Origin of the sequence: Bradyrhizobium oropedii, assembly GCF_020889685.1 — a bacterium.
GTDB classification, from domain to species: Bacteria; Pseudomonadota; Alphaproteobacteria; order Rhizobiales; family Xanthobacteraceae; genus Bradyrhizobium; species Bradyrhizobium oropedii.
This window is the reverse complement of the sequence record NZ_JACMYO010000011.1, coordinates 1-57,671: the sequence shown is the minus strand read 5'-3', so window position 1 is coordinate 57,671 and position 57,671 is coordinate 1. Positions and strand designations below refer to the sequence as shown.

The window sequence follows — 57,671 nt, the reverse complement described above, 5'->3', positions numbered from 1 at the left end:
TTCTGTTGGCTCTCCTGGTCGGTTCCTCGCCGCTCGGTGGGTGCGCGACCTACATTCCGCCGGAGATCAGCTATGACGCGGACGTGCCTCCGTTGCCGGCGGCTCCTGCGCATTTCGACGACAGATTGCGACCGCTTCACATTCCACCGCTCTGGAAGCCGGCGCTCGGCGGCAAGTCGGCCGGGAAGGAAGAGCCAGAACCCGTGAGCCGGGTTGAGACGGCAAACAGCGCCGCCCGGGTCGAACCGCGCAAGCGGGGGTATTTCAACGCGGCGCAAATCTACGCCTACAGTCCTGGCGCTCTCTATCAGATTTACGCCGCGCCCGGGCAGATCACGGATATCGCGCTTGAGGAAGGGGAACAGTTGACGGGATCGGGGCCCATCGCGGCCGGAGATACCGTACGTTGGGTCGTGGGCGATACCGAGAGCGGGAACGGCGACACGCGACGCGTCCACATCCTGGTCAAGCCGACCCGCGCGTCAATCGAGACCAACCTGGTCGTCAATACCGATCGGCGCACCTACCTGATCGAGCTCCGTTCCCGCGAGCGGCCATACATGCCGTCTGTTGCCTGGTACTATCCAGAAACTGCACGGGAACGATCGCGTTCGGTCGCTCTGAAGCCCGTTCTTCCGGAGCCGGCGCAGCGCATCTCCCGCTATGCCATCGAAGGGGACAGTCCACCCTGGCGGCCGCTCGCCGCATATGACGATGGCCGCAAGGTCTACGTCGAATTCCCGAAAGGCATCGTGCAGGGCGAGATGCCTCCGCTCTTCGTCATCGGTCCAGACGGCAAGACCGAGCTCGTCAACTATCGCGCTTACGGCAACGTGTTGATCGTCGATCGGCTGTTTGCTGCCGCCGAACTGCGGCTTGGCGGCGAGCACCAGCAGAGGGTCAGGATTGTCAGGACCGACGGGAGGCCGTCGTCATGAGCACTCGGAATGCAAACGATCACGAGCAAGCAGTTCCGCCGGAGACACAAGGGGAGCAGTCCGAGAGCTTCCGCTTGAGAGCGGAGCATCCGCGCGTGACGCGGTTGTCGCGGAAAGTCCTGGCTGGAGGCAGCGCCGTTGCATTGCTCGTCATCGGTGGAACTGTATTGTGGTCGCTGCAGAACAATCGTTCCCGAAACTCGACGGCCGACGAGCTTTACAGTACCGATCATCACAATGTTGCCGACGGAATTACGACGCTGCCGAAGGACTATGCTGGCGTTCCGCGCCAGCCAATCCCGCAGCTCGGTCCGCCGCTCCCCGGGGACCTCGGTCGACCGATCCTTGCCGCTCAAGGCCAGTCGCCGACGATCGGCGCTGACCCGGACCAGCAGCGTCGGGATCAAGAGACCGAGGCAGCCCGCATCAGTCATCTGTTCGCTTCGACCAATGGACGAGAGTTGCGTCCGCCCGCTGCTGCGGCTGTTGGAAGCGACCGCGTCGTGCCACCGAACGCAATGAGCCCCGTCGACGATGGATCTGCGCAAAACGGTCAGGACCGCAAGCTTGCCTTCGTGAATGCTTCTGTGGATCGGCGCACGGTAAGCCCTGACCGCGTCACCAAGCCCGCTTCACCCTACATCGTGCTGGCCGGGACGGTAATTCCAGGGGCCTTGATCACCGGGATCCGATCGGACCTGCCAGGCCAGATTACCGCGCAAGTAACCGAGAATGTCTTTGACACGCCGACCGGTCGCTATCTGCTTGTACCTCAGGGATCGCGTCTGATCGGGATCTACGATAGCCAGGTCACTTTCGGCCAGTCCCGCGTCTTGCTCGTCTGGACCCGGCTGATCGTGCCGAATGGACGATCCATTGTTCTCGAGCGGCAGCCTGGCGCTGACACTGTCGGCTACGCAGGCCTCGAAGACCAAGTCGACAATCACTGGGGTGAGCTATTCAAGGCTGCGGCACTATCGACGCTTCTAGCTGTTGGGACGGAACTAGGCGCGGGCTCCGACACAAATAGCAACGACAGCGCGATCATCCAAGCATTGCGACACGGCGCCTCCGACTCACTGAATCAAACCGGACAGCAGGTCGTTCGCCGCAGTTTCAGCATCCAGCCTACTCTGACCGTGCGACCTGGTTTCCCGGTTCGTGTTCTTGTCAATCGTGACCTCATACTTACGCCGTATAGAGGGTGACAACATGCCAAAGCTCAAAATAGGAGAGCTTCCAGACGACAAGCCGGTCAAAGTGAGTACGGAGCTGCCGGCGGCCGTGCATCGCGATCTCATTGCATATGCAGAAGCCCTTACGCGTCAAGGTGGTCAAGTGGTCGAACCGACTAAGCTCATCGCCCCCATGTTGGCGCGCTTTATGGCCACGGATCGAGGATTTTCTAAATTGAAACGTGAAGGCCACGTACCGGTCGCTGACGAAGGACAGTGATGCTCAAGGCTTCTCGAAGCTGGCGGTCAACGCTAAATAGTACGATGCATCAACCTAGGCGCTGTCGGGTTTGGCCCGAGAGCTAAGATATCGTGTCGAAAAGTGTGTTCCTGCGTCTGCTCCGAAATAACTCCGATTACGAGGCTTTCTCTGTTTTCAGATGCGACAGCGCTGGGCGTCGGTGGGCATTTATTCGTCACCTTCAGGCGCGTTACACTGCTCCGGCCATCGACGCTGATAGGCACGTCACCCTCGATCGTCGCCCGACGCTGCGGGCGCTGCGAGCCAGCGTTTCCCATTCCCTGGTGAAGCCGTTCATCGGTAGCGAACTGCTCGCGTGCGTCAAGTCCACACTCGAATGCCGGTCGGCGCAAAGGAGGCACCCATGAATATTGCCGTATCCAGCTCTACGGGGGGTCTCTCAATGCGCTCTCAGGTGCGGTGGAAGCTGTGCTGGGAAAACGAGTTGCAACTCGCCGACCATGTCGAACTCGCCGAGTTCTTTCGAAAGACGTATGGGCCGACTGGGGCGTTTAATGGAAAGCCATTCGAAGGCAGTCGAAGTTGGGCCGGCGCGAGGCCTGAGCTCCGTGTAATCGGCTACGACTCGCGCGATGTAGCGGCTCATATGGGCTTACTGCGCCGTTTCATCAAGGTTGGCGCGGTCGATGTACTAGTGGCCGACCTAGGTTTGTACGCGGTACGTCGAGATTTTGAGGGACTCGGAGTCACCTATCACGGTGCAGTGCACGTCCTGCGTCCAACCCTGCAGGAGCTTGGTGTTCCCTTCGGCTTCGGCGCGGTTCGGCCTGTGCTGCAGAAGCATGTTGAAAGGGGCGCCCGGCAGGGTTTGGCAACCGTTTTGTCGGGGGTTCGCGTGCGGTCGACCCTTCCAGATGTGCGTCTCGACAAGCCGCCCACACGCACCGAGGACGTACTCATCGTGATTATACCAATTGGACGGTCGATGAGCGAGTGGCCGACCGGCACGATGATTGATCGGAACGGGCCGGAGCTGTGACACACCTCGACTGCTCTTGCGAAGCGCGCGGCGAATACGCTGACCGCACCGAAAGTCGCGGCGTCTATCTGACGTTTGACGACGGTCCTAATCCACTTTGCACGCCGAATGTCCTCGATGTGCTGGCGGAACACCGAGTGCCAGCGACTTTCTTCGTCATTGGCGCGTACGCGGCGGACCAGCCGAAACTAATCAGACGAATGGTCGCAGAAGGGCACGAGGTCGCAAACCACACAATGACTCATCCGGACTTGTCCAGATGCGAACTCGCCGAAGTGCAACAAGAAATACTAACGGCGAGCAGAGTCATCAGGATGGCATGCCCCCAGGCCTCGCCGCGGCACATGCGTGCACCCTATGGCATGTGGACCGAAGAGGTGCTCGCTACGTCAGCGAGGGCTGGGCTGGCTGCCCTGCACTGGTCGGTAGACCCGCGAGACTGGTCTCGTCCCGGCGTTGACGCGATTGTCAACGCGGTGATGGCCTCTATCCGGCCGGGAGCAATTGTGCTCTTGCACGATGGATGTCCACCCAGCGAGTTGGGACGGGGCACTCATGCTGGTCTGCGCGATCAGACCGTCTTGGCGCTTTCCAACCTGATTCCAGCATTGCATGTCCGCGGATTTTCAATCCGCTCGCTTCCTCAACCTCACCAAACCGGCACCCTATGAACCTGCTTACCACAACCAGCACTGTCGCTATCTCGGTCTATGCGCTTCTCTCGACTGTCCATAGAAGCGTGCAGGTGCTTTATGCTCTGCCGACAAACGTTTCATCGCCGTCGGGCGACGTGGTCAACTCCGACGCTCTACCAAGCGTGGATGTCATCGTCCTCTGCTTCAACGAGGACCCGCGTACGCTCTCGGCGTGTCTGAAGTCCATTGCAAGCCAAGACTACGCCGGAAAGCTGCGGGTCTATGTGGTTGATGACGGTTCTGGAAATCTCGACGCTGTGGCACCCGTTCACGACGCCTACTCTGACGACCCGAGGTTCGGCTTCATTCTGCTGCGAAAGAATGTCGGAAAGCGGAAGGCACAGATCGCTGTGATACGCCGCTCATCTGGAGATCTCGTGCTCAACGTCGACTCGGACACGATAATAGCTGCCGATGTGGTCACGAAGCTTGCACGGAAGATGCAGGATCCAGCGATCGGGGCGGCCATGGGGCAGTTGACGGCGAGCAACCGAAGCGACACTTGGCTGACCCGGTTGATTGATATGGAGTACTGGTTGGCTTGCAACGAAGAGCGCGCGGCACAAGCTCGCTTCGGCGCCGTTATGTGCTGCTGCGGCCCATGTGCGATGTACCGTCGTTCCGCGCTCCTGTTGCTACTAGATCAGTACGAGACGCAATTCTTTCGGGGAAAGCCAAGCGACTTCGGTGAGGATCGCTATCTCACGCTAGATGTAGTCGGACAGAATCTCGGCCCGCTACTTCTCGCCCTGTCATCGCTAACGGCGCTCGCGCAGCTCGCACTCACAGCCACAGTGCCGTGGTGGGCAGGACTGATTATCGCATCAATGACCGTGGTTCGCTGCAGCGTCGCAGAGTTTCGTGCTCGCGAACTTCGATTTCTCGGCTTTTCTCTGCGCACACTCATCAACATCTTTCTCTTACTCCCCGTGAAAGCCTATGCATTGTGTACATTGAGCAATAGCGATTGGCTGTCGCGCCAGGCTGCCAAGCTACCAAACGGGGGGAAAGCAGGTCGTCATCCGAAATCCGGTCGCTGGACCAAATGTTACAGAAGGTCCGGGAATTGGTGGGTCAATCCGAAGGAGGGATCTTTCGTGTGCTTCTTCGACGTTGGTAACGTCTGACAGCGCTTGCAGCGGCGAGTGATCGTGCAGTTACATAGGTGAATAGCTCGTGAGCCTGGATAAGAAATACCAACTGTTAGAGCGGGAACTGGCTGCCGACGATCCGTGGCGCCTCGACGGAAATCCGTTTGAGCGGGAGCGTCACACGCAAATGCCGCGGCTTTCGCTTTCCAGAGGGTCTATCACAAATGCCCTCGAAGTGGGGTGCGCAGCCGGCGCATTCACGGAAAAGCTGGCGCCGCACTGCAAGCGGCTCAGAGCGCTCGATGTCGTGCCGCGAGCGATTGGTCGAGCGTGCCAACGGACGAAGAGATGGTCGCACATCACGTGGATAGTCTGCGACGTTCAGCAGTTCTCGACCGGAGAGCTGTTCGATTTGATCGTCGTGGCGGCAGTTCTCGATCACCTGGCTGACACGGCCGAGATACGCGCCTAGTGCGGATGCTTGCGCCAGAAGGGCCGCTGGTTTTCGGATCCGCGCGCGATGCCACGTGTCGGCGCTGGGTCACCATGCTGGTGCCGAGACGGTCATCAGCATGTTGAACGAAACGCTGATCGAGGTCGAGCGGCTGCAGTGCCATGACGAGTCGGTCAACGAAGACTGCTTGCTCGCCTGCTTCCGAAATCCGATTCGATCTCGAGTCAATCGAATCGCCGACGTTGACATGGAGGCACAATGCGCATCTGCGGTATAAAGCTGACGCATGACGGGGCGATCGCTCTTGTCGAGGACGGACGGTTGCGTCGAGCAGGAGAAGCGGGGCAACAATCTGCGATATCAAGCCATCGACAATCTCGACGCAGTTGTCGCCGCTTTAGCGGAGCACGGTCTGGATCCGCGGGATGTCGATCGGTTTGTCATCGATGGTTGGGACGGGGAAGTCGAATCCCAATCCGAGGCCCTCAGTGGGGCGGCAGCGATCACTCTTAAAGGGGCGCCGTATGTTGAACGCTATGCCGAGGGCCTTCTCACTTCGCACGACGGCTTTGGGCTCATGCTCGAGGGCAGGCTCTTCCCTTATAGAAGCTATCCGCATGTCACAGGCCATGTGGCCTCCGCATACTGCACCAGCCCCTTTGCCAAAGCCGGACAACCAGCCTTCTGCTTGGTATGGGACGGCTGCATCTTTCCACGTCTCTACTATGTAGATCGTCGGGGCGCCCGGTTCCTCGAATGCCTGTTCCCGATGATAGGCCATGCATATGGTGCCGCTGGCTCTCACTTCGGACCTTATAGGCAGGCGAACCGGACCGGCTGGGACCTAGGTGTTGCCGACAAGCTGATGGCTTACACCGCGCTCGGGTGTGCTGATGAAGCCATGATGGCGGTATTTCAGGAGCTCTACGAGGAGCGCTTTGCGGCCGACACGGAGCAGGCTCGCCGTTACCGAGCGGGCATAAACAGCGCGGAGTCGTCACTTGCGGCTATGCACGACTTCTTCGAGCGGAGCGCGCTGCGATTGAAGGCTAAGGCACCCGAAGATGTACTTGCATCTTTTCATTGTTTTCTCGAGCGTCTCCTTGTTCAGGAAGTGACAGTCGCTTTGCAGCGGCATTCGGGTTTTCCGGGATCGCGCAACTTGTGTATAGCCGGTGGCTGCGGTCTCGACATAAAATGGAACAGTGCACTACGTGCTAATGGCCTGTGCGATGCTGTCTGGGTGCCGCCCTTTCCGAATGACAGCGGCTCGGCAATCGGCGCGGCTTGTGCCGCAATGGCGGCGGACATAGGCTTCGTGCCGGAATGGTCGGTCTACAGTGGCCCTGCCCTGGCACGCACCGATGTGCCGTCTGAGTGGGAGGCTGCGCCGTGTAGTATGCATGAACTTGCTGCCATCCTGGCGAGCAATAAGCCCGTGATTTTCCTCGCCGGCCGCGCTGAGCTCGGACCACGAGCGTTGGGCGGCAGAAGCATTCTCGCAGCCGCGACATCGGCGGGAATGAAGGATCATCTTAACGACATCAAACGTCGCGAACACTTCCGGCCAGTGGCGCCGATATGCCTGGAAGATCGCGCGCCGGAAATTTTCAGCCCTGGAACGCCGGATCCTTACATGCTGTTCGATCACCAGTCGCGAGCGGAATGGCGGGACAAAATCCCCGCCGTTGTACATCTCGACGGGTCTGCCCGGTTGCAGACCGTTCCTAGAAACTCTGAGCACAAAGTCGCTGAGCTTCTCGTCGAATATGAAAAACTCACGGGCATTCCGCCGCTTTGCAATACAAGTGCCAACCACCATGGGCGTGGGTTTTTTCCGGATGCCGCCGCAGCCTGCCAGTGGGGACGCGTTGAACACGTATGGTGCGACGGCCTGCTGTTGACCAAGCCGCTTGCAGCTGAGCTATCGCCGGGCGACGGCATCCCTCACGCCAAGATGAGCGCATGTCCGCGATAGCGATCGGCCTTACCGGCGTAACAAAGTCATATGGCGACAAGGTCGTTGTCGACCGGCTGTCGTTCACCGTTGCGTCGGGAGAGTGCTTCGGCTTGCTGGGACCGAATGGCGTAGGCAAGAGCACGATTGCGCGCATGGTTCTCGGCATGGCGTCAGCTGACGCGGGCAACATCACCGTGCTCGGGGAACCAGTGCCGGGACGCGCTCGCTTGGCTCGCATGCGCATAGGCGTGGTCCCGCAATTCGACAATCTTGATCTTGAGTTCACAGTCCGGGAGAACCTGCTGGTGTTCGGGCGCTATTTCGGCATGAGCGCGCACCAAATCGAAGCGGTCACGCCGTCACTGCTCGAGTTCGCTCGCCTCGAGAACAAGACGAATGCGCGCGTCGCCGAACTCTCTGGCGGCATGAAGCGGCGCCTGACGATAGCGCGTGCGCTCATCAATGACCCTCAGCTCCTCGTCATGGACGAGCCGACAACCGGCCTCGATCCGCACGCGCGCCACCTGATCTGGGAACGGTTGCGCTCGCTGTTGGCGCGCGGCAAGACGATTCTTCTGACCACCCACTTCATGGAAGAAGCCGAGCGGTTGTGCGACCGGCTGTGCGTACTCGAGCAAGGGCGCAAGATCGCTGAAGGCCGGCCTCACATCCTAATCGACGAGCAGATCGGCTGCCAAGTGATCGAGATCTACGGTGGCAATCCGCATGAGTTCGGTGCGCTGATCAGGCCGTACGCGCAGCGTATCGACGTGAGCGGTGAGACGCTCTTTTGCTATGCGCCAGATCCGGAGCGGGTGCGCGGGCAGCCGCGCGGGCACACGGGTCTACGCTTTCTGCAGCGTCCACCGAATCTTGAGGATGTCTTTTTGCTGCTGACTGGTCGGGAGATGAAGGACTGAACCATGTGGGGACGTTATGCGGCGGCTCTGCCCGCCAATGCGTGGAACTGGATCGCGGTATGGCGACGCAACTATCTGGCGTGGCGGAAAGTCGCGCTGGCATCGGTTCTCGGGAACGCCGCCGAGCCCATGAGCTCTCTATTCGGCCTCGGCTTGGGCCTCGGAGCAATGCTAGGTCGCGTTGACGGCACCTCATATGTCGCGTTTCTGGCGGCTGGCATGGTCGCGACAAGCGCGATGATTTCCGCCACCTTCGAAACCATTCATGCGGCTTTCGCTCGCATGCATCATCAGCGCACCTGGGAAGCAGTCCTGTGCACGCAGCTCACGCTCGGCGACATCCTTCTCGGTGAAGCGGCGTGGGCAGCCAGCAAGGCCTTTCTGGCCGGGACGGCAATTACGATTGTTGCCGCCATCCTGGGCTACGCAGCGTGGCCATCCATCCTCTATGCGCTGCCAGCTATCGCCCTTACCGGTCTCACCTTCGCGAGCCTGGCGATGGTCGTCGCAGCGCTTTCACCAAGTTACGACTATTTCGTGTTTCACCAGACGCTCGTCCTCACACCCATGCTGTTCCTGTCCGGCGCGGTCTTCCCGGTTACCCAACTGCCCGACGCCTTTCAGCAGGTGGGGCGCTTCTTGCCGCTGGCACATTCGATCGATCTCATTCGTCCGGCGATGCTTGGCCGCCCGGCCGGCAGCGTCGGCCTGCATATCGGTATAATTTGCATGTACGCAGTATTGCCGTTCTTCCTGTCGGCGGCACTGTTTCGTCGACGCCTGATGCGTTGACGCTACTCACGACCACTACGAGAAGGAGATATGCGATGCAGTATCGTGAACTGGGCCGCAGCGGCCTGAAGGTGAGCGCACTCGGCTTGGGCACTATGAGTTGGGGGGAGCAGAACGAGGAAGCCGAGGCACACGCGCAACTGGACGCAGCCCTAGATGCCGGCATAAACTTGGTCGACACTGCCGAAATGTACCCTGTGCGACCCCGTGCGGAGACACATGGATTTGCGGAGCGCTATATCGGCAGTTGGCTACGCAAGACCCGGCGCAGGCAAGACGTCGTGCTTGCGACCAAAGCCGTCGGCCCTGTTCGAGCAGGCAAGGCAAACTTGCCCTATGTGCGCGACGGCCGCGTCAGCTACACACGCGCCAATCTGTTCGAGGCCGTGGACACCAGCCTGCAAAGGCTCCACACGGACTATATCGACCTCTACCAACTGCACTGGCCCGACCGCAGCACCAACGTCTTTCAGTTAGTCGACTACCAGTACGAACTCGACGAGGACACGGTCCCGATCCTGGAGACGCTGGAGGCGTTGGACGCACTCGTCAGAAGCGGTCGTGTTCGTCACATCGGGCTCTGCAACGAAACACCTTGGGGCCTTGCGCGCTTCCTGCATCACGCAGAAGTACATGGTTTAGCCCGCGTGATGAGCATTCAGAATCCGTACAATCTGCTTAACCTCGACTTCGAGAACGGCCTCGCCGAGATGGCTCAGCGCGAACGGGTAGGGCTTCTAGCGTATTCGCCGCTCGCGATGGGCACACTGACCGGTAAGTACCTGGGTGGGTAGCGACCAGGCGGTTCGCGGCTGAACTTATTAGGGAGATTCTTCCGCTACAGCAATGAGAGGGCCCAGCATGCGGCCCTCGCATATACAACGCTGTTTCGGGAATATAACATTGATCCAGCGCACGGCGCGTTGTCATTCGTCAGCAGCCGGCCATTCGTTGCAAGCACCCTCGTAGGCGCGACCTCCGAGCTGCAGCTAAAGCAGAACATCGCCAGTGTGGAAGTCAGCCTGTCACGCGAGGTCCTCGATGGAATCCAGTCAATCTATCAGCGTTATGGAACGCCGTCCCCATGATTCGGGTATTGGCCTCCTGGTACAAATCACGTCGCCGATCGGGTCCCGTGAGCCGTATTGTGAGAACCAGGACAAAGAGCCGAGCGGGTTGAAACCGGACACTCACGCCGGCCTGCGCGACCAGACGGGTCATGGTGCTGTCCCGCTTGATTGCAGCGTTGCATGAGCGCGGATTTAGTCCCCGCCGCTTCTCAACATCATTGAACGAGTCGGCGGAGAGATGACAGCGTGGATTCTTGTGCGGGGCGCCACCCCAAGCCTCGCGATCAATATTAGTTGGAGCCACATGCAATGACGTACCCCGCACTGTCACCTGAGCCCTTTGTAATTCTTGCGATGCCAAGGACTGGCACGCACTATCTGGAAGCATTGCTAAACGAGCATCCGAACGTGTTCAGTAACGGTGAGTTGCTCAATCCATATGATACGAAGTGGCCCGATAAGGATCGCCTGCTACATAGCGATCGCGAGCTCCTAGAACTTGCCTACCTGCGCTATCCCCCGCGGAGGGACAAGGTGACGCACGTTGGCTGCAAGATCAACGAACCTCAGTTTCACGATCGTCCGGGCTTTTTTGCCGAGCTGGCCGGTTGGCCAGGCCTGAAGGTCATCCTCGTGGTTCGCAGAAACACATTGGAATCGCTACGATCGCTGGTGCAGGCAAGGCAAACCCGCCAATGGCTGAAATTCAGCTCTGACAACGCGGCTCCGCCGCCGTGCGTCAGATTGTCAATCGCCGACTGCGAGGCCTACTTCAAGACTGCCGACAATTTCCACGCTCGGGTCGCGCACTCCTTCGCGCTGACCAACATGCTTGTGATTGAGTACGAGAGTCTTCTTCGCGAACCCGCCGCTTGCTTGGCAACGATTTGGGAGTTCTTCGGGGTTCCAGCGCTTCAGCTTTCTGGTCGCGCCATTCTTCAGCGCCAGGAAACGCGACCGCTGGACCAGACGGTACAGAATTTTCATGAGTTGCGGCTTCACTTCGCAGACGGACCTTACGCTAGATTGTTTGAGGTCGGTAACTTCTGACTGACTTTCGCGGCGGCGAGCGACAGTGCACCTCACTCAGGTGGAACCTCACTCAGGTGGAACGGTCCTGAGTCAGGCCAGTAGAGTGTCCCTATCACGACGAATGGAGCGCGACATGCTGTGTCTAGTCTGACCAAACCTGCTAAGCCCCCGCCTATGGCGGGGCGAAAACCGGCAGTTCTACAGCTGCGGGAATGAAGTCATGGAGTCTCCTTGGGGAACCGCCAAGAACCCTCAAGGAGACCATGATGGAAGCAGAGTACAATCATCTTAATCACGCGACTTGGGAGTGCAAGCACCACGTCGTGTTTACGCCGAAGTACCGCAAGAAGCTGCTGTTCGGGAAGATCAAGCGGCATCTGGGCCAGGTATTTCACAATCTGGCACGACGGAAGGGGTGCCGGATCGAGGAGGGGCACCTGATGCCGGATCATGTCCACATGCTGATATCGATACCTCCGAAATATTCGGTGGCGCAGATCATCGGGTATATGAAGGGGAAGAGTTCGATCTGGATCGCGCAGAACGTCGAACGGAAGATGCGAAATTTCCTGGGCCACAAATTCTGGGCACGCGGATATTTTGTCATGACCGTCGGCCGTGATGAGGAAATGATCCGAGCCTACATCAAGAATCAGGAAATGGCCGACCAGCAACTGGATCAGTTTGAGCTAAAGATTTCAGCTGCCCCAAAATCCAAGCAATCGTCCTAACATCCCTTAAAACCGCCTTGGCGGTTCCCAATCAAACCTCCAGCTTTGCTGGAGGTTATTGGCTTAAGCCGCCTCAACCGCCGATCCTGAACGCCGGGCTGGGGCCGATCGAAGCCGATACGGCAGTATTCGACACCTTCAAGTCGACGACCGGGACGTTCACGGCCAGCACTTCCAACGTCGGAACGCTGACATTCGGCATCGGCGGAGGGACCGCCGGCAGCACGGTCCTCAACGGACTTGCATATGATGAGTCGGAAACCGGCTCCTTTGGCACGCTCTATCTCAATAGCGAGTCGGGGGCTTACACATTCGTCCCGAACAACGTTGCGATAAATGCGCTCAAGATCCCCACGACCGAGAGCTTCGTCATTACGGTCTCGGACGGCACGCTCTCGGCAAGTCGAACCTTCACGATCATCATCAATGGCGTCGAGGACGCCGCCATCATTTCCGGCACCACCGCCGGTTCGGTGATCGAGGCCGGTGCCGCCGTCAACGCCACGCCCGGCCTGCAGACCGCGACCGGCACGCTCACTGATACCGACCCCGACGATCCGACCAACACGTTCACGGCAGTCAGCTCGCCGACGAAAAGCGCCGGCGGCTACGGCACCTTCACCATGACGACTGACGGCGTGTGGACTTACATGCTCGACGAGGCCAACAGCGCAGTGCAGGCTCTCAAGGTCGGCGACACGTTGACCGACACATTCACGGTGACCAGCATCGACGGCACACCAGAGGAGGTGACGATCATCATCCGCGGCCCGATGGTTGGCGTGACGGGAACAGCCCGTCGCTGACGCTGAGCGAGACGCATCTGACGGCGACGGCGCTTGACGACAACATCGCCGGCTCGGCGCCGGACGTGACGTTGACGACAATGTCAGGCGATTTCTCGACGGGCGTTCATCTCGGTCCAGGGAGTGGACGGAGCGACAATCAGTTACGCATTGTCGATCACCGGCGGCAACGGCGCCGCGTCGGGTCTGATCGACTCGCATACCGGCGTCGCCGACGTGCTGGTCCAGAGCGGCAACACCATCGAAGGTCATGTCGGCACTATCGACGGCGCGCTGGCGTTCACTATCAACGTTGACCCGGCGACCGGGGTCGCGACCTTCACCGAGTACCGCGCTGTGACGCAACCTTTCGGCACCAACCCGGACGGCGGGGAAGGTGTGTCGTTGCCCGCCGGGATTGTGAACCTAAGTGCAACGATCACTGACAGGAACGGCAGTTTCCAGACGGTGAGGCGCGATCTCGGCAACCAGCTGACCGTCACCGACGACGGCCCGACGATCGTGGCGTTGGCGACGGCACCGTCGCTGACGCTGAGCGAGACGCATCTGACGGCGACGGCACTCGACGACCACATCGCCGGCTCGGCGCCGGACGCGACGCTGGCGACGACGTCAAGCAACTTCTCGACGGCGTTCACCGCGGTTCAGGGGGCGGACGGCTCGACGATCCGCTATGCGCTGTCGATCGCCGGCGGCAGCGGCGCGGCGTCGGGTCTGATCGACTCGCACACCGGCGAGGCTGACGTGCTGGTTTTGAATGACAACACTATCGAAGGTCATGTGGGTACCGCCGGCGGCACGCTCGCGTTCACGATCCAGCTTGATCCGACGACGGGGCTCGTGACCTTCACCGAGTACTGGGCGGTGCTGCAGCCGTTCGGCACCAACCCGGACGGCGGCGAAGCTGTGTCGCTGACCGCCGGGATTGTGAACCTGACGGCGACGATCACCGACAAGGACGGAGACTTCCAGACGGCGGCCCTCGACCTTGGCAGCCGGGCTGACCATCACCGACGACGGTCCGATGATTGGAGGCTTCGACACCGCAACTATTCTCGCCCAGGATAATCAAGTCGCCAACGGCACCTACCATGTGAATTTCGGCGCCGATGGCGATGCCGCGATGCTCGTAGCCGTCCACGATGGCGCGGTGAATGGTTACAATCTCGCGACAACGGATCTGGGCGGCGGCATCACGTCGGTGCACGTGACCGGGAATGGTGACGACACCTTCTACTACACGACCCAAGCGGTGAATGGCGGCGTGGAACTAGAACGCGTTCTTCGCCGATACAGGCGGGACTCTAAGCGATCCGTTCTTTACACTGCGGATCAACCCCGACGGAACTTACACGTTTGACATCGAGGGCGTCGGTTTCTTGCAGCAGACGACAGTCACCGGCTCCGATTTCGGAGCATCCGGCGGCGGTCAACTGTCACTCACCGCTCCGGACGGTCTATTCGTCATCACCGGCGACTTCAACGGTGCACCTGCTGACATCAAAGCGTCGAGCAATGGCATCGCGGTCGGTGACACCGGACTGCAGATGGATCAGAACGAGACCTTGCTTCTGACCTTCAGGCCCGAGCAAACGGACGTCAGTTTCATTCTGACGCAGTGGCAAGGAAACGGCACCGCAGACGTCGTATTCAAGGTCTTTAATGGTGCCACCGAGATCCATGACTTCAACATCAACATCCCAAAGCCATTGGGTGACGCCCGCATCGTTGTAGAAAAGACTTCAAATCTCGCGCTGATAAACACCTCCACCTTCGATAGTGCAACTTCGACCGATACGCTCTTCGTTGGGTCGGAATACAACCAGATCGGGGTGTCGTACGATCACGCCGTAACCGGCAACACCACGTTTACCGTCAACAACATCACTTACAGCGAGGGAACGAGGATCCCCAGCACCGACCTGCTGTTCGACGTGACAGCAGTCGACCGTGACAATGATGCGTCAACGACCAGCCTACAAGTTGACCTTCTGGGCAGCACGAATGTTGCGAGTGGCCTCGCCTTGAGTGCTACCCCACCGCCAGTGACCACCAACATCAGTGGCACCAACGATGCGGCCATCGTTTCCGGGGCCACGACCGGCGCCGTGATCGAGGCCGGCGGCGTCGCCAATGCAACGCCCGTCACACCGATCGTATCGGGCACGCTGACCGACCTTGTTGCATCAATGAATGAACTGGCGGTCCCGAGAGCTGCGGAGTCTTCTGGATCTGTCACTGGCGCTGGGAGGTTAGTAGTCGCCCAAGTCGACGAGCAATGAGGCCGCCAGGCCTTCTTCGGCGATAGAGACTCGATGATGTCGCATAGCCTTCGTCAACGCCGGATCCCAGGCAGCGTCGACCACCTTCCCCGTGAGGGGGGCTGGGATGGCTGAGGCCGCCCGGAGGGCAAGCTCGTAATCCTCCGCGAGGAAACGCCACGGTTGCGCGCCGTGTTCCCGCATGACGTGGTTGCCAATGTGCAGTCCCGGCCAGTCGAAATCGCCATGATATTGAAGTCGCGCGCCGGCGGACGCGAGTTGAGAGAGTAGGCATCGCTGCGCGGCGGCCGGCATGCCATCGGTGCAGACCATCGGAGCGCAATTGGCACCCCAGCGGTCGGCAGCGATCGAAAGCAGGTTTGCATTCTCGCAAACGTATACTTCGCGTCCGGCGACGTTCCATCTGGGCGATGAACGCAGCAAAACGCGCAGCGACGCGTACGCCGGCTCTCCCGGCGGCCTTCCGTAGCTTTCCGTTTCGCTCGTGGGGAGATTCAGAAAGAGGGCAGGGCGTGCCAGTTCGTTGACGAGAACCCCTACCTTCGCCCAGATGTCGCGATCCCGTTCTCCGTCTTGTCTCTCCTCGTCCGGGCTCTCCTCCACAGAGTCATCGTAGGTTCGCGGGATGGCCTGGCGGCAGACCGCCATCACGATGGTGGCTGTTGCCCGTCCGCTATCCAGCGCATGGGCATCGCCCAACACCTCGGCAGCCAGTTGCGAGCGCGTGATGCCGTTCGCCGGCAGACGTTGCAGGACCGCTTCAGCACGGCGACATAATTGGCTCGCTGCCGAAGGCTCTCGTTTGGCGAGGCGTTTGAGCAGGCCCAAGCCTGCCGGATTCTCGAGCAATCCGACGAGTCCGGGGTGATTGCAGCCCCTGATCACATCCGACCAAAGGGTTTGCGATTGAAATCGCTCGCTAGCGAGGTTGGCAATCGGGCCGTCAAGCCGCTCAAGCGCGTCGCGCAGCGAGAAGGCGATGCCAGAATTCCGGAAGGCGGCGTCGACCTGGCGAACATCGATCCGCAGCGAACTCGCGTAGTGCTGCGGACGACCCAGCAGCGAAGCCAGCGCAGCGTGCTCCGGCGCCGTCAAGTCGCCGATGCGAAAACTCTCGACCACGCCATTCAGCGGCACGCGTTCGAAGCGCCGACGCAGGCGCTTGCGCAGGGAGGCGAGATGGTTGCCGCCGAGCAGGCGTCGAAGACGTTCTTCGGTCCCATCGGTCATGCCGGCGCAAACCTGCGGTCGGGATCGGCTTCCCGTACTCTTGCCTTTCCGTCCCAGGTCCAGCGCGAAACGAACACTGCATCGATGCCCTCCTGCCGCTGCAACTGGCAGATCGATACGCCAGGCAGTTCAGCGTAGCAGGCCCACTCTCGTTCGCTCGTAATGACGAAATCCAGATCGAACTCCCGGATGAGGCCCATACAATGAGCGCGTGCGGTATCGTCAATGCCGGCAAAGGCTTCGTCGAGCAAAATCAACCTCGGTGCCAGCGCGTAGCTGCCCTGGCTGTAGAAGCTGGCGACAGCGGCAAACAATGGCACGGTGAGGCCGAGGGCTCGCTCCCCGCTGGAGGCCGGGCCGGAAAGTTTTCGCCATTGACCGTCTTGCCAGCGCTCGACGCGGAATCTGTGCCAGCGTCGATAGTCGAGCGCGCGCGAAAGCTGGTCGATCAGGCTGCCGCCATCCACTTCGGCGAGCTCGCGCTCGGCTGCGATGCGCTGCTGCAACATCGCGCCGACAACCCGACGGTCCTCGGACGACCACAGGTCCGCGTTGGTATTGAGGAGACGTTTACGCGCAGCCTCCAGGCCGACGGGGGCGCCTTCTTCTTCCGACAGAGGCGGCCACAATAGACGAAAGCGTACGCCCGTGGATGTTGGCCGACTGTACAGTTCTTTGTTGATCGCATCGCGCTGCGCCTCCGCTGTCTGCAGCAGACGCTGGATTTCGGAGGCGATCTCGGCCTGAAGATGATTTTCCAGCACAGCGCGCTCATTGGCGTTCAACAGCTCGGTACGCTGGTCGATCTCTGCCGCAAGCCGCGTCGCGAGGCGGTCCGGGCGTTCGGACCGGTTCTGGTAGATGACGTTTACGATGAGGCCCCAGTCGCTCTGTTCGGCAAGCACCTGATGGCCGAGCGCGCTGAGGGAACGTTGCAGTTCGGTAAAGTCTTCGCCGATCTGCCGCTGGACGCGCGTCCACGCCTCGTCGTCGTCCTTTACGCCGGACAGGGCCTGTTCGGCGCGGCGGGCCAGCGTCAGCGCCGGATCTATCGTCCAGGGGCTGCTAGCGTCCGGTACCTCCAGGTCTGTCAATGCGGCCGACAGCAGACCTGCCAAGGTGAATTGCCGGAACTTCGAAACGGCTTGTGCACGCGCTTCGCTGCCGCGCTCAAACGCCACATTAGCGGTCGCGGACTGCTCGTGGGCGACGGCACGGGCTTCGCCGGCCTTTTGCAAGGCCGTCCCTGCCTTCTTCCATTCGGTCTCGTACCCGTCGACGCCGGCACGCGCCTCGCTGAGCATCTGCTGCAGTTCCTCGACTCTTGCACCTACCGCTTCGCGCAATACAACAAGCCGCGATGATGCTTCTTCCGCCTCGATCCGAGCCGTATCGCGTTGCTCTTGATGCCTCTTCACGTCGTCAAGCAGTTCAGCTTCGCGGGCGCGTTGCCTATGTAGGTCTGCGAGCGCCAGGCGCAGCTCATGGATGGTTTGCGTGAGCCGGATCTGCGCGTCCTGATAGTTGTTCAGCGCCGCTTCGATCGCAGGCAGGGCGGCAGGTGATATTGGCAAACGCAAATCGCTAGCGTCAGCGGCAAGCCGTTCACGCGCTCTCCGCAGATTTTCTTCCGCCTCCCGGTATTGAGCGTCTGCCTCGCCCAACCGGTCGCGGGCAAGTTGTGCCTCGCGGGCGGCAGCGACGCCGGCGATGTGGGCTTCTCGAAGGACATCATCGGCCGGAGCCAGGCGCCATTCAGCGTCTGTCTCGTGCTGATCGTTGGTGAGTTGCTCGGTCTCCGCCTGCAGGGCCGCGAGTTCATGGCCGACTGACACTAGTCTCTCGGCAATTTCGGCCAGCCGTCGCTCACGGGCCGCTGCGCGAGCAGCGTATCCGATGTAGACCGCCGCAGGTTTGTCCCAGGCACCTGCCAGACTGCCAAGGCGGAATCGGCCGTCCGGAGCCACCCACGCTTCACTATCGACAAGATCGTCGTCGCTGCAGGCGATCGTTGCCAGCACCCGCTCGATGACATCAACTGATACGGTGCTGTGGTCCGGCAGGGCCGCCTGCAGCCAATTGGCAAGTGACGTCGGATGCGGTCCTCGCTCCAAGACCTGCGTATCGTGCAGCATGGAGCCGCCATCTCTGGTTTGCAGCCGGCCATCGGGCGAAACCCATGCATCCAGAAGGCCGGCAGCTTCCAGCGCAGCTTCGAGGCCGGCCCGCTGCGGACTGGTTACCGCGTCACGAAAGTCCACCAATTGCCAGAGTGGCGCGCCGGTACGGGCAGCCCTCGCATCGGAGCTTCGCGTGTAAGGTGCGGGGGGCATCGTGTCGATACCGGCTTCGAGACAGCTACGCTCGTCTCCGAGGGTCTCGCGCTCAGCCTCCAGCACCTGGCGTTTGCCGTCGAGTGTGGCGCGACGTTGTGCAAGCCGCCAATTGGTTTGCAACTGGGCTGCCTGCAGCAAAAGGCGCGCCGGGTTATCTCCATCCAGGGCCGCGACCCAGTCGCCCAAGGCCGCCAACGCCGCAAGACAATCGTCGGAACCAACTTGCAGTTGTTTCACGCTAGCGAAGTATCGCTCCCAGGTCTCGATGAGATCGATGCCCTTGCGTTCAACGTCGGCATCGGCCAGCTCACGTCGGTGCACTGCGGTTTCGACCGCATCCTGTCTATCATTACGTGTACGCAGGCGCTGTGCGTGCTCGGTCTCGATGGACGCCATGTCGGCGTGGCGCTGGCGGAGCAGCGCGATCTGTTCGCGTCGTCTGGTGACCAATTCTTGCAGCGCGGTCGATGCACCGTCGAACGTCTTTTGCGTCAGCTCGACCAGTGCATTGGTCGTGAGCGTTGACAGCGGGTTCTCCGCATGGAGGCTGGCGATACCCGCCGCCTCGGCATGGGTCATGCCGTCATGACGCAATCCAGTCATCCTGTGTTCGGCCGCGAGCGCGCGTTGATTGGCGAGTTCCGTATCCTTCGCGCTGCGCTCCGATCGTTTGGTTGACTCCTCGAGGGTTGAAGCTGCTCCCTGCGCTGCGCGTCCACGCACCTCGGCTTCCTTCACGGCCAATTCGAGGCGGTTGGCATCTTCCATCGTCGGGCTGCTACGTAGCGTTTCGAGGCGGGCGCGTTCGCTGGCCAGGGCGACCTCCGTCTCATGATGTGCGGTCTGGGCTTTCGCCTCATCGCTGCTTGCGTTCTCAAGCCGGACTTGAGCCTCGCTGCGCGCTCGGCTGGCGCTGTCGAATTCAGTCTGGGCCTGACGCAGCGCGCGCGCTTGCCGGCGGCTCTGCGTTCCGGCGTAAATGCGATAGCGTTGGTCGAATTGCACAACGGCCTTGGTCAATGCCTGGTATTCTTCAAGCTGACGGCGGTCCTCCTCGAGTTGGCCGAGCGCTTCGGCCACATCGCCGAGCAACTCCGGCGCAAGTGGCGGCAAGGCCTCCGTCAGTGCGTTCGAGAGCGCAGTTTCATCCGGCTTCCTGGAAAGTTGCGGCTGCCGCAACTGGATAAGGGTGTCCATCAATGCATCGTAACGCTTGGCGCCGAGGTGAAACAGACGTTCGTCGACCGCGCGACGATAGCTGGTCGCGGTGTCGAAGACCTGGCCATGGCTATGGAGAGCGTCGCGAAGGCGTTCCCTGGTCAATACGACGCGCTGGTCGCTCATCAACCAGAGGTCCTGATTGATGCGCGGCGCCTGCTCTGCTTCCTCGATCAGGAAGAACCAGCTTTCCACCTGCGGACGGGCGGCGACCGCGGAAAGTCCGACCCCGAGCGACAGATATCGCGGCGTACCGTCGTCGGCGAGGCGGCCGAATTCGATCCACGCATAGCCATTGCGACGATCGTGGCTGTTCATCAGGAGATTCCAGGCCATTCTCTTGCCGCTGTCCCCGTCGGGTTCGATGCGCGATGGCTTGACCTGCGCGTCGAGCAGGAAGGGCAGGGTCAACGACAGCACCTTCGACTTGCCGGTGCCGTTATTGCCGCGCAAGAGCAGATGGCCGTCGCGGAACCAGAATTCTTCACTGTCGTAATGAAACAGCTCCACGACACCGAGCCGTAAGGGTTGCCAGCGCGGTTGCGCTGGAACTGGTAGATTCGGCCTCTCGTGCGGTGGCGAAAGCAAGGCCGACATCGTCTTCATCTGGAAAAGAGATCATCGGAGACGGGGATTGGCATGTCCGGTGTTTCCTGGCGGATTTCGGCCTCGCCGAGCGCGAAACGCGCGAGCGCCGGAAGCGGCAGGATGGAGTCTGCGCTCCTGACAATTAGCTGGAGCTTCTCAAGACGCCCTATGGCAATCTTCGCGAGCTCACGTTCGGCGCCTGGTTCGCGTGCCGATTTCCGCCAATAGCGGCCATATCGGCTCTTGGCGTCACGCAGGAAGTCGACGATATCGTGCTCGCGCTTGACGAAGGGCTGCCTTCGACCAGCGGTATCGGTTTGCTGCCGGTAGTCCGTGGCGAGATATTCTGCAGCCAGCAATGTCACATGCGCATCGGTGCCTTCGGCAGGCATTGCGACATCCGTTAGCGTGCCTGTTTCATCGACAAGGGCCAGCCCCTCGGCTCGCTGCTCTGCGACCAAACCTGTCGCGTCGCACAGACGGGCGGCCATCGCCCCGCGTTGGTTTATGAAATAGGAACGGGCGTCCGGGTTCAAGTCTTCAAGGTAAACCGCCGGATCGTCGAGGAGGCGACGCGCGATCCGGTGTCTCAACGCCGTGCGCTGACCCTCGTCGCTGTCCGCGACGTGCTCATCGAGCAGAGTGTGCAACCGCTGGTCCAGTGTGTTGGGCGCCTCTTCTGCGGGCCAGGTCGACGGGCCCCGCACGGCCGCCAGTAGGCCGGCGAGCGCCGGCCGATGCACATCGTAGAGCGCATCCGCCTGATCGCCTCCACCCTGCACGAAAGCATCTTCGTCACCGGCAACACGTTGCAGCACGCCCAGGCTCAACAAGGTACGGCACACCGCCACCAGTTCGCGTCGCTCGTGATGGGAGCCGAGCGTGAAGGTGAAACCGAGTGACGTCAGTCCCGGTTCGGCGGAAAAACCGAGTAATCTTTCTCCCAGAATGCGAAGGGTGACTTGGGGGTCGGCGCGTTCGAGCACCGCGCAGGCAAGGCAGAGCAGCACATACTTGCGGCGATCATAGTCGGGCAGGCCCCGGGTGGAGTTGTTGAGATCGGCGGGCCGCTTGTAAAGGCGCGCGCCCTCCCGTCCGATCTGTAACGGCCATCCGGTTTCGCGGGTAAACCACTCTTGCAGGGCGTTTGCCTGGCGGCGCACTGCAATGAAGTCTTCATGCATCGGGCTCATCAACGGCGTCATCAACAAGGCGCGAAGGGCGCTACGAAATTCTTCGCGCTGGAACTGGCGCTGCTGCTGGCCGATGCTGCGGCTGTCCCTGGGTCTCTGACGACTTGTCTTCATTGCGCGTCTTGTGTCGATGTGATTGTGATCACGTGGTCGCGCCCGCCGAACGTGCCCCGCGGCGTATTGATTTCGGCATAACTGTCCGGAGGAAGCGGCTTCAGATGAATGTGCAACAGACCGTCACCTGTCGGCCGTTCTGCTACGGATTCTGGACCAGCTTGCTCGGACAGAGCTTCGCCAAGCAATCCCAAGAACAGGCTGAAGGCGTGTGCGTCGAGCTCGCCCAGGCTGGAAAGATGTGTGGGCAGCCCGGTCGCCAGGCGCTTGCGAGCTGCCTCGACCTGCTGAGATTCTTGTGCGAGTTCGCGCGCCAGGCGCGCGCGGGCCTCCGTACGGTCCCGTACGCGCGGCAGAGGCCCTCTTGGAGCGGCTTCGCCGTATTCACGCAAGCGGGGGTGAATCACCAAGGGCGGGGCATCGGCCCAGCGGGTGGTGGCCGGCAGGTCAAGCCCCGCATCGATGTCGAGCGAGAAATGCCGCGCGGGATTTAGCGCAAAGGCGGCGCGGGCAAGCCGATGGGCCTCGTTGTCGTCGGCGCAGGCGGCAAACCAGCCGGCCAGAACGCGGAAGTCGGCTGAGCGATCGCTGCGGCCGCTCCGCCGTTCATTGAGTGCAGCGATGGCCGCCAGAAGCTGCGGAATGGCCGATCGTGCCCGCGCTCGCAACAGCTCGGCTTGCGATGGTTCGTGGCTGGAGCGGAAGAACCAGCCACGCAGCCCCCTCCAGCGCTCGCGCCATGCGCCCCGGTAACGGGTTTGCGCGTCGATCTGATCCTGGATTTCGCCCGGAGCGGCGTCGCGCCCTTCGCGCGCGGCGACCTGTTGCAGCATCGCATCGATCCTGGGCTCCAGAGCATCGATCAAGCCGGCGATAGTGTCGGACCGACGCACCAGATCGCCGATGAAGCGCTCCAGATAATCGATGAGTTGTCGCTTGTAGTTCAGCACTGCACCGGCTTGGGCCTGCTGCAGCTCAATGCTGCGTGCAACGCCGGCCATGAACGCCTGTGCATTCTCGGCAAGGCCTTCGAAAACGCGGACGAGATCCCGAAGCGTTTCATGGACCTTGGCCGCATCCGGCTCGGTCTCGGCAGCCAGCGCCCGCAGGGCTTCGAGCCGGCTTGCGATGTCTTCGAGGGCTACGCTTTGCAGTTCGGCGCGGCGCTCCAGGGTCTGCACGAAAAGCGCCAGTGCCGATTCTACGGCTTCACCGCCCTGCGAGAGCCGATAGAGATAGCGAGCACGGTAGAAATCACTGAGACTGGACACCCGCGCAGTGTCAGGATGCGACTCCAGATTGCCCCAAGCGGTGAGCTGGGTCAGCGCGGCATTGACTTCTTCAATCTCAGGGAGCTTGGCTGGCCATCGAGCTTCGGCAAGCACTTCGTCCGGTCTTAGCTGCAGCCGGTACTGCCGCTTGGCTGCGGCGAAAACGTCCATGATGCAGCGATAAAGGTAGGCCTTTTCGGCGCTGACGTGCCTGAAAAGTTCGGCCGAATCGCTTACTGCTTGCATGGGCAATCTTCTCGATATTCCGACGGAGATCCGCAACTTGCGCGATAGGCTAGTCTATTTTCCCACCCGCTGCAGCGTGCAGTGCTATCTCGGCCCTCGGAATACACCCGGTTTACAGAACCCCAGATAGCCATTGGTCGTCCTTCGTCGGTGTCGCTCGCTGATCTCTTCGCGCACGAGCGGCGAGGGTGAAATCCTTCGTCGGCATCGCGCCGGTCGCCATGCGGCGCCGCTCGTCGGACGACAACGGTCGCCGCTGTGAGAGCAGCACGGAATTTCGAAAGCGTCCGTCGCGGGCGACATCGGTTGGTAGGCATTGAAAATGTTCCTTATTTGTTCTATTTAGTCAATGTCTTCCGCGACCAATATCTTCCCAACCCCAGGGTTTGCCTACTTAAAGAGGCGTTTGAGCCAATCTTTGATAAACGAACTTCCATATGAGGCATGCGCCCGGCCAAACCGACAATTATAATAGGCAAATTTGGTCACGAATTGACTATTATAGGCTGCAAGCATGGACCTTATCGAACTGGGCGAACGTGTTAAGGCGGCCCGTAAATCCAAGGGATGGTCGCAGACCAAGCTGGCACAAGCTGCGGGTATCAGCCGCGCACGCCTGGAGGCGCTTGAGAATGTGCGCCTTGCGGAAATGGGCATCAAACATCTGCTTCGTATCTTGAATGCGTTAGATCTCGACCTGAGGTTGACGCAGCTTAATCGCGGTCGCCCGACACTCGAGGATCTGGTAGCGGAGGAGGCTCGCTAATGCTCCGCGTCTGGACAGATCAGCAGTCCGCTGGACATTTGGACCGCCATGGACCGCGAGGGACAGCTTTCGTCTACGAGCCGAAAGTGGCAGCCGAACGTGCAGTCTCGATCACGATGCCAGTGCGGACGGCATCTTGGAATACGCAACATGGTCTTGCGCCGGTATTCGATATGAATCTCCCGGAGGGGGCGCTCCGGGCGTACCTTGTCCGAAGATTTGCCAAGGCGACCGGAACGTTTGATGATTTCGATTTGCTGGCGGTTGTTGGACGAACCCAGATTGGGCGTATCCGCTACTCTGATCTTGATGTCGAGCTAAATGAGGACGTTCCATTCCAATCGATCGACGAGATCCTCAGCGCAAAGCGCGGTGGCGAGTTGTTCGCTTATCTTCTTGAGAAGTTCGCGGTCCATTCAGGGCTTTCGGGAATCCAGCCGAAGGTGATGATCCGCGCTGTCGACGACGCGGGAAAAGGTACGGGTGATTGCCAATCCCAGAGCTTCCGCAGCGCTACGCACATCGTAAAGTTCTGGGACCCGAACGAATATCCCGAACTGGCTGCCAACGAACATTTCTGCCTGTCGGCCGCAAAGGCCGTGGGATTGACCGTTCCGGATTTCCAGCTTTCGGACAACGGTACCGCCATCGTTGTGAAGCGCTTCGATCTGCGGCTCGATGGCACTTATCTGGGCTACGAGGACTTTTGCGTCCTCAACGGTGTACCCACTACCGAGAAATACAACGGTGGCTACGAAACACGCTTATTCAAGCGTGCCCGCGATTTCATTGATCCGGCCGAACAGCGCAAAGCGCTAGAGGATCTGTTCAAGCTGTTCGTCCTCAATTGCGCGCTTCGCAATGGTGACGCACATCTGAAGAACTTCGGCGTCATCTATGAAGATGTCACTGGCCCCGCACGTCTTGCGCCGATTTATGATCTCGTCAGCACGGTGCCCTATTTGCCGAAGGACGGCATGGCGCTTACGTTGAATGGTTCGACCAAATGGCCAGACCGCAAAGCGTTGGTTCGTCTTGGCCAAACTCGATGTGATCTTTCCGTGCAGATGATCAACAAGATCATAGAGCAAGTCGCCGATGTTCTGGCGAAGCTGGCGCCGGAGGTAACGAAGTATTTCAATGAGAATTCGGTTCATCGTGAGATCGGAGGAAGACTTCTCGCGGCCTGGCAGTCGGGCATTCGAGAGAGTCTTGGCTTTCCGAGAGCGGCGCTCGTGTAGCAAGCCCAAGTTTGGCTTCTGGGGACGAGTTCAATCCGCGGTGGATTGTGGTCTCGCTGGGGGTGTGTCGCGATTGGCCAGGAGCTAGGATCGGCGGTCAAAATCGTCTCGCGAGACGACCCTGTTGAACCGTGAACCGAAGGTGCGTCGATGAGATCGATGTACCGTAGTTGCGAGCCCGCCGTGAAACCGAACAAAGAAGTCAAGCTTGCGCGCACCCACGCGCCCGTTGATCTATCACCGGCCGATTGGCAGCGCGGTTTACGCCGCCAGTTTGGCCGCGAGCAATCCTTTGTGCTGGAAAATCTCGGCAGCGAGCCGTTCTTCTCCGAGTTCCGGGTCACCAATCCCGATTCGAAATCGAGTTACCGCGTGGCGGTACGTGGCCTGGGGCCGGGAGGCAATTTCTGCTCTTGCCCCGACTACGCAACGAATGAGTTGGGGACCTGCAAGCACCTGGAGTTCACCCTCGCCCAATTAGAGAAAAAGCGAGGCGCAAAAGCAGCGTTCGCACGCGGCTACCAGCCGGCCTTCTCCGAGCTCTATTTGCGCAATGCAGGCCCGCGCCGCGTGCACTTCCGTCCCGGGACGGATTGTCCGCCAGCGGTGAGGCTGGCTGCCGATCGCTTGTTCGATATGAAGCGTGATGGAATCCTCGCAGACGATCGACTGGGCGAGCTCAAGCGCTTCATGACCTCGGTGTCGGAGAGTGGTCACGAGTTTCGCGCCTATGACGATACCCTCGATTTCGTTGCTGGAAGGCAGGACGCCGATCATCGAGCTTCCAAGCTCGAGCGATTGTTCCCGCGCGGTGCCGCCGACCCCAAGCTGCGAGGACTCCTGAAGGTGGCGCTTTATCCCTATCAGGCCGAGGGCGCGCTGTTCGCGGTGAGGGCTGGTCGGGCGTTGATCGGCGACGATATGGGATTGGGCAAGACGATACAGGCAATCGCCGCGACAGAAATACTGGCCCGCCACTTCGGCGTATCGAGAGTCCTGGTGATTTGCCCGACATCCCTCAAATACCAATGGCAGAGCGAGATAGCTCGTTTTTCCGGGCGGCGAGGCAAGCGCGCGGCGCGCGTCATAAGTGGCGGGCGAACCCGACGGCAGAACGACTATGGGCTCGACGACTTCTGCAAGATTACGAACTATGAGAAGCTGCAGGGCGATCTAGACCTGATCGCCGCCTGGGCGCCTGAACTGGTCATCGTCGACGAAGCTCAGCGTGTAAAAAATTGGAACACAATTGCAGCGAGAGCCTTGAAACGCATCGACAGTCCGTATGCGATCGTTTTGACTGGAACGCCCCTGGAGAACAAGCTGGAAGAATTGATCTCGATCGTGCAATTCGTCGATCAGCACCGGCTGGGTCCCACCTGGAAGCTCTTGCACGAACATCAGGTCAAGGACGAGGCCGGCCGCGTCACTGGCTATACGGGGCTGAAGAAGATTGGCCAAACCCTGGCGCCTATCATGATCCGCCGGCGAAAGCCGGAGGTGCTCCAGCAGTTGCCCAGTCGGACGGACCAGAACGTGCTGGTTCCAATGACCGAACCGCAAAAGCTTTTTCATCAGGAAAATGCGGACATCGTGGCCCGGATTGTCCAACGCTGGCGCAAGACCAGGTTTCTCTCGGACAAGGATCAACGGCGCCTGACCTGCGCCCTTCAGAACATGCGCATGTCCTGCAACAGCACCTATCTGCTCGATCAGCAGACTGACCACGGCGTCAAGGCCGATGAACTGGCCGCGCTGTTCGAGCAGTTGTTTGCGACGCCGGAGACCAAAGCCGTGGTGTTCTCGCAATGGACGCGGACCCATGACATCGTTATCCGCCGCCTGGAGGCGCGTGGGATCGGCTATGTGAGCTTCCATGGTGGCGTGCCGTCGGACAAGCGGCCGGAACTCATTCAGCGCTTTCGCGACGATCCCGCCTGTCGCGTGTTCCTGTCGACCGATGCCGGCAGCACGGGTCTCAATTTGCAGCACGCTTCGACACTGGTGAACATGGACCTGCCATGGAATCCGGCAGTGCTCGAACAACGCATCGCACGCGTCCATCGGCTCGGCCAGGCGCGGCCGGTTCAGGTCATCAATTTCGTTGCGAAAGGCTCGATCGAAGAGGGCATGCTTTCGGTGTTGGCATTCAAGCGTTCGTTGTCGGAAGGAATTCTCGACGGTGGCAGCGGCGAGATTTCGCTGGGCGGGTCGCGGCTCAACCGCTTCCTGAAGGACGTGGAAGGTGTCACGGGAACCATGGGTGCGGGCGAAGCCATCCCCCCTGCCGAGGAGGCAGGAGCGGTCGACGGCGCCGCCAGCGGACAATCAGTCGGCGCCGTCGATGCAGATCCAGTTGTCGGTGCTGACGATGTGGCGGTCGCGCTGGCCGGCGAAGCCGAACAGCGGTTGGGCGACGCATCTTCCGATCCATGGCAATTGCTGCTGCAGATCGGTGCACAGTTCATTGGCACCATTGCGGCCGCGAACGACTCCGGCTCTGTCGCACGTTCATGGGTCGAGCGCGATCCGCACACCGGCGCGCAAACTCTCAAGGTTCCGCTGCCGCCACCGGAGATGGCGAGGCAACTGGCCAATGTGCTCTCGGCAGTAGCCGAGAGTTTGCGTGGACGGCAGCCCTGACCCCCTCATGGAGGGCTGCCTTTATATTTGGAAACGGCTGCCAACCTATTGAGATTGTTGAAGCGTGTTTTGACCGTTTCTTCCAAAGGCGCCTTGAAATCATTGCATAATCGAGCGGATTTTGATTCCGCCATTCGGAGGTTCGATCCCTCCCGCCCCAGCCAGCAAACAAGCTGTTGATTTCGATAGAAGAATCGATTTCTCCCGATCGAGTCCCTGCCGGCATTTCGGGGCGGGCTGGGGCCGGCTATCTGGAAATCTGTGCCGCTTTCGTTTCCATGCCGGTTGGCGACAAGCCCCGAGTCGCCCCGAGATGCATGTCGACGGGCGATCGACTCACGAAATAACGACGGATTTGACGTGGCGAATACCAAGAAGGCCCGCGCCGCTGTTGGCGCGAAGAAGAAAAGCAAGGGATCCGCGCGCTCCGGGATCTCATCTTCCTCGCCCCTCGGCATGCTGGCACTCCACCTCCTCGAGCAATGGAAGAAGTCCGGCCGCGACGGCATCGCTTTCCTTGCCGAGAGTGAGAACCGGGCGGAGCGCCTCGGCAGCGTGCTCCATTCGCTCGATCCCTCGCTCGAGGTGCTGGTGTTCCCGAGGCTGAATACCTTGCCCTTCGACGGACTGGAGCCGTCTCGCGAGATCGCCGGCCGACGGAGTTCGGTGCTGCGGCGTCTCGCCAGGAGCAAGAAGCCGGTCTTCCTGGTGTCGACGGCGGAGGCGATCATGGAGCGCCTGCCGTTGCCCGCCAGTTGGGCGCGCCTCAGCATCAGCCTGAAGGTGGGGGCGGACTATTCCGAGCAGGATCTCAAGGATCGTCTGGAGGCTCTCGGCTACGATCTCGACGAAGAGGCGGATTTTCCCGGGAGCGCGCTGTTCCACGGCATGACGTTCGAAGTCTTTCCCGCCGGCGCCCTCGGGCCGTTCAGAATCGAACACTCCGGCGGCGTGATCCGCAGGATCGCCGGCGTCGATCCGGACGAGCACGACGTCGTCTTCGACGCGCAGGAACTGCTGATCGATCCGATGTCCGAGCGGATCGCGTTGGGAGGCAAGCGGGCACAGCGCGCAGCGCTGCCGGATTATTGTGATCGCGCCCACTGGATCGCGGATGCCGGCGTGTCGGGCCATGCCGAGAGCTGGCTGGGCACGATCAAGGAGGCGGCCGGCCGCAGGGAGGCGGAGCGCGAGTATCTCGGGCCCGGCGACTGGAAGCGGCTGACCAAACGCATGAGCGCGCTGCCGCGAAAGGCGGCGTTCACCCCGACGCCCGATTTCTCGAAGGTCGCCTCGTCACGGAAAGCTCTCCGCGCATTTGTCGCCGACACCGAGCGCGCCGGGTCGCGGCTGCTGTTGGTCGCGGCGGTGGAGGACGACCTGCGCGCGATGGAGCGGATGAGCGGCATCAAGGCGGAACGCTGTGCCGATTGGGACGAGGCAGCGAAGGGACGGGGTGGCGAAGCGGCATTGCTGGCTGATTTCGACACCGGCTTCATCGGTTCTGGCCGCAAGCCGCTTGTCGTCGTGACGGCGACCGACGTGCTCGGCAGCAGGGCGCATCATCCGCAGCCGATGGCCAAAGCCTGGGGCGCGGCCTTCGACCATCCCGACGTGCCTGAGCGGGGCGCGGTCGTCGTCCATCTGCAGCGCGGGCTGGCGGTGCTCGACGGCTTGCAGACCTACGACATGGGGAAGGGATCATCCCGCGAGATGATCAGGCTGGCATTTGCGGGCGATGATGCCGTGCTCGTTCCACCCGCCGACCTTGCGCTGATCTGGCCGTATGCAGCGGAGCGCGGCAGACTGACATTGGACCGGGCCGACGGAAGCACGTGGTGGGCGCGCCGCACCGAGGCGGAGCGGGACATTCAGGTTGCCGCCAAGCAGCTTGCGAGGCACATCGCGCAACGACGTCGCCGGCGCGCGCCGAGGCTGGTCGCCCCCGGTCCGGCCTACGAGCGGTTCGTCGCGCGCTTTCCATATTTCACGACGGTCGATCAGGCCAGGGCGATTCGGGACGTGCTGGATGATCTTGCGTCAGGTCATCCGATGGATCGGGTCGTCTGCGGCGACGTCGGATTTGGCAAGACCGAGGTCGCGTTGCGCGCCGCGGCCGCCGTTGCCCTGTCCGGCAAACAGGTCGCTATCGTTGTGCCGACGACCGTTCTGGCTAGGCAGCACGTCGCGACGTTCCGCAAGCGGTTCGCGCCGCTTGGCATCGAGGTGGGAAGCTTGTCGCGAGCGACGTCGGCTCAGGAGTTGCGGGAGACCAAGGAGGGCTTGCGAAGCGGCAAGATGAAGGTGGTGGTCGGCACCCATGCGATCGCATCCAAGGACGTGAAATTCGCCAAGCTCAGTCTGGTCGTCGTCGACGAAGAGCAGCATTTCGGTGCGGCGGAGAAAGCGAAGCTCTCGGGCCTGGCGAAGGGCGTCCATACGCTCTGGATGAGTGCCACGCCGATCCCGCGCACGCTTGCGGCAGGTCTCGCGGGCTTCAGGGATCTCAGCGTGATCGCAACTCCGCCTGTGCATCGGCTGCCGGTCGTGACCAAAAGCGCGCCGCTTTCGGACGCGGCCATTGCCGCTGCATTGCTGCGCGAGCAGCGACGTCACGGCCAAAGCTTCCTGATCTGTCCGCGCATCCAGGATCTGGAGCCGATGCTGGCGCGGGTGCAGGCGGTGGCGCCGGAGCTTCGCATCGTTTGCCTGCACGGCAAGCTGCCTGCCGACGAACTTGACGATCGAATGATGAGCTTCGTCGAAGGCGAGGCCGACGTGCTGCTCGCGACCAACATCGTCGAAAGCGGTCTCGACATTCCCCGCGCGAACACCATCGTGGTCTGCTGGCCGGAAAAGTTTGGCCTGGCACAACTCCACCAACTCAGAGGTCGGGTGGGACGCGGCGGAACGCGTGCTTTCGCCTATCTGTTGACCGAATCCAGTTCGGAGCAATCCGGCAAGCGTCTGGCCGTTCTGGAGGAGTTCAGCAGACCGGGCGCCGGTTTCGCCATCAGCGAGCGCGATCTTGACCTCAGAGGTGCCGGGGACCTGCTCTCCGAGCAGCAGTCCGGCCACGTGCAGGTGTTCGGGCCGGTGCTCTACAGCCATCTTCTCAAACAGGCCTCGGAGAAGACCAACGATCGGGCCGCCGATCTGTGGGTGCCCGATCTCAACCTTCCGCTCGCCGACTTGCTGCCCAAGAGCTACGTGCAATCGGAATCCATGCGTCTCGAGATTTATGGCCGTGCCGCCAGGTGTCGGAGCGAGGACGATCTGGAAGACCTCGAGGAAGAGACCTCTCGTCGTTTCGGCAAACTGCCGCCGGCGGCCCGCGATTTCTTCGCGGCGGCGAGGCTCAGGATCGACTGCAAGCGGCGCGGGATCGTGAGGCTCGACGTCGGGCCCGAGGCCGTCGCGGCGACGTTCCTCCCTGGAAGGCTGCCCAAATCGAGGGCACGGTCGCTTCAGCGCGACGGCGATCGCGTCTTCTATTCAGACAACACGCAGGCGCCGCCTTTCGAGCGGATCGACGATCTCATGGATATTCTGGACGAGTGAGATGCGACGTTGCTCCGGCGGTCCTGATTCTGTCGCGTGCGCTGACATCTCAGTGACATCTAGCTTCGCTACTGGACATCTCTCGTGATCCGTTCGCTGTCTTTTGGCCTGCTCCGAGCTATCGGAATGCCCCCTTCCAGGTGCGAGTCGGCGGTATCCGAGGCGGGCTATCTCATTCAGATGCCGGTATTTTTCGGGCCCAAAAGACAGGCAGGATGGCGGAATCAGCCGCTCCCCGATCGGCCCCAACTTTCGCTTTCTCCGTGGGATTACGCGTTTTGCACACCGTTCCGCCCGGTGTTGCCCAAATCTGTGCCCGCCAACGGTAACTTGGATATTAGATATACATATCAATGGCTTGCGGCAGCGTCGCAGTTCAAGTGTCCGTGATATTTGTGCAACATTTGCCCGAAAACAGCCGCAACTCCTCCCCAACCGAGCGGTCTTTTGTTGCGTGATCGGGGGCCTTCTGTCTCATATGGAACTGCGACGGAGGGGGGCATCCCAAGGTCGTCCCGTTTTAGGTGGTTCGCTTAAGTCCCTCGCGTTCATGCGGGTGTGTCCGAAGGCGCGAAGCGACTGAGCGGGGTTTAAGGGACAAAGGGAACCAACCTGAGGGTGTTTTACCCGGCGGATCCGGAACCTTCCCTGAGATAGAGCAACTTGGAGGTTTAACATGAAGATGGTTAAGAGCCTTATCCTCGGCTCGGCGGCGGCTCTCGTCGCGGTCGGCGGAGCTCAGGCGGCCGATCTTCCCGTCAAGGCCAAAGCGGTCGAGTACGTGAAGGTTTGCTCCCTGTATGGTCCCGGTTTCTATTACATCCCGGGCACCGATACCTGTATCAAGCTGGGCGGCTACCTGCGCGTGGACGTTCTCGCGAACACCAACTCGGACGACACCGGAAACACCTCGGGCGCTGGTGGTGCAAAGAACCGCTTCACCAACGGCTACACCTGGCGTTCGCGTGAAGACCTGAACATCGATACCCGCACCGCGACCGAATACGGCGTGGTCCGCACCTTCTTCGATGCGACGTTCTCCTGGACGTCGGACACCTATGCCGGGCAGGGCAACGGATCGACCGTCTACTCGCCAATCGGCACGGTTTCGGCACCGAACAACGCCAACTCCGGTGCGGTTGCGGGCGGTACGGTCGGCGTCTACTACGCCTTCATCCAGTTCGCCGGCTTCACCATCGGTAAGGCGGTCTCGCAGTTCTCGGCGCCGTGGGCCAACTATCCGGGCAACAACTTCGACGGTCTCGTCGGCGGCGGCGGCACGATCACTGGTGTGAACCAGTTCACCTACACCGCGCAGTTCGGCAACGGCGTGTCGCTCTCTCTGTCGGCGCAGGATCAGACCCAGTACTATCAGGCTGGTGCCATCAATCTTGGTGCACCGGTCACTATCGCGCCTCCTGGCGCCCTCGGTGTGTTCGGTGCCAGCGACTACGCCGGAACGATTGCTCCGGACCTCGTCGCGATGCTGCGTGTCGACCAGGCTTGGGGACTGTTCCAGGCTTCGTTCGCGGCGCATGATAACCACGTGGCCTACTACGGCGGCAACGAGTTGACCGGTCATCCGGAAGACAAGTGGGGCTGGGCAGGTCAGTTGGCCCTGTCGATCAAGAACATCCCGACCGGACCTGGCGACACGATCAACATCCAGGGCGTCTACACGGACGGTGCGACCCGCTACAACATCCAGGACCTCGCCGGTTCGGCTGGCGCGAACACCATCTTCGGCAACACCGGTATCCCTGGTGCTTACCAGAGCATCGGCTTCGGCATTGCGCCGGACACCGTGTTCGTCACCGGTGGCTCGCAGCAGACGATCAAGACCTGGGGTATGCGCGGTGCGTACGTCCACAACTGGAGCCCGAGCTGGAACACCAGCATCTACGGCGCTTATGCTGGCGTCCGCTACAACGACACGGCCAAGGGCTACATCTGCGGTCCCGGCGGAACTGGTGTGGGTGGTTCGTTCGGCCTCCTGCTTGGCGCAGGATCCAACCTGACCTCCTGCAACCCCGACTACAACATTGCGCAGATCGGCACGCAGACCCAGTGGACCCCGGTCAAGAACCTGACCTTCACGGCAGATTTGACCTACACTCACCTGGATCAGAAGTTCGCTGGCACGATCACGTATCCGGGCAGCGCCGCTATCGGAAAGCCGGGCGCCATCTACGAGCTGAAGGACCAGAACACGGTCCTCCTTCTGCTCCGCGCTCAGCGCAACTGGTAATACCGGTTGATCTGACTGCAATCTAACACAGCCCCCGGCGCCAAAACGCCGGGGGTTTTGCTTTGTGAGGCTGGCTCGAGATGCTGCCTCTCGTGCGTCACGCAGCGAGCATGTCGCGGACCATCGGCACCACCTTGCTGCCGTAGAGCTCGATGCTCTTCATCAGCTTCTCGTGCGGCAGTGGGCCGGCCGAGTATTTCAGCTGGAAGCGTGCCGCGCCGAGCGCCTTCACGGTCGCCGCGATCTTGCGCGCAACGGTTTCCGGGGCACCGACATAAAGCGAGCCGTGCTCGGCTTCAGCGACGAACTCGTCGCGGCCCATCGGCGGCCAGCCGCGCTCCTTGCCGATCCGGTCGCGCATGACCTTGTAGTCGGGCCACAGCTCTTCCCGAGCTTGCGCGTCCGTCTCGGCGACGTAGCCCGGCGAATGCACGCCGATCGGCTTCGGCGTCCGCCCGAACTGCTGGTAGGCGCGCTGGTGCAGGTCGACATAGGGCGCGAAGCGCTTGGGATCGCCGCCGATGATGGCGAGCATCAACGGCAGATCGTAATGCGCCGCGCGCACCACCGATTCGGGGCTGCCGCCGACACCGATCCAGGTCTTCAGCCGGCCGTGCTCGATCGGCGGATAGACCGACTGAGCCTTCAGCGGCGGCCGCAGCTTGCCCTGCCAGGTCACCGGCTCCTGCTTCAACAGCTCGGTGAACAGGTCGAGCTTCTCCTCGAACAGCTCGTTGTATTGCTTGAGGTCGAAGCCGAACAGCGGGAACGATTCGGTGAAGGAGCCGCGGCCGAGGATCACTTCGGCGCGGCCGTTCGAGACCGCGTCGACGGTTGCGAAGCGCTGGAAGACGCGGATCGGATCGTCCGAGCTCAACACGGTCACCGCCGAACCGAGGCGGATGTTCTGGGTGCGTGCGGCGATTGCCGCGAGCACGGTCTCAGGCGAAGAGATCGCAAAGTCGGCCCGGTGGTGCTCGCCGAGCCCGATGAAATCGATCCCGAGTTGATCGGCCAGCACCGCCTCGTCGACGACGTTGCGGATCACCTGGGCATGGGGAAGCGGCGCGCCGGCGGCGTCCTTGGTGACGTCGCCGAACGTGTCGAGCCCGAATTCGAGAGAGGTCGTCATCACATAGTCCAGTTGTCGGCGTGGCGGAGCATCCGCCACGGGCCACCCATCGCGCGCAGGCCGAGAGGTCGTGTTGCTTGCTGAGATGTCCGCAAGCCTGCGCTGTGGAGCCTTCGGTTGGAGATGCTTCCGACTTATGGCCTGTTCGCCGCCCGACAAGGTCACGCCACGAAACGCAGCGTTTCTGGGCGGCTGCGGCTGGCGGCGATCAGCCCGGGATGACCAGGAAGCCGGCCCGCGGGAAATGCACCACGACCTCGCCGACCCGTTCGTCGGACCGACGGATCGCGATGTGCTGCGCCGACAGCGAGACGATCTCGCCGTGGACCGGGATCTTGCCGTAGTCATCCGGCATCACGCCGACGACGTCGCCGGGCTTGCGACCGTTCGGGTCCGCAGGGTCGCCGAACACAGGCGACTCCGGCTCCGCCTTCGCCGCGATCTCGAGCGCGTCGGCCGACGACATCTCGGTGCGCGTGCCGTGGCCGATGGCGCGGATGCGCTCTTCCCACGCCGCAGTACGTGGAAAGGGCTTCATGATTTCGTCGATCGTGGCGATGCTTTGCCGTGCGTACCACACGTTCATGGAGGCGCTGACGTCGGCGAGGCTGAACTCGCCGAACAGCCACGGTCGGCCGTCGCCGAGTTGCGCCTCGATCCAGTCGACATTGGCGCGGAACTGGTCGCGCATCTGCGGCAGCGCCGCGGCCATGGCGGCGACATCGAACTTGGCGCCGCGCAGCTTTTCGCGATCCTCGATGAAATCCTGCGGGACCTTGTCGCCGATGAAGCCGAACGCGAGGGTGACCGTGTTCTGGAAGAACGGCCGGTCGGCCCACATGCCGAGCGCCCAGGGCATTCCGGCATTGCCCGCGGGAAACAGCGTCGGCGTCGGATAGCGCCGCTCCACCTCGCGGATGATGATCTGGGTGTCACAATAGATGTCCGCGCCGATCTGCATCGTCGGCGTGCGGCGATAGCCGCCGGTCATCGGCATCAGGTCCGGCCGCGGCATGATCCGTGAAATCCGCACCGAGTTCCAAGCGAGCTTCTTGAATCCGAAGATGATGCGGATCTTCTCGGAGAACGGCGACTGATCGAAATGATGCAGGATCGGCGTGGGCTGCGACATGGCCTTCTCCCGGAGTATGGTGCGATCTCGACGGACCTTGTCGCATAGCCTGACAAGATTTCAGCGGATCGCAACCGATTTCCCGGAGAACGACGGCGGCGCGCGTCGTCAGAACTGTTCCGCCCAGGGCCGCAGGTCGAGCTCCAGCGTCCAGGCGCTACGATGCTGGTGATGCAGCACCCAATAGGCCTCGGCGATGGCCGCGATGTTGAGCCGGCCATCCGGCCCGCGCTCGTCCTTCAATTGCGGACGCATGCTAAGCAGCCGATCACCCCCGATGCCGCCGTCGACCACGACGTGACCGACATGAATGCCCTGCGGTCCGAATTCCCGCGCCACGCTCTGCGCCAGCGCACGCAGTGCGGCCTTGGCGGCGGCGAATGGTGAGTAGTTGGCCTTGCCGCGCAGCGAGCCGCTGGCGCCGGTGAACACCAGCGTGCCGCCGCCGCGCGCAAGCAATGCCGGGATCGCGGCCTGCGCGAGCTGGAAGCCGCCAAGCGCGTGCTCGCGCCAGTGCTCCTCGAAGCGCTGCTCGCTGACCTTGAGGAACGGTGCGGGCCGGTTGGAGCCTGCATTGTGCACGGCCATCGCGAGTGGCGCGAGCTTCTCGGCAGCCGTGACGAAGCGGGCGACATCGGCCGCCGTTGAGGCATCGCCCACGACATGGGTGACCTCAGCGCCATCAGCGGCGAGTTCGGCTGCCGTCGCCTCCAGCTTCTCGGCGTTGCGGCCGGCGATCGCGACGGGATAACCGCCGGCGGCAAAGCGACGCGCGATCGCGGCGCCGAGGCCGTTGGACGCGCCGACGCCGGCAATCAGCACGCTTCCTTGCACCGCGGTCGGCTCAAGGGCGGATCGGTCGTTCATGGCTTGCTCCATCAATTGCATGATCCGGAAAAGTGGAAACCGGTTTTCCCTCGCGACAAACGCGGAACGCGTTTGCGCGGAGATCATGCTCAAACAAACAAGGTGCCCGCGGCGCGGGCGAAATCATTCGTCGGACGCCATCGCGACGATGCTGTCGCGCACCGTACGCAGAACGGCGTCGGACCGCTTCGGGTCGGTGAGGACGCGCGAGATCGCGAGTGCGCCGACCATCGCACTCACCGCGACGATCGCGCGGCTATCGTTATCGTCGACGAGCGTCTCGGCGACCTTGGCGATGAAGGATTCGATGTGCGGCTCCATCACCGCGCGGCATTGTTCGTCGGCGCGGCCGACATCGGAGATCAGCGCCCCGATCGCGCAGCCCGACTTGGGCTGGTCGCGATGGCTGCGGCTGAGATAGCTTCGCACCAGCGCGTTGACGCTGACCGGCTTGTCGGGATCGCGCGCTGCGTGCGCCGAGGCTTCGCCTGAGGTCAGCGCCTGTTGCAGCGCCGCGGCGATCAGATCCGAACGCGAGGCGAAGTGCCCATAGAAGCCGCCATGGGTCAGCTTCACCTGCTGCATCAGGCTGCCGATGCTGAGCGCGTCGAGCCCCTTGTCGCGGATCTGCGTCGCGGCCTCGTTCAGAATACGCTCACGGCTCCTGGCCTTGTCGGCCTGGGAATGGCCCATCTCGCAGTGCCCCTGTTTGACTCTCTTTCTGGATTATGACCATCATGCTTCTGGATGACAAGTATCATCCAGAAATTCGTCAGTCACAAAGCAGGGAGGAACAGATGTCCGGCAGCGCGAGCGAGGGGCGGGTCCGCCACGAGCGGCACGATCGCATCCTGAAGATCACCATCGACAATCCCGCCAAGAAGAACGCCTTCAGCCCGGAGATGATGGAAGAGCTGTCCGACGCGCTGACCTTGCTCGACAATGACGACGGCCTCTGGGTCGGCGTGCTCTGCGCCGCCGGCGGGAGTTTCACCGCGGGTCTCGACATGCCGAAATTCTTCGGCCCGACCGCATCGCGCAAGCCGCTGCCGGAGGGCAACGTCGATCCGTTCGGGTTGTCGAAGCGATGCCGGAAGCCGATCGTCACGGCAGTGCAGGGCATCGTGTTCACCGTCGGCATCGAGATGATGCTGGCGGGTGATATCGTCGTTGCCGCGGACGACAGCCGCTTCTGCCAGATGGAAGCCAGGCGCGGCATTGCGCCGCTGGCGGGCGCGCATTTCCGCTACATCAGCCGCGCCGGCTGGGGCGATGCGATGTATCACCTGTTGCTGTGCGACGAGTTTACCGCGGCTGAGGCCCATCGGATCGGCCTCGTGCAGGAGGTCGTGTCGGCCGGGCAGCAGATCGAACGCGCGATGGCCCTCGCAGAGATCATCGCGCGCAATGCGCCGCTCGGAATCCAGGTGACGAAAGAAGCGGGCCGCAAGTTCATCGAAGCCGGCGAGCAGGCGGCAATTGCGATCATCCCGGAGATCCGCGAGCGCGTGCTCAACACATCAGATGCGGCCGAGGGCATCAAGTCCTTCGTGGAGCGCCGCGCGGCCGTGTTTCAGGGCCGCTAGTCCCCGGGACCCTAGTCCCTGAGACGCGCATTGCGTTCACGGTACGTGCCCTCAGTGCGGTTGTGACAATCTTGTCGCAACCGGCTGAATTTCGATCACGACAATGTCGCGGCGACTCTTGTCGAGATTCGTCGAATCAGGGAGATTCGAACCATTCATTAAATTCTGTTTCGTCCTGCTTTGACTCAAGCGTCCGGTAGGGATTCCCCATGACAAACGCGCGCGTAATCGTTGTCGGAAACAACAAGGGCGGCTCCGGCAAGTCGACAATTGCCATGCACGTCGCCGTCGCGCTGATCAAGGCGGGTCAGCGTGTCGCCACCATCGATCTCGACAACAAGCAGAAGTCGCTCACACACTACGTCGACAACCGGCGGAACTGGGCGCGGGAAACCTCGCTGGATCTCGGCATCCCCGTGCATATGTGCTTTGAGACGGTGAGCGGCAGGAGCGGCGAGGTCGAGACGCTCGGCCGCAGCGCGCTTGCCGAGATCATCGAACGGCTGAGCCGATCACACGATTTCGTCGTGATCGATTGCCCCGGTCACGAAACTTACCTGACGACGTTCACGCATTCGCTGGCGAACACCCTGATTACGCCGCTGAACGACAGCTTCCTCGACTTCGACGTGCTCGGCACCGTCGATCCGAACGATTTCAAGGTGACCGGTATCAGCCACTATTCGGAAATGGTGGAGGAAGCGCGACGCCAGCGCAGCGCGCACGATCAGCCGGCATTCGAATGGGTGGTTTTGCGCAACCGTCTTTCCACGCTCGGGTCGCGCAACAAGCGCCTGGTCGGCGAGGCCCTCAGCGAGTTGTCGAAGACGTTGAATTTCCGCCTGGTTGACGGTTTGGCCGAGCGCGTGATCTTTCGCGAATTCTATCCGCGCGGATTGACGGCGGTCGACGATGTCAATCAGCTCGCGCTCGGTGGCCGGCCGACCATGTCGCATGTCACCGCATGGCTCGAGATGGAGCGGCTGATGACCGCGATCATGCTCAGCCATCTGGTGGCGCGCTCGCCGGAATCCGCCGACGCCAGCCGCGACGCGGCATAAGGCGACGTCGCATCGTTACCGGCAATTGGTGTTGCCCGCGCCGGCAACGGTCAGGAACGTGATCGTTGCCGGTGCGAACGCGATCGCCCCTGCTGCGGCTGCGTCGCTCCTCAGGACGGGAATCTGATCGGAGGCTCCGAGCGCGAGTGTGCTGCCGTTGAGCTGAATGGTGCCGTCCGCGGGCGTTGCGCTCGCCAATGTGTAGCGTTGCGAGGCGGCCGACAGCGTCAGCCTGCGTTGTGTCCGACGATCATTGTTGATGACGAGCAAGGCTACTCCATCCGGCATGTCGCGCGCGCAATGCGCATAGACGTGTAAGCCGGGTTCCTCGACGACGCCGGCATCGAGCACGGTCGTTCCCATCAGCCGTCGCCACAGCAGTGCGGCCCAGTAGTTCGGCCGCGGCAGATGGGTTCGCTCGCCGAGCAGTCCATAGTCGCTCGCCGCAAGCGTGTTGTGCATCACCACCTGAACGCCGGCCTTGGCCAGCCGGCCGAGCTGATCGAGATAGCGGAACGTATCGATGAAGGTTGCGGCCCAGCGGTTGCCGCCGCAGGCGGTCTCGGCGGTTTCGGTCAGCCAGATCGGCTTATTTGACGCAAGCCGGTCGCGCAGCGTCTTGTAGAGGGCGAATGTCTTGCCGGTTCGTGCCAGCCATTCGTCCGACAATGCCTGCTTCGCGGTGCGATCGCCGCCGCATCGCGCCGAGAGCGCGCCGTAATGATGGTAGGAGACCGCATCGACGCCGGCTGCCGATACGGCGAACCGCACTCGTGCATCCGCGCCGGTGCCGACCGTGCCCGGGCCTAGGATCGTCACGTCAGGTGCTGTTGCTTTCATGAAGGCGCGGAACGTGGCAAAATCCCGGCCATAGGCCGCGGCATCGTCGCGCTCAGGCGCACCGCCGATGGCCGGCAGATCGGGCTCGTTCATGAACTCGGCTGCGGCGATCTGGCGGTCTGTCTTGCGCGTGAAAGCGAGAAGCTGCCGGGCCTGTTCGGAGGTCCATCGCCCCGCAGCGTCACGCGTGCCGGGGCTGATCGCAAAGGACGTGACGATGGAAGCACCGACCGTGTGCGAGAAGTCGATCACGTCGCGCCATTGCTGTCGTGTCAGCACGCCCTTGAAGCCGGTCGGCGGTGCAGCCGGTGGCGTCCCGGAATCCGCGAAGAACGTGCTGTTGGCCCAGGTGCCGCTGACGCGCAGATACGCGGGCGAGAGGGCTGCGGCGAGCTTGCGCAGCCTGGCATCGTGCAGATCGATGGGAGCGCGGGCCGCAAGCCGTTCCGCCTTTGCATCCGCCCTTGCATCGCTGGCGGCGTACGGCTTCCAGAACCGTCCACCGGTCACCTCGACCATCTCGATATTGTAGGACTGGAAGCGCGGGTCGATCGTCGCGACGCGCGGCATGGTCGCGACGTCGAGCGTCAGCTCCGCCGCGATCGCCTTGGCGCAAACGAAGACGGCAAGCGCCGGGATGGCGATGCGCGTGAGACGTTGAAGTGCGGTCCGGCAGTGGCTGCGCACGGCTCCTCGCGGCGTTCTGAACTGGATGTCATGTCAGAATGCCGCCGCGGCCCGCTTGAATCAACGCTATGGCGCGCCTTGCGGCTCGCTTGCGATGCGATCCCACAGCGCGCGGATCATGTCCTTCATGACCAGCGCGTCCTGCCAACGGTCGGACAATTCCCTGCCGTCGGGGCCGGTGATGGCATAGGGCGGGGGACCGAGCTCGCACAGGAAGGTCAGGGTCGCGTCAGGCCCGGCGCGCCTGCGCCAGGAGCGGATGCCGTAGTCCCACCAGCCTGTGAATAGCGAGACCCAGCCCTGGTGCTGGGGAAAGCCGAGCGAGATCTGCACCTGCTCGCGGCTCGCGATGCGGCCGTGGATGCCCCACGCGTGGTCGAGGATGCGATGGATCATTGCATGATTGATGTCGTCGACCGGCCAGGCGAATTCGCGGCCGACCAGATAATGGGAGAGATCCGCGGTCAGCCGCAGGTCGGGAAAGCAATCGAGCAAATCGAGCGTGAAGAACAGGTCGGTCGTCATGCGGTCGCGATGGGTCTCGACATGCACGGCGACGCCGGCCTCCGCGGCAAGCCGCCGCCAGCCTTCGAGCAGGGGAATGCAATCGGAAAGCCGGCGCGGCCGAACATCCGGCTGCAAATTGACATGATCGGCGCCGAGCTGCGCGACCAGCTCGAGCACCGGCTTCAGATCGTCGACGCTCTTCGGATAGCATTGCGCCTGCCAGATCATGTCATGCGCGCGAAGGAAGCTCGTCGCCTCGCGCGCGAAGTCGGGGTCGATGAAGCGCACGCCGGCGCCGTCAAACCCGGCATCGCGGATCATCGCGAGCTGGGTTTGCAGCGGCCATTCGGCCTCGTCGGCCAGCCGCCGCTCCATCGCCCAGAGCGACTGCAGGACACGCAGCTGCTGCGCCACGGATCAGGCCCGTGCCGGGATCGCCGTGGGCAGCTCGGCCTGTTCGCTCGCATCGGCGTCGATGTTCTCCTGATAGGTCTCGGGCCCGATCCAGATCGCAACCACCGTGCAGGCCGACAGGAACATCGCGTAACAGGCCACCGGCCACCAGGTGCCGTAGGCCGCCACCAGCGCGGTGGCGACGAACGGCGCCGGGCCGCCCGACAGCAGCGAGCCGAGCTCGCGTGCGAAGGCAAAGCCGGCGAAGCGGCGTTGCGGCGGGAACAGTTCGGCGAAATACGCCGCCTGCGGCCCGAACATCGCCGCCGTCACCACGGCACGCGCCAGGATGAAGGCGAGCGCGATCATGACCCACTCCTTGGTCCCGACCATCCAGAAGAACGGGAAGGAAAGCGCAACGCCGGCGAGTGCGCCGAACATGTAGACCGGCCGCCGTCCGATCCGGTCCGACAAGGCCGCAAAGCCGAGGATCGCAAACAGCTCGACCGTGAATGCCAGCATCAGCGCGCTCAGCGCCTCCGCTTTCGGCACGCCGAGCGTGGTGATCACGTAGCTGAGACCAAACACCGGGAAGAAATAGCCGAGCCCGTTTTCGGCCATGCGGGCACCGAGCACGACGAAGAAATTGCGCGGGTGCCGGCGCAACGCCTCCATCGCCGGATTGCTCTCGACCTTGCCGCGCGCCACCACCGCCTGGGTATAGACCGGCGTCTCGGTGATCCGCATGCGGACGAAGATGCCGACGACGATCAGCAGGAAGCTTGCCAGGAAGGGCAGGCGCCAGCCCCAGCTCATCAGATCCTCGCGCGGCAGCATCGTCACCAGCGCGAAGGCGCCGGCGGCGAGCAGATTGCCGACGGAGACGCCGAGCGGCGCGAAGCCGCCCCAAAATCCCCGATGTTTCGGCGGCGCGTTCTCGACCAGATAGATCACCGCGCCGCCGTACTCGGCACCGGCGCCGAGGCCCTGGATGACGCGCATCGCGACCAGAAGGATCGGCGCCCAGATGCCGATCTGCGAATAGGTCGGCAGGAAGCCGATTGCGGTGGTGCCGATGCCGATCATCAGGAGGGTTGCGACCAGCACCGGCTTGCGGCCATAGCGGTCGCCGAGGATGCCGAACAGGAGGCCGCCGAACGGCCGTACCACGAAGCCGACGCCGAAGGTCAGGAACGACAGCAGCGTGCCGACCAGGGGATCGCTCTTCGGAAAGAACAGCTCGCCGAACACCAGCGCGGCTGCGGTGCCGTAGAGGAAGAAGTCGTACCATTCGAGCGCGGAGCCGATGCTTGCGGCCAGGATCACACGCAGGCGCGATGTACGAGCGCCATCTCTTGCCATCTCGGTCATTCGTTTCCCCGTAATTTTGATTTTTATGGTCGTTTGATCGAGCACGATCGCGTGGTTTCGGATCGTGCCCGTGAAAGCAGCAATGCCCGCGGCGAGCCGCGGGCATTGTCTTGGGTCTCAGGCAGCGCGCGTGAAGTAGGATTTCTTCGACGCCGACTGGGTCTCGTAGATCGATCCCTGGCGTTTGGCCGGCGGCAGCGGCATCCGCACCGGCACGTCGGTGAGCCGCGGTGCGACCACCGGCTGACCCGCCAGCAGGCGGCTGTTGAATTCGTCGAAGTCCTTCACGCCCATCAGCGGCCAGGCGTCGCTGGCGGCGACTTCATACAGCAGCAGGTTGCGCGGCCGGTTCGACGTGTTGGTCGCCGAGCCGTGCAGCGCGCGCACGTGGTGGAATGACATGCTGCCTGCCTTGCCCATGCAGGGCACTGCACGCTTGATGTCGTCCTGGATCTGGTCAGGATCGATCAGGCCCGCGAAGCAGCCGTCGTCGCCATGATGATCCCACATCGTGGCGCCGGTGTGCGTGCCCGGGGTCACCAGCATCGGGCCGTTCTCGATATCGCAATCGTCGAGCAGCACGCCGATCGCGAGGATGTCGTCATTGGTGTGCGGATAGAACGCCCAGTCCTGATGCCACTCGACCGGCGAGCCGTATTGCGCCGACTTCATGTTGAGCTTGGAGCCGTGCAGGCGAAGCCCGGGACCAATCAGTCTGGTCAGGATCGAGATCACGGCGGGGCTGCGGACGATCTCGTCGAAGATCGGGTGTACCTTGTGCGGCGCCTTGATGCGGCGAACGCGCGGGGTCTCCGGCGTGTGGCCCGGTTCGAGGTCGTAGACGTCGGTGTGCTCGCTCACGCTGGCGGCGCCGGCCACCAGCTCCGCGAGCACCGTGCGCACCTTGCCGAGGGTCTCCTGGGTGAGCACCTCGGGCACCACGATCACTCCGTCGCGCTTGTAGGCCTGGGCCTGTTCGTCCGAAATCATTCCGTTCCTCCCTTTTTCTTGAATGTTAGCGCTAACATTAGACGATGCTAGCGCTAACATCGTGGCTTGGCAACCCGGAATCGTGCAGGCTCCGGCCCATGAGCTCCGAACTGACCGAACCCGGGACCGGCCCGACCGGTGCCGCGCCCACCCTCTCGGAGGTGGCCAAGCGCGCCGGCGTCTCCTCGATCACGGTGAGCCGGGTGGTGCGGATGCCCGACCTGGTCGCCCCGGAGACCCGGGCGCGGGTCGAGCAGGCGATGCGCGACCTCGGCTACATCCCGAACCTGGTGGCGGGCGCGCTGGCGAGCGCGCGGACAAATTCGGTTGGCGTGCTGGTGCCGACCATCGCCAACTCGATCTTCGCCGATACCGTGCAGGGCCTGTCCGACAAGCTCGAGCCGCTCGGCTTCTCCGTGATCCTGGCGCAGTCGCGCTACGATGCGGCGCGCGAGGATCGCATGCTGGCGGCGCTGCTGTCGCGGCGGCCCGAGGCGATCATCATGGTCGGCTCGCCGGCGACCGAAGACGGCAGCCGCCTGCTGCGCAATGCGCGCATCCCGATCGTCGAGACCTGGGATCTGCCGGCAAATCCGATCGACGCGGTCGCGGGCTTCGACAATTACAAGGCCGGTGTCGCGGTCGCGAAGCATCTGGTTGCGCAGGGACGCAAGCAACTCGCCTTCATCGGCGGCGACGATCCGCGCGGGACGCGCCGCTGGTTCGGCTTCAGGGACGAGGCCTTGGCAAGCGGCCTCGCCGAGCCGCGCCGGCTGATCCTGGACCGCAAGGATTCAGGCAGCGTGGCGGCGCATGCACGCCTGCCTGGTGTCGACGCGGTGTTCGCCGCCAACGATGCCCATGCGATCGGCTTCATGTCGGGGCTGCGCAAGGCCGGGGTGCTGCGTGACGGACCGGCATCGGCGCAACCGGTCGCCGTGATCGGGCTCGGCGATCTCGAAATGGGCCAGCTGATCTCGCCGACGCTCAGCACCATCAGCGTGCATGGCGACGCGATCGGCCGCACCGCGGCGACGCTGACCCTGGAGCGCGGCGGCGAGCGCCGCATCGATCTCGGCTTCGAGCTGGTGCTGCGCGACAGCGGTTAGCGATCATTGCCGCGACATTGCGGGCGCAGCCACCTCGTCTCTCTTCGTGCTCTCACCTTGCCGCGACGCCGGTGTCCACCGTCTCGAGCAAGGCGACCAGGCCACGCAGAATGGCCATCGGAGAAGGCGGGCAACCCGGAATGTGGAGATCGACCGGAACGACCGCGGAAACCCCGCCAACCACCGCGTAGCTGCCGGCGAAGCATCCGCCGTCTTTGGCGCAATCGCCCGCGGCGACGACCCATTTGGGATCGGGGGTCGCACGATAGGTGCGCTCCAGCGCCTCGCGCATGTTCTTGGTGACGGGACCGGTGACGAGCAGGACGTCGGCGTGACGGGGCGAGGCGACGAACCGGATGCCGAACCGTTCGACGTCGTAATACGCATTGCTCAGTGCGTGAATTTCCAGCTCGCATCCGTTGCACGAGCCCGCATCGACTTCGCGGATCGAGAGGCTGCGGCCGAGGCGCCGTCTTGCGGTGTGGCCGACCATGGCCGCGAGCTCTGCAAGCGCGGCATCGTCCGGCCGCGGTGCTTGCTCGGTCAATGGTTGGCGAAACAGGCTCTGGAATAGAAGTTTGCGCATCGCCCCGTTCCTTAGAGGTCCTGCCCTGAATAGGAGCAGTTGAACGATTTGTTGCAGAGTGGGAAATCGGCCACGATGTTGGCTTCGATGGCTGCCTCGAGCAGGGGCCACTGAAACCATGACGGATCACGCAGATGACATCGTTCGATCCGATCGCCGCTCAGGCGCAGCCAGGCCAGGATATCGCCGCGGAAACCTTCGACGAGCGCGATGCCTTCGCAAGATTCCGTCGCGGCTTGCAGCGACACCCTGACCGGGCCGGCTTCGAGGCCAGCGAGGATCTGGTCCGCCAGCCCGAGGCTCTGCTCGACTTCGCGGATCCTGATCCAGACCCGCGCGTTGACGTCGCCATCGCTGAGCACGGGAACTTCGAAACGCAGGCCATCATAGGGAAGATAACCGGGCATGCGTCGGGCGTCATGGTTGCGGCCGCTTGCACGCCCGACATAGCCGCCGGCGGCGAATTGCCGGGCGAGCGCCGGGGTAACCACGCCGGTGGTGACCGTGCGATCCTGCAATGAGGCGGTGTTGTCGTAGAGTTCGATCAGCGCCGGGAAATGCCGCCGGATCTGGTCGAGCGCGGCGCGGATTGCGCTGGATCCATCGCCGGCGATGTCGCGCGCGAGGCCGCCGGGAACGACAAGGTCGCGCATCAGGCGGTGGCCGAATGCAGCGTCGGCAGCGCGCAGCACGGACTCGCGCAACACGGCGCAATGCGCCTGCATCAGCGCAAACGAAGCATCGTTGCAGATCGCACCGATGTCGCCGAGATGGTTGGCCAGTCGCTCAAGCTCGGCCATCAGCGCGCGCAGCAACAGCGCGCGTGGCGGCACGGCAATCCGCTGCGCGGCCTCGACCGCCTGCGCAAATGCCAGTGCATAGGCGACCGTGCTGTCGCCGGAGATCCGGCCGGCAAGCCGCACGGCCTGCTCGACGGTGCTCCCCGCCATCAATCCCTCGACGCCCTTATGGGTGTAACCGAGCCGCTGCTCCAGGCGGACGACGGTCTCGCCGCTCGCGGTAAAGCGGAAATGTCCGGGCTCGATGATGCCTGCATGGACCGGGCCGACCGCAATCTGGTGCAGGCCGCCTCCCTCGGCCGGAAGGAAACGATAAGGCGCTGCATCCGTTGATGCATCGAGACGCTCGCCGAGCGGGAAGCGCCTTTGCCATCGACCATGATCGAGCCATGGACGGGGATCCGGTGTCCCCGTAGGCACAAGCCCGAACAGGTCGTGGATGGTGCGCTCCAATCGAAGCGCCGGAGCATGATGGGCTGCGACCGAAGGGAATTGGTGATCGGGACAATCCAGGCTGAGCACGCCGATGGCGGACGTGCGGTTGTCGAGAACCGCCATGTGCACGCAGGACGGTTCGCCCCACAGCCCGAGCAGGCTCAAGCCGCCATCGGCGAGGGCGCCGGCGGCGGAGCGCCAGACTTTCGCGTCCACCACTGCGCGCGGCCATGGACGATGCCGCTCGACCTTGTGGCCTGCCCGGATCAGATCGATCAATGTCGCCATATCCCGCTCTCCCTCGCTAACCCAGAAGGTTGGCGACGTGCTGGAACCAGACGACCAGCGGCCCCGGAAGGTAGATGCCCGCGGTCAGCACCAACGCGAAATGCGCGAACATCGGCAAATAGGATGCATCCGCCGGCGCGGCGTTGCCGCGCGGCTCGCCGAATGCAAGGCTGGTCAGGCGCAGGATCAGCGCACCGAAAGCGAGCAGCAGGCCGAACACCAGCGGGATGGCGAGCAGCGGCTGGCGCGCGAAGGTGGAGCTGACGATGAGGAATTCGCTCATGAAGATGCCGAGCGGCGGCAGACCGGCGATCGCGACTACGCCGATCACAAGGCTCCAGCCAAGTGCCGGGTGGGTTTCGGTCAGGCCGCGAATGTTGGCAATCCGCTGCGTGCCTTTCACCTGTGCGATGTGGCCGACCGCGTAGAAGATTCCCGACTTGGTGAGGCTGTGCATCACCATGTGCAGCAGGCCGGCAAAGTTGGCGAGTGGACCGCCCATCCCGAACGCAAACACGATGATGCCCATGTGCTCGATCGAGGAATAGGCAAACAGCCGCTTGATGTCGCGGCGGCGATACAGCATGAACGCCGCGAACAGGAGCGAGGTCAGTCCCATCGTCACCATCAGCGGGCCCGGCGATATCGCATCCGGATTGACGGCGAGCAGGATCTTGAAGCGAAGCACCGCATAGAGCGCCACGTTGAGCAGCAGGCCGGACAGCACGGCGGAGATCGGGGTCGGGCCCTCGGCATGCGCGTCCGGGAGCCAGGCGTGCAGCGGCGCCAGGCCCACCTTGGTGCCGTATCCGAGTAGCAGGAAGATGAAGGCGACATTGAGCAATGCCGGGTCGAATGTCGCCGCTCGGCTGATCAGCACCGTCCACACCATGGCGTCCTGACCCTCGCCGATGACCGGCAGCGCGGCCATGTACACCAGGATCGTGCCGAACAGCGCGAGCGCGATGCCGACGCTGCCGAGGATGAAGTACTTCCAGGCCGCTTCCAGCGCCGCATGGGTCCGGTAGATGCCGACCATCAGGACGGTGGTGAGCGTGGCGATCTCGACGGCGACCCACATCAGGCCGATATTGTTCGACACGAACGCGAGGTTCATGCCGAACATCATGACCTGATACATCGCATGGTAGAATCGCAGATAGCCCGGCGTCAGCCGTCCGGTCTCGAGTTCGTGAGCGATATAGCTCGCGCTGAACACGCTCGTGGTGAATCCCACGAAGGTGTTGAGCACGATGAAGACGATGTTGAGATCGTCGATCAGCAGGTACTGGCCGGGCTGTGGGCGTTCGATGACGAAGAGCGAAAGCGCGGCCAGCAAGGTGCCGAGACTGGCCAGGATATTGATCCCGGCGGTCAGCCGGTAGCCGGGCAGTGCCGCAAGCGTCGCCGCCGCGCAGATCGGGATCAACAGGACCCAGGCAACGGCATCGGACGCCGCAGTCATCGCCGCTCTCCCCTGAATTCATCGAGCGCGCCGACGTCGACGGTGTCGAACCGCTCCCGGATCCGGAACAGGAACACGCCGATGACGATGAACGCGATCAGGATCGAGAAGGCCACGCTGATCTCCACGACGAGCGGCATGCCCTTGGCGCCGGTCGCGGCCAGCACCAATCCGTTTTCCAGTGACATGAAGCCTACGACCTGGCTGACGGCGTTGCGCCGCGTCACCATGACGAGCAATCCCAGCAGCACCACCGACAGCGCGAAGGCGAGGTCTTCCCTTGCCAGAGGATCGGCCGCACCGGTAACGCGCAGCATCAGCACCATGGAAAGGGCGACGAGCCCCATGCCCGCAAGCATGGTCGGACCGATGCTCACCGCCGTTTCGATATCGCGATGAATGCCGAGCTGCTTGATGATCCGATGCAACGCCACCGGGATGACGATCGCCTTGAAGACCAGTGCGATGGCTGCCGTCACGTAGAGATGCGGCGCATTCTGGATGAAGGCCTGCCAGGCGACGGAAGCCGCGAGCACCGCGGCGTGAAGTGCGAAGATGTTCAGCAGCGCATACAGGCGGTCCTGATACAGCATCATGAAGCTGATCAGCACGAGCCCGCCAGCGAGCAGATGAGCGATGTCGAAGGCGAGATTGTGCATCAGAAGCCCCGTGACACGAACCGAAGCAGCGTGCCGAGCAGGCCGAGCATCAGCGCCGCGCCGAGGAATTCGGGGACGCGGAACACCCGCATCTTGGCCGTCGCGGTCTCGAACACGGCAAGGAGGAGGCTCGCGACCGCAAGCTTGAAGATGTAGGCGGCAACGCTCACCAGATAGGACAGCGGACCCGCGCCCTCGGTGGTGATCTGCCACGGGAAGAACACGCAGATGATCAGGGAGATATAGAGCAGCAGCTTGAGGAAGGCGCCGAACTCGATCATGGCGAGGTGACGCCCGGAATATTCGAGGATCATCGCCTCGTGCACCATGGTCAGCTCCAGATGCGTCGCCGGGTTGTCGACCGGAATGCGGGCATTCTCGGCGAGCGCTACCATGATCAGCGCGATCATCGCCATGCCGAGCGAAACGCGCAGTCCCACTTCGGATGACGCCATGAAGGTCGCGACCGTCGACAGCTGGGTCGAGCCGGCAATGAGCGCGACGCAGAACACCATCAACAACATGGCCGGCTCAGCGAGAGCGGCGATCATCACCTCGCGGCTGGAGCCGATGCCGCCGAAGCTGGTGCCGACATCCATGCCGGCAAGCGCGAGGAAGAAGCGCGCGCTGCCGAGCAAGGCGACGATCGCGATCAGGTCGGCACTCCAGCTGAATTCCAGGCCGGACGCAAATGTCGGGACCAGCGCTGCGGCTACCCAGATCGCCGCGAACGTCACATAGGGCGTGACGCGGAACAGCCAGGACGCGTTTTCGGCGAGGACGACCTCCTTGCGCAGCAGCCGTAGCAGGTCGCGGTAGGGTTGGAAGATCGACGGTCCCCTTCGGCGCAGCAGGCGGGCCTTGATCTTGCGCACGACGCCAGTCAGGAGCGGCGCGAGCAGTAGCACAAGCGCCATCTGACCAAGCTGAACGAATATGTCCGAGATCACGACCATATCGCGAGCACCAGCAGCAGCGTGACGAGGGTTGCGAACACCAGGCTGAGATAGCGGCGGATGGTCAGGAACTGGAGCTGGTTCAGCCGATCGGCCAAAAACCACACTGCTTCGGTCAGGGGCGTGTACAGCCGCTCCCAGACCAGATCGTGCATATCGACCTTGAAACGGGCCGGCCGCAGGTCACCGGGTGCGGGCATATCGACATGCTCGCGGGCCTGGAAGACCAGCGTGCCGAAGACGCGGCGGATCGGCTGGACGAAGCTCGCACCGGAATACTGCGCCGCCGGTGTCGGATCGGCGAAGCCGCAGCCCCAGGCCGGTCCGCGCCGGATCGCGCGCGACGCAAAGCGATGGATGAAATACACCGCGAGCGACGCCGCGGCGGTGATGAAAGCAAAGACGAGCAATCCGTTGTAGGAACTGCGGCTCTCCTCGATCGGCACGATCGAGAGCCAGGGGTCGTTCGCCTGAACCGGCATCCGGTGGCCGATCATGGCCTGCGCGACCGGCGAAAGCGCGTCGATCACGAGGCCCGGCAGAATGCCGGCGAGAAAGCAGAGCGCGGCGAGGCTGAACATCGCGGCGAGCGAATAGCGATCGACCTCGCCGGCGGCTTCCGCGGCCGGGCTCCGCGCGCGCCCGAGGAACGTGATTCCGAAGGCCTTGACGAAGCATGCGGCGGCGAGCGCCGCGGCCAGCGCCAGCAAGGCGCCGACCGCGGGCACCATGATCTTCAGCACCCATTGCGGCAGGTCGGGGCTCTGCAGGACGGCTTGAAATATCAGCCACTCGGACACGAACCCGTTGAACGGCGGGAGCGCGGAGATCGCGACGCAGCCGACCAGAAAGACGAAGCTCGTGAGCGGCATGCGGTGGATCAGGCCGCCCAGCTTCTCCATGTCGCGTTCGCCGGTCGACGTCAGCACGGCGCCGGCTCCGAAGAACAGCAGGCTCTTGAAGAACGAATGGTTGAGCACGTGGAACAATGCGGCCGTGAAGGCGAGAGCCGCTGCCAGACCGAAGCCGTTCGCCTGAAATGCCAGCGCCAGGCCGAGGCTCGTGAAGATGACGCCGATGTTCTCGATCGTGCTGTAGGCGAGCAGGCGCTTGAGATCGTTCTCCATCAGCGCGTAGAGAATTCCGATGACGGCCGTCGCACCGCCCAGGATGAGCACGACGACACCCGCCGACCAGCTTGGCGGCCCGAGCAGATCGAACACGACCCGGATGAAGCCGTAGATGGCGACCTTCGTCATCACGCCGCTCATCAGCGCCGAGACGTGGCTCGGTGCCGCGGGATGCGCCAGCGGCAGCCAGACGTGCAGCGGGACCAGGCCGGCTTTCGATCCGGCACCGAGCAGCATCAGCGCGAGCACCAGCGCGGCTTCGGACGGTGTGTGCTGGGCGCTACGGATGGCCGCAAAACCGTAGCCGCCACCGGCGCCCGACAGCAGGCCGAAGGCGAGCAACAAAGCCAGCGTGCCGAAGCTCGCCATCACGAGATAGACGTAGCCCGCCCGGGCATTGTCCGGTTCACGGTGGTGCGCCATGACGAGCGCCCACGACGCGAGCGACATGAACTCCCAGCACAGCAGGTAGGTGAACGCGTCGTCGGCAAGCACGACGAGATTCATCCCGGCCAGGAATGCCGGAAAGAAGGGAAGGATGCGCTGTGGCGTGGATTCGTGGCTGCCGTAGCCGAGGCCATAAAGACTTGCCGCGGCGGCGCCGAGATTGACCACCACGAGGAAGAAAGCGGCAAGCGCGTCGAGGCGGAAATGCGATCCCAGCCACGGCAAGCCGATTGGCAGCGTCAGTTCGGTCGCGCCGGTGCGGGCGATGAGCGAGAACAGGGCCCCGGCCAATGCGACCAGTGAAATGGCAAAGGTCGCGCCGTAGACCAGGGCAGTGGATCGGCGCGATCTGCTCGATGCGATCGCGAGAGCGGTCGTTCCCAGCAGCGCGGCGACACACCAGATCTGCTGAGCGACCGCCGGGATCATGTCTGCACCTTCGGTGAGCCAGATCCGGCCTTCAATCGTACGCCGCGGCCGCCGCCGCTGCTGACTGCCCCCTCGTTGATGACCTCGACGCCGGCCGTGCCGAGGGCGTCGATCAGTTTCACCAGCGAGTCGACATTGCCTCGAATGGTACCCTCGCTCGCCTCCATGCGTTGGATGGTTGGCACCGAAAGTCCGGACAGTTCGGCGAGCTGCCGTTGATCGATGCCAAGCAAGGCTCTGGCAGCTCGTAGCTGGGCCGCGGTGATCATCGATTGGGGCTGTCCAGTGAGATCGCGTTTATGTAAATGTCATTTATGCACATCAAGTAGTGATGCTACAAGAGCAATAAGTGATGTTTAATACATCAACTTTAGCGGCTCCATAGGCCGCAAGCGCCCCCAATGGGGATGCGCTGATGTGTGTTCATTCGGCGATCTTCCGATAGACCGCCGCTGCGCGGCGCAGCAGCTGGCTCTTGCGCTTCCGCTCGTGCACGCGCTGGTGCTTGGCCTTGCGTTCGTGGGCGCGCTGCGCGAGTGCATCGGCACTTTCGATCAGCGCGCGACGGACCTCGTCATCGTTCAATTCGCCGAGCAGTTGCTGTCCCTTGCGCAGTTGCTTCAGGACGTTCCGCCACGAGGCGTATTCGTCAGGGGGCAGGCCGCCCTCCGAGAATTCGATGGCGTAGCGCAGCCGCTTGCTGGCGAGACGGACGCGATGGCGCTTGTTCTTGCCCATGCCTTGCAGCCCCCGGCTCTTCTGGCACAGTTTGCCATGCCATCGCGCCAGCCGGCGCGCGTGAAACACCGAGACCGGCACGGCCCGCCGCTGCGCGGCGCGAGGATTCTGCCGCGTGGTCCAGGGGCCGCTGCCGACCCAGTCCCACATGCCGTCGAACCATTGCCAGTAACGATCGCTTTGCAAGGCGTCCTTGAGCGCGTCGAACGCGTCGCTTCGCGCGGCCTGGAGCATGCGCTCTTCCGGCAGCCCCTTGCTGTTCTCGATCGCGACGTCGAGGTCGCGCGTTGCGCCGAGATGGGCGCTCAGCCATTTCAGTTCGGATTTCAGTCGCGTCCATTCGCTGTCTGCGACCATCGGGCCGTAGAATGCGATCGCGGCCTTCAGCCGTGTCAGTGCAATGCGGGTCTGGTGCAGCGCGGCCGGATCGCCGGAGCTCAGGGCTTCGTGGTTGGTCGCAACTTCCTCGAGACACTCGGACAGGATCAGGCGAAACGCGGTCTCACAACGCATGGCCTCGCTGAGATGGCGCGGCCGCTTCGGGCGGACAACGCGCTCCCTGTCCGAACTTGCCGCTGACGTCATGACACTCTCGTGACCCCGCCCGAGCCGAAAGCGAGAGCACTTGGCTCCCGGGTGCAAGATTTCCCGTTTGATCGTTGTCGATCAAGGGTTTTCTGCTGGAACGCAGTGCAGCGATCCGGCGACGCGTTCAAAATGCCGCAATCAACGCGGTTGAGAGGGTTCATTCCTCGTATTTTACGGGGCTTGGATGCCGGCGCATTGAGGCGCCGCAAAAAGACAAACCAAGATATTTCGCGCACGAAATATCTTGATATTTCGCATACGAAATATATAACAGGAGCATGAGAGCGGAACACCGGCTGATCTTTCTTCTGACCGTGGCCTATCGACGGCTGCAGCGCGCCATCGACCAGGAGACGGCCGCGCACGATCTGACGTCGGCTCAGGCCGGCGTGCTGTTCTTTCTCGGGCGCAATGACGGTGCGCTGATCGGCGACGTCTCGCAGGCGCTCGACATCGTGCCGTCGGCGATGACCGGGCTCGCCGACCGGATGGAACGTGCGGGCCTCGTAAAGCGCCGGCGTGACGGTGAGGACGGGCGCAGCCAGCGGCTCCATCTGACTGTGGCGGGGCAGGAGCTCGGCAAGCGCGCCGCGACGCGGACCAGGGTGATCAACAACCGCCTGATGGACGGCTTTTCGGAAGCTGAGATCGACGTGGTGTCGCGCTGGCTCTCGAGCCTGCAAGAGAAGTTTCCTAAGGACAAAGACGGCTAGAGCGTTTTCAAGCGAATTGGATACCGGTTCGCGTGAAGAAAACGCATCGAACAGAAGCAAGCAACAGGAGTGAGACATGAGTGAAGTGGTCGTAGCGCTGGACGGTGGCGTTCTCACCGTGACGATGGCGCGTCCGGACAAGAAGAATGCGATCACCAACGCGATGTATGGCGCGATGGCCAACGCGCTTGAACGCGCGGAAAGCGATTCCGCGATCCGCGCCGTGCTGCTGCAAGGCGACGGCGACAGCTTCACCGCAGGCAACGATCTCGCCGATTTCGCCGCGGTGTCGCGCGGCGTGCAGGGCGAGCGTCACGTGTCGCGCTTCCTGGCCGCCCTTGCCAAGGCGACGCGGCCGCTGGTTGCCGCCGTGCAGGGCAATGCGGTCGGCATCGGCACCACCATGCTGCTGCATTGCGACCTCGTCTACCTCGCGCCGACCGCGCGGTTGATCACGCCGTTCGTCAATCTCGCGCTGGTTCCGGAGGCGGCGTCGACCTATCTGCTGCCGCAGCGCATCGGCTATGCGCGGGCCTATGCGATGTTCGCGCTCGGTGAGCCGGTCGAAGCGGAGACTGCGGTCTCCATCGGCCTCGCCAATGCCGTGGTGCCGTTGGCTGACCTCCGCGCCAAGGCACGCGCCGCCGCGGATGCGCTGGCGAAGCGGCCGTTCGGCTCGCTCCAGCACACCAAGGCGCTGATGCGCGATCCCGCAGGGATCAGCGCGCAAATGGCGCGCGAGGGCAAGATCTTCCAGGAGCGGCTGATGAGCGCCGAAGCGCGCGAGGCCTTCGCCGCCTTTGCCGAACGACGCCAGCCGGATTTCTCCAAGATCACCGGCTAGGCTCAGGACCTAGCTCAGGACTTGGGGCCGCCATGCGTGGGCGGCCCCATCGCTTTGGGGTTGACGGCCTCGCCGGCATCGAACATCTCGTGTCAGGGCACAGCGTAACCCGGCGAGGCGAGGCATGAGCGACAGTCACACGTTGCGCGGCGATGGAATCGCCGCGGCCATCCGGGCCGAGGGCGCCGAACTGTCGTCGCTGAGGAATGCGGAAGGGACGGAACTGCTATGGCAGGCCGGATCGCAATGGCCACGCCATGCGCCGATCCTGTTCCCGATCGTCGGCCGGTTGAAGAACGACACGCTGCGCCACAAGGGCAAGGCCTATCCGATGACGCAGCACGGCTTCGCGCGCGACCGCCGCTTTGCCTGGTTGGAGCAGGGGGCGCGATCCTGCAAGCTCGCGCTCACCGACGATGCGGAAACCCGCGCACGTTATCCCTTCGCGTTCAGGCTCGAGGTCACCTACACTGTTGATGGCGCAGCTCTCGACGTCGCCTTCGAGGTCATCAACACCGGCGACGAGATGCTGCCGGCCTCGCTCGGCGGTCATCCCGCCTTCAACTGGCCGCTGGTGCCCGGGTTGCCGAAGGAGGCTTACACGCTGACCTTCGGCAAGACCGAACCCGCGCCGATCCGGCGGCTGGAGGGTGGATTGATGCGGCGGCATCCTGAACCCAATCCGGTCACGGGCAGAACGCTTGCGCTGACGGAGGAGCTGTTCGATGACGACGCGATGGTCTTCGATCAGGTCGCAAGTACATCGATCCTCTTCACGGCGACACTAGGCCCGGCAGCAGCCACGCAAGGCGCGGCGATCGAGATATCCTGGCGTGGCTTTCGCGAGCTTGGCGTCTGGTCGAAGCCTGGCGGCGCGCCGTTCCTGTGTATCGAGCCGTGGCACGGCTTTGCCAGCCCTGCGGAGTTCGACGGCGAGTTCGCCGACAAGCCCGGCCTGATGCATATCGCACCGGGTGCGCGTCGGTCGCTCAGCTATCGCATTCGCGTGAGCTGATCGACGATCAGCTCAATGCTGCAACTCAATGCGTGCGGTTGCCGAGCGCGTTGGTCAGTGCGCCGACCGATGGCGGATTTTCGTGCGCCCAGGCCTCGTGTGCGGCGAGATCGCGATAGTGTTCGGCCATGCGCAGCAGCCGTTCGCGGATGCCGGGTTCTTCCTCGCCCTTGGCCTGATCGGCCAGCTGCGCCGCGCGTTCGAGAAGCGTTTTCGGATCGATCACGACAAGCTCCAAATCCGGTTTCGCCAAGCGGATAACGGCTACAGCCAAGCACAGTTCCTGCCATGGTTTGATGACAGGGTTGGTGAACCGTTCGATGCTGTCTGCGCTGCTCGGGAACCCTAGAGCTTCAGTTCTGATTGAATCAGAACTGAAGCTCTAGCTTCTTGCTTTGACGCGTTTTCTTCACGCGAACCGGTTTCCACTTCGCTCGAAAACGCTCTAGTTGAACGCCATACCACCGCTCATCGCGATGGTTTGTCCGGTCATGTAGGGATTGTTGACCAGCAGCATCACGGCCTGCGCGACTTCCTCGGCAGTGCCGAAGCGGCCGACCGGGATCCGGCTGACCAGGCTGCCCTGGCCCTTCATCATGTCGGTCTCGATCAGGGAAGGCGCAACGGCATTGACGGTGATGCCTTCCTTGACGAGGCGTGCGGCATAGCCGCGGGTCATCCCCTCCATCGCCGCCTTCGATGCGTTGTAGTGCGGTCCGATCGAGCCGGCGCCGCGCGCCGCACCGGAAGAGATGTTGACGATGCGGCCCCATTTCCGGGTGCGCATCATCGGCAGCACCGCCTGCGTGCAGAGAAATGCCGATTTGAGGTTGACCGTAATGGTGCGGTCGAAATCCTCTTCGGTGAGGTCGTCGACACCCCTGACGATCGCAATCCCGGCATTGTTGACGAGGATGTCGATCGGGCCGAGCTCGGATTTGGCGCGCGCGACCAGGCCGGTGACGGCGGCGGCTTCCGAGACGTCGGCGGCGATCGCGACG

Annotated in this window: 48 protein-coding genes and 3 pseudogenes (1 of these 51 running past the window's edge); 28 read left to right on the top strand and 23 right to left on the bottom strand. The window is 62.7% G+C overall.

Annotated elements, in window-relative coordinates:
* The 17 genes and pseudogenes from trbG to H8A95_RS05515 all read left to right on the top strand — a co-directional run.
* Nucleotides 1–938 carry the 3' portion of a P-type conjugative transfer protein TrbG gene (gene trbG, locus H8A95_RS05595; RefSeq protein WP_229182275.1) on the top strand. It extends 88 nt beyond the left edge of the window, so the window shows 938 of its 1,026 coding nt (coding positions 89–1,026); the start codon falls outside the window, past its left edge; its stop codon occupies nt 936–938.
* Complete coding sequence (locus H8A95_RS05590; RefSeq protein ID WP_229166707.1) at nt 935–2,146, top strand: TraB/TrbI/VirB10 family type IV secretion system protein; 1,212 nt, start codon at nt 935–937, stop codon at nt 2,144–2,146. The genes trbG and H8A95_RS05590 overlap by 4 nt, the downstream gene beginning before the upstream one ends.
* 4 nt (nt 2,147–2,150) lie before the next feature.
* Nucleotides 2,151–2,393: a DUF2274 domain-containing protein gene (locus tag H8A95_RS05585; protein WP_229166706.1), complete on the top strand. Its 243-nt coding sequence runs from the start codon at nt 2,151–2,153 to the stop codon at nt 2,391–2,393.
* Nucleotides 2,394–2,778: 385 nt separating this feature from the next.
* A complete protein-coding gene (locus H8A95_RS05580) occupies nt 2,779–3,414 on the top strand; it encodes a NodA family N-acyltransferase (RefSeq protein ID WP_274617383.1) in 636 nt (211 codons plus the stop codon).
* Entirely contained in the window at nt 3,411–4,085 is a 675-nt protein-coding gene (gene nodB, locus H8A95_RS05575; RefSeq protein ID WP_130582779.1) for a chitooligosaccharide deacetylase NodB, read from the top strand. Before H8A95_RS05580 ends, nodB begins: the two co-directional genes overlap by 4 nt.
* Nucleotides 4,082–5,236 (top strand): glycosyltransferase, encoded by a 1,155-nt coding sequence (locus H8A95_RS05570; protein WP_229182274.1) that lies wholly within the window; start codon nt 4,082–4,084, stop codon nt 5,234–5,236. Before nodB ends, H8A95_RS05570 begins: the two co-directional genes overlap by 4 nt.
* A gap of 49 nt (nt 5,237–5,285) precedes the next feature.
* Nucleotides 5,286–5,931 (top strand): annotated as a pseudogene (gene nodS, locus H8A95_RS05565) (nodulation methyltransferase NodS).
* Nucleotides 5,913–7,632: pseudogene (nodU, locus tag H8A95_RS05560) on the top strand (nodulation protein NodU). The pseudogenes nodS and nodU overlap by 19 nt, the downstream one beginning before the upstream one ends.
* Complete coding sequence (nodI, locus tag H8A95_RS05555) at nt 7,620–8,534, top strand: nodulation factor ABC transporter ATP-binding protein NodI (RefSeq protein ID WP_229166704.1); 915 nt, start codon at nt 7,620–7,622, stop codon at nt 8,532–8,534. Before nodU ends, nodI begins: the two are co-directional and overlap by 13 nt.
* A 3-nt stretch (nt 8,535–8,537) precedes the next feature.
* Entirely contained in the window at nt 8,538–9,326 is a 789-nt protein-coding gene (locus tag H8A95_RS05550; RefSeq protein WP_229166703.1) for an ABC transporter permease, read from the top strand.
* A gap of 35 nt (nt 9,327–9,361) precedes the next feature.
* Nucleotides 9,362–10,414, top strand: a pseudogene (locus tag H8A95_RS05545) (NADP(H)-dependent aldo-keto reductase).
* Nucleotides 10,415–10,705: 291 nt separating this feature from the next.
* Nucleotides 10,706–11,446 (top strand): sulfotransferase, encoded by a 741-nt coding sequence (locus H8A95_RS05540; protein WP_229166702.1) that lies wholly within the window; start codon nt 10,706–10,708, stop codon nt 11,444–11,446.
* A 248-nt stretch (nt 11,447–11,694) separates the two neighbouring features.
* Nucleotides 11,695–12,159, top strand: coding sequence for an IS200/IS605 family transposase (gene tnpA, locus H8A95_RS05535; protein WP_229182273.1), 465 nt, complete (start codon nt 11,695–11,697; stop codon nt 12,157–12,159).
* A gap of 17 nt (nt 12,160–12,176) precedes the next feature.
* Entirely contained in the window at nt 12,177–12,965 is a 789-nt protein-coding gene (locus H8A95_RS05530; RefSeq protein WP_229166701.1) for a VCBS domain-containing protein, read from the top strand.
* A 90-nt stretch (nt 12,966–13,055) separates the two neighbouring features.
* On the top strand, nt 13,056–14,033 hold the full coding sequence (locus H8A95_RS44080; RefSeq protein WP_312000882.1) for a DUF5801 repeats-in-toxin domain-containing protein: 978 nt from the start codon (nt 13,056–13,058) through the stop codon (nt 14,031–14,033).
* A complete protein-coding gene (locus tag H8A95_RS05520; RefSeq protein WP_229166699.1) occupies nt 13,990–14,325 on the top strand; it encodes a hypothetical protein in 336 nt (111 codons plus the stop codon). Before H8A95_RS44080 ends, H8A95_RS05520 begins: the two co-directional genes overlap by 44 nt.
* Nucleotides 14,326–14,344: 19 nt before the next feature.
* Nucleotides 14,345–15,247: a hypothetical protein gene (locus tag H8A95_RS05515; RefSeq protein WP_229166698.1), complete on the top strand. Its 903-nt coding sequence runs from the start codon at nt 14,345–14,347 to the stop codon at nt 15,245–15,247.
* Here the strand turns inward: H8A95_RS05515 and H8A95_RS05510 are convergent.
* From H8A95_RS05510 to H8A95_RS05495, 4 genes are read right to left on the bottom strand one after another with little or no spacing between them, the layout of a single operon-like run.
* Entirely contained in the window at nt 15,218–16,477 is a 1,260-nt protein-coding gene (locus H8A95_RS05510) for a TIGR02679 family protein (protein ID WP_229166697.1), read from the bottom strand. The two genes, H8A95_RS05515 and H8A95_RS05510, sit on opposite strands and share 30 nt — an antisense overlap.
* Complete coding sequence (locus H8A95_RS05505; protein ID WP_233286931.1) at nt 16,474–20,628, bottom strand: TIGR02680 family protein; 4,155 nt, start codon at nt 20,626–20,628, stop codon at nt 16,474–16,476. The genes H8A95_RS05510 and H8A95_RS05505 overlap by 4 nt, the downstream gene beginning before the upstream one ends.
* Nucleotides 20,629–20,633: 5 nt before the next feature.
* On the bottom strand, nt 20,634–21,926 hold the full coding sequence (locus H8A95_RS05500) for a TIGR02678 family protein (protein ID WP_229166695.1): 1,293 nt from the start codon (nt 21,924–21,926) through the stop codon (nt 20,634–20,636).
* Nucleotides 21,923–23,443, bottom strand: a complete 1,521-nt coding sequence (locus H8A95_RS05495) for a TIGR02677 family protein (protein WP_229166694.1) — start codon at nt 23,441–23,443, stop codon at nt 21,923–21,925. The genes H8A95_RS05500 and H8A95_RS05495 overlap by 4 nt, the downstream gene beginning before the upstream one ends.
* 514 nt (nt 23,444–23,957) lie before the next feature.
* Between H8A95_RS05495 and H8A95_RS05490 the strand changes: the two genes are divergently transcribed.
* The 3 genes from H8A95_RS05490 to H8A95_RS05480 all read left to right on the top strand — a co-directional run bounded on the left by H8A95_RS05490 (nt 23,958) and on the right by H8A95_RS05480 (nt 28,093).
* Entirely contained in the window at nt 23,958–24,209 is a 252-nt protein-coding gene (locus H8A95_RS05490; RefSeq protein ID WP_229166693.1) for a helix-turn-helix domain-containing protein, read from the top strand.
* On the top strand, nt 24,209–25,450 hold the full coding sequence (locus tag H8A95_RS05485) for a type II toxin-antitoxin system HipA family toxin (RefSeq protein ID WP_229166692.1): 1,242 nt from the start codon (nt 24,209–24,211) through the stop codon (nt 25,448–25,450). Before H8A95_RS05490 ends, H8A95_RS05485 begins: the two co-directional genes overlap by 1 nt.
* 183 nt (nt 25,451–25,633) lie before the next feature.
* Nucleotides 25,634–28,093: a DEAD/DEAH box helicase gene (locus tag H8A95_RS05480; RefSeq protein WP_229166691.1), complete on the top strand. Its 2,460-nt coding sequence runs from the start codon at nt 25,634–25,636 to the stop codon at nt 28,091–28,093.
* Between the two features lie 5 nt (nt 28,094–28,098).
* Here H8A95_RS05480 and H8A95_RS05475 read toward each other — a convergent pair whose 3' ends face one another.
* Nucleotides 28,099–28,551 (bottom strand): hypothetical protein, encoded by a 453-nt coding sequence (locus H8A95_RS05475; RefSeq protein WP_229182272.1) that lies wholly within the window; start codon nt 28,549–28,551, stop codon nt 28,099–28,101.
* On the opposite strand from H8A95_RS05475, the gene H8A95_RS05470 reads away from it, so the two are divergent.
* Nucleotides 28,550–31,654: a DEAD/DEAH box helicase gene (locus H8A95_RS05470; RefSeq protein WP_229182271.1), complete on the top strand. Its 3,105-nt coding sequence runs from the start codon at nt 28,550–28,552 to the stop codon at nt 31,652–31,654. The genes H8A95_RS05475 and H8A95_RS05470 overlap by 2 nt on opposite strands.
* Nucleotides 31,655–32,330: 676 nt before the next feature.
* Nucleotides 32,331–33,902: a porin gene (locus H8A95_RS05465; RefSeq protein ID WP_229182270.1), complete on the top strand. Its 1,572-nt coding sequence runs from the start codon at nt 32,331–32,333 to the stop codon at nt 33,900–33,902.
* A 97-nt stretch (nt 33,903–33,999) separates the two neighbouring features.
* On the opposite strand, the gene H8A95_RS05460 is transcribed toward H8A95_RS05465, so the two are convergent.
* The 4 genes from H8A95_RS05460 to H8A95_RS05445 all read right to left on the bottom strand — a co-directional run bounded on the left by H8A95_RS05460 (nt 34,000) and on the right by H8A95_RS05445 (nt 37,726).
* Nucleotides 34,000–35,034 (bottom strand): LLM class flavin-dependent oxidoreductase, encoded by a 1,035-nt coding sequence (locus tag H8A95_RS05460; RefSeq protein ID WP_229182269.1) that lies wholly within the window; start codon nt 35,032–35,034, stop codon nt 34,000–34,002.
* A 208-nt stretch (nt 35,035–35,242) separates the two neighbouring features.
* Nucleotides 35,243–36,166: a glutathione S-transferase family protein gene (locus H8A95_RS05455; protein WP_229182268.1), complete on the bottom strand. Its 924-nt coding sequence runs from the start codon at nt 36,164–36,166 to the stop codon at nt 35,243–35,245.
* Nucleotides 36,167–36,274: 108 nt separating this feature from the next.
* Nucleotides 36,275–37,033, bottom strand: a complete 759-nt coding sequence (locus H8A95_RS05450) for an SDR family NAD(P)-dependent oxidoreductase (protein ID WP_229182267.1) — start codon at nt 37,031–37,033, stop codon at nt 36,275–36,277.
* Between the two features lie 123 nt (nt 37,034–37,156).
* Entirely contained in the window at nt 37,157–37,726 is a 570-nt protein-coding gene (locus H8A95_RS05445; RefSeq protein ID WP_229182266.1) for a TetR/AcrR family transcriptional regulator, read from the bottom strand.
* Between the two features lie 104 nt (nt 37,727–37,830).
* Between H8A95_RS05445 and H8A95_RS05440 the strand changes: the two genes are divergently transcribed.
* Both H8A95_RS05440 and H8A95_RS05435 read left to right on the top strand, forming a co-directional pair.
* Nucleotides 37,831–38,619 (top strand): crotonase/enoyl-CoA hydratase family protein, encoded by a 789-nt coding sequence (locus tag H8A95_RS05440; RefSeq protein ID WP_229182265.1) that lies wholly within the window; start codon nt 37,831–37,833, stop codon nt 38,617–38,619.
* 209 nt (nt 38,620–38,828) lie between these two features.
* A complete protein-coding gene (locus H8A95_RS05435; protein WP_229182264.1) occupies nt 38,829–39,680 on the top strand; it encodes a division plane positioning ATPase MipZ in 852 nt (283 codons plus the stop codon).
* 15 nt (nt 39,681–39,695) lie between these two features.
* Here the strand turns inward: H8A95_RS05435 and H8A95_RS05430 are convergent, their stop codons facing one another.
* The 4 genes from H8A95_RS05430 to H8A95_RS05415 all read right to left on the bottom strand — a co-directional run bounded on the left by H8A95_RS05430 (nt 39,696) and on the right by H8A95_RS05415 (nt 44,468).
* Nucleotides 39,696–41,207 (bottom strand): glycosyl hydrolase family 79 N-terminal domain-containing protein, encoded by a 1,512-nt coding sequence (locus H8A95_RS05430; protein WP_229182263.1) that lies wholly within the window; start codon nt 41,205–41,207, stop codon nt 39,696–39,698.
* 66 nt (nt 41,208–41,273) lie between these two features.
* The gene (locus H8A95_RS05425; protein WP_229182262.1) at nt 41,274–42,128 is read right to left on the bottom strand and encodes a sugar phosphate isomerase/epimerase family protein; all 855 of its coding nucleotides are present in this window, start codon (nt 42,126–42,128) and stop codon (nt 41,274–41,276) included.
* A 3-nt stretch (nt 42,129–42,131) separates the two neighbouring features.
* Complete coding sequence (locus H8A95_RS05420) at nt 42,132–43,478, bottom strand: MFS transporter (protein WP_229182261.1); 1,347 nt, start codon at nt 43,476–43,478, stop codon at nt 42,132–42,134.
* A gap of 117 nt (nt 43,479–43,595) precedes the next feature.
* Nucleotides 43,596–44,468: a phytanoyl-CoA dioxygenase family protein gene (locus H8A95_RS05415; protein ID WP_229182260.1), complete on the bottom strand. Its 873-nt coding sequence runs from the start codon at nt 44,466–44,468 to the stop codon at nt 43,596–43,598.
* 98 nt (nt 44,469–44,566) lie between these two features.
* On the opposite strand from H8A95_RS05415, the gene H8A95_RS05410 reads away from it, so the two are divergent.
* A complete protein-coding gene (locus H8A95_RS05410; RefSeq protein ID WP_229182259.1) occupies nt 44,567–45,577 on the top strand; it encodes a LacI family DNA-binding transcriptional regulator in 1,011 nt (336 codons plus the stop codon).
* Nucleotides 45,578–45,629: 52 nt separating this feature from the next.
* Here H8A95_RS05410 and H8A95_RS05405 read toward each other — a convergent pair whose 3' ends face one another.
* The 8 genes from H8A95_RS05405 to H8A95_RS05370 all read right to left on the bottom strand — a co-directional run bounded on the left by H8A95_RS05405 (nt 45,630) and on the right by H8A95_RS05370 (nt 54,095).
* Nucleotides 45,630–46,163: an NADH-quinone oxidoreductase subunit B family protein gene (locus tag H8A95_RS05405; RefSeq protein WP_229182258.1), complete on the bottom strand. Its 534-nt coding sequence runs from the start codon at nt 46,161–46,163 to the stop codon at nt 45,630–45,632.
* Between the two features lie 11 nt (nt 46,164–46,174).
* Complete coding sequence (locus H8A95_RS05400) at nt 46,175–47,686, bottom strand: hydrogenase large subunit (RefSeq protein ID WP_229182257.1); 1,512 nt, start codon at nt 47,684–47,686, stop codon at nt 46,175–46,177.
* A gap of 16 nt (nt 47,687–47,702) precedes the next feature.
* Nucleotides 47,703–49,151: a hydrogenase 4 subunit F gene (locus H8A95_RS05395; protein ID WP_229182256.1), complete on the bottom strand. Its 1,449-nt coding sequence runs from the start codon at nt 49,149–49,151 to the stop codon at nt 47,703–47,705.
* Nucleotides 49,148–49,810: a hydrogenase-4 component E gene (locus tag H8A95_RS05390; protein ID WP_229182255.1), complete on the bottom strand. Its 663-nt coding sequence runs from the start codon at nt 49,808–49,810 to the stop codon at nt 49,148–49,150. Before H8A95_RS05390 ends, H8A95_RS05395 begins: the two co-directional genes overlap by 4 nt.
* Nucleotides 49,810–50,766, bottom strand: coding sequence for a respiratory chain complex I subunit 1 family protein (locus H8A95_RS05385; RefSeq protein WP_229182254.1), 957 nt, complete (start codon nt 50,764–50,766; stop codon nt 49,810–49,812). Before H8A95_RS05385 ends, H8A95_RS05390 begins: the two co-directional genes overlap by 1 nt.
* Complete coding sequence (gene hyfB / locus H8A95_RS05380) at nt 50,757–52,772, bottom strand: hydrogenase 4 subunit B (protein WP_229182253.1); 2,016 nt, start codon at nt 52,770–52,772, stop codon at nt 50,757–50,759. The genes H8A95_RS05385 and hyfB overlap by 10 nt, the downstream gene beginning before the upstream one ends.
* A complete protein-coding gene (locus H8A95_RS05375) occupies nt 52,769–53,041 on the bottom strand; it encodes a helix-turn-helix domain-containing protein (RefSeq protein ID WP_028339461.1) in 273 nt (90 codons plus the stop codon). The genes hyfB and H8A95_RS05375 overlap by 4 nt, the downstream gene beginning before the upstream one ends.
* Before the next feature lie 154 nt (nt 53,042–53,195).
* Nucleotides 53,196–54,095, bottom strand: coding sequence for a CHAD domain-containing protein (locus tag H8A95_RS05370; protein ID WP_229182252.1), 900 nt, complete (start codon nt 54,093–54,095; stop codon nt 53,196–53,198).
* Between the two features lie 281 nt (nt 54,096–54,376).
* Between H8A95_RS05370 and H8A95_RS05365 the strand changes: the two genes are divergently transcribed.
* From H8A95_RS05365 to H8A95_RS05355, 3 genes are all read left to right on the top strand, one after another.
* Complete coding sequence (locus tag H8A95_RS05365) at nt 54,377–54,811, top strand: MarR family winged helix-turn-helix transcriptional regulator (protein WP_229182251.1); 435 nt, start codon at nt 54,377–54,379, stop codon at nt 54,809–54,811.
* Nucleotides 54,812–54,887: 76 nt separating this feature from the next.
* A complete protein-coding gene (locus tag H8A95_RS05360) occupies nt 54,888–55,655 on the top strand; it encodes an enoyl-CoA hydratase-related protein (RefSeq protein ID WP_229182250.1) in 768 nt (255 codons plus the stop codon).
* Between the two features lie 124 nt (nt 55,656–55,779).
* Nucleotides 55,780–56,670, top strand: coding sequence for an aldose 1-epimerase family protein (locus H8A95_RS05355; protein ID WP_229182249.1), 891 nt, complete (start codon nt 55,780–55,782; stop codon nt 56,668–56,670).
* Between the two features lie 25 nt (nt 56,671–56,695).
* Here the strand turns inward: H8A95_RS05355 and H8A95_RS05350 are convergent, their stop codons facing one another.
* On the bottom strand, nt 56,696–56,896 hold the full coding sequence (locus tag H8A95_RS05350; protein ID WP_163157710.1) for a hypothetical protein: 201 nt from the start codon (nt 56,894–56,896) through the stop codon (nt 56,696–56,698).
* Between the two features lie 219 nt (nt 56,897–57,115).
* The coding region (locus H8A95_RS05345; RefSeq protein WP_229182248.1) for an SDR family NAD(P)-dependent oxidoreductase at nt 57,116–57,671 on the bottom strand (556 nt) is incomplete at its 5' end.

Excerpts from the sequence above, each read along its gene's own strand:
- tnpA (WP_229182273.1), top strand. The coding sequence starts at position 11,695 with ATGGAAGCAGAGTACAATCATCTTAATCACGCGACTTGGGAGTGCAAG.
- H8A95_RS05455 (WP_229182268.1), bottom strand. The coding sequence starts at position 36,166 with ATGTCGCAGCCCACGCCGATCCTGCATCATTTCGATCAGTCGCCGTTC.
- H8A95_RS05370 (WP_229182252.1), bottom strand. The coding sequence starts at position 54,095 with ATGACGTCAGCGGCAAGTTCGGACAGGGAGCGCGTTGTCCGCCCGAAG.
- H8A95_RS05375 (WP_028339461.1), bottom strand. The coding sequence starts at position 53,041 with ATGATCACCGCGGCCCAGCTACGAGCTGCCAGAGCCTTGCTTGGCATC.
- nodI (WP_229166704.1), top strand. The coding sequence starts at position 7,620 with ATGTCCGCGATAGCGATCGGCCTTACCGGCGTAACAAAGTCATATGGC.
- H8A95_RS05585 (WP_229166706.1), top strand. The coding sequence starts at position 2,151 with ATGCCAAAGCTCAAAATAGGAGAGCTTCCAGACGACAAGCCGGTCAAA.
- H8A95_RS05445 (WP_229182266.1), bottom strand. The coding sequence starts at position 37,726 with ATGGGCCATTCCCAGGCCGACAAGGCCAGGAGCCGTGAGCGTATTCTG.
- H8A95_RS05400 (WP_229182257.1), bottom strand. The coding sequence starts at position 47,686 with ATGGCGACATTGATCGATCTGATCCGGGCAGGCCACAAGGTCGAGCGG.
- H8A95_RS05395 (WP_229182256.1), bottom strand. The coding sequence starts at position 49,151 with ATGACTGCGGCGTCCGATGCCGTTGCCTGGGTCCTGTTGATCCCGATC.
- H8A95_RS05450 (WP_229182267.1), bottom strand. The coding sequence starts at position 37,033 with ATGAACGACCGATCCGCCCTTGAGCCGACCGCGGTGCAAGGAAGCGTG.
- H8A95_RS05420 (WP_229182261.1), bottom strand. The coding sequence starts at position 43,478 with ATGACCGAGATGGCAAGAGATGGCGCTCGTACATCGCGCCTGCGTGTG.
- H8A95_RS05390 (WP_229182255.1), bottom strand. The coding sequence starts at position 49,810 with ATGCACAATCTCGCCTTCGACATCGCTCATCTGCTCGCTGGCGGGCTC.
- hyfB (WP_229182253.1), bottom strand. The coding sequence starts at position 52,772 with ATGATCCCGGCGGTCGCTCAGCAGATCTGGTGTGTCGCCGCGCTGCTG.
- H8A95_RS05540 (WP_229166702.1), top strand. The coding sequence starts at position 10,706 with ATGACGTACCCCGCACTGTCACCTGAGCCCTTTGTAATTCTTGCGATG.
- H8A95_RS05475 (WP_229182272.1), bottom strand. The coding sequence starts at position 28,551 with ATGCCGAGGGGCGAGGAAGATGAGATCCCGGAGCGCGCGGATCCCTTG.
- H8A95_RS05440 (WP_229182265.1), top strand. The coding sequence starts at position 37,831 with ATGTCCGGCAGCGCGAGCGAGGGGCGGGTCCGCCACGAGCGGCACGAT.
- H8A95_RS05500 (WP_229166695.1), bottom strand. The coding sequence starts at position 21,926 with ATGAAGACAAGTCGTCAGAGACCCAGGGACAGCCGCAGCATCGGCCAG.
- H8A95_RS05410 (WP_229182259.1), top strand. The coding sequence starts at position 44,567 with ATGAGCTCCGAACTGACCGAACCCGGGACCGGCCCGACCGGTGCCGCG.
- H8A95_RS05470 (WP_229182271.1), top strand. The coding sequence starts at position 28,550 with ATGCTGGCACTCCACCTCCTCGAGCAATGGAAGAAGTCCGGCCGCGAC.
- H8A95_RS05520 (WP_229166699.1), top strand. The coding sequence starts at position 13,990 with ATGATTGGAGGCTTCGACACCGCAACTATTCTCGCCCAGGATAATCAA.
- H8A95_RS05580 (WP_274617383.1), top strand. The coding sequence starts at position 2,779 with ATGAATATTGCCGTATCCAGCTCTACGGGGGGTCTCTCAATGCGCTCT.
- H8A95_RS05485 (WP_229166692.1), top strand. The coding sequence starts at position 24,209 with ATGCTCCGCGTCTGGACAGATCAGCAGTCCGCTGGACATTTGGACCGC.
- H8A95_RS05405 (WP_229182258.1), bottom strand. The coding sequence starts at position 46,163 with ATGCGCAAACTTCTATTCCAGAGCCTGTTTCGCCAACCATTGACCGAG.
- H8A95_RS05590 (WP_229166707.1), top strand. The coding sequence starts at position 935 with ATGAGCACTCGGAATGCAAACGATCACGAGCAAGCAGTTCCGCCGGAG.
- H8A95_RS05385 (WP_229182254.1), bottom strand. The coding sequence starts at position 50,766 with ATGGTCGTGATCTCGGACATATTCGTTCAGCTTGGTCAGATGGCGCTT.
- H8A95_RS05415 (WP_229182260.1), bottom strand. The coding sequence starts at position 44,468 with ATGATTTCGGACGAACAGGCCCAGGCCTACAAGCGCGACGGAGTGATC.
- H8A95_RS05355 (WP_229182249.1), top strand. The coding sequence starts at position 55,780 with ATGAGCGACAGTCACACGTTGCGCGGCGATGGAATCGCCGCGGCCATC.
- H8A95_RS05360 (WP_229182250.1), top strand. The coding sequence starts at position 54,888 with ATGAGTGAAGTGGTCGTAGCGCTGGACGGTGGCGTTCTCACCGTGACG.
- H8A95_RS05550 (WP_229166703.1), top strand. The coding sequence starts at position 8,538 with ATGTGGGGACGTTATGCGGCGGCTCTGCCCGCCAATGCGTGGAACTGG.
- H8A95_RS05365 (WP_229182251.1), top strand. The coding sequence starts at position 54,377 with ATGAGAGCGGAACACCGGCTGATCTTTCTTCTGACCGTGGCCTATCGA.
- H8A95_RS05510 (WP_229166697.1), bottom strand. The coding sequence starts at position 16,477 with ATGACCGATGGGACCGAAGAACGTCTTCGACGCCTGCTCGGCGGCAAC.
- H8A95_RS05570 (WP_229182274.1), top strand. The coding sequence starts at position 4,082 with ATGAACCTGCTTACCACAACCAGCACTGTCGCTATCTCGGTCTATGCG.
- H8A95_RS05490 (WP_229166693.1), top strand. The coding sequence starts at position 23,958 with ATGGACCTTATCGAACTGGGCGAACGTGTTAAGGCGGCCCGTAAATCC.
- H8A95_RS05465 (WP_229182270.1), top strand. The coding sequence starts at position 32,331 with ATGAAGATGGTTAAGAGCCTTATCCTCGGCTCGGCGGCGGCTCTCGTC.
- H8A95_RS05505 (WP_233286931.1), bottom strand. The coding sequence starts at position 20,628 with ATGTCGGCCTTGCTTTCGCCACCGCACGAGAGGCCGAATCTACCAGTT.
- H8A95_RS05460 (WP_229182269.1), bottom strand. The coding sequence starts at position 35,034 with ATGACGACCTCTCTCGAATTCGGGCTCGACACGTTCGGCGACGTCACC.
- H8A95_RS05435 (WP_229182264.1), top strand. The coding sequence starts at position 38,829 with ATGACAAACGCGCGCGTAATCGTTGTCGGAAACAACAAGGGCGGCTCC.
- H8A95_RS05495 (WP_229166694.1), bottom strand. The coding sequence starts at position 23,443 with ATGCAAGCAGTAAGCGATTCGGCCGAACTTTTCAGGCACGTCAGCGCC.